Source organism: Proteus sp. G2675 (assembly GCF_963886535.1).
Classification (GTDB): Bacteria; Pseudomonadota; Gammaproteobacteria; order Enterobacterales; family Enterobacteriaceae; genus Proteus; species Proteus mirabilis.
Genome location: NZ_CAWPCB010000038.1, coordinates 115,343 through 173,013, shown reverse-complemented (window position 1 = coordinate 173,013; position 57,671 = coordinate 115,343). Strand labels below are relative to the sequence as shown.

Annotated in this window: 59 protein-coding genes (2 of these 59 running past the window's edge); 36 read left to right on the top strand and 23 right to left on the bottom strand. The window is 37.7% G+C overall.

Going from position 1 to position 57,671, the window contains the following annotated elements:
* A protein-coding gene (glpK, locus tag AACQ49_RS14070) for a glycerol kinase GlpK (protein ID WP_004246422.1) crosses the window boundary here: on the top strand, positions 1-341 show its 3' portion. 1,192 nt of this gene lie to the left of the window's left edge; the window shows 341 of its 1,533 coding nt (coding positions 1,193-1,533); the start codon falls outside the window, past its left edge; the stop codon is at positions 339-341.
* A 110-nt stretch (positions 342-451) separates the two neighbouring features.
* Here glpK and emrD read toward each other — a convergent pair whose 3' ends face one another.
* Positions 452-1,636 (bottom strand): multidrug efflux MFS transporter EmrD, encoded by a 1,185-nt coding sequence (gene emrD, locus AACQ49_RS14065; RefSeq protein ID WP_004246423.1) that lies wholly within the window; start codon positions 1,634-1,636, stop codon positions 452-454.
* A 338-nt stretch (positions 1,637-1,974) separates the two neighbouring features.
* Between emrD and fpr the strand changes: the two genes are divergently transcribed.
* A complete protein-coding gene (gene fpr, locus AACQ49_RS14060; RefSeq protein WP_004246424.1) occupies positions 1,975-2,721 on the top strand; it encodes a ferredoxin--NADP(+) reductase in 747 nt (248 codons plus the stop codon).
* 60 nt (positions 2,722-2,781) lie between these two features.
* Here the strand turns inward: fpr and AACQ49_RS14055 are convergent, their stop codons facing one another.
* The gene (locus tag AACQ49_RS14055) at positions 2,782-3,210 is read right to left on the bottom strand and encodes a DUF805 domain-containing protein (protein WP_004249714.1); all 429 of its coding nucleotides are present in this window, start codon (positions 3,208-3,210) and stop codon (positions 2,782-2,784) included.
* 111 nt (positions 3,211-3,321) lie between these two features.
* Between AACQ49_RS14055 and AACQ49_RS14050 the strand changes: the two genes are divergently transcribed.
* Both AACQ49_RS14050 and tpiA read left to right on the top strand, forming a co-directional pair.
* Entirely contained in the window at positions 3,322-3,957 is a 636-nt protein-coding gene (locus AACQ49_RS14050) for a DUF1454 family protein (RefSeq protein ID WP_012368676.1), read from the top strand.
* Between the two features lie 106 nt (positions 3,958-4,063).
* Entirely contained in the window at positions 4,064-4,834 is a 771-nt protein-coding gene (gene tpiA, locus AACQ49_RS14045; RefSeq protein WP_004249716.1) for a triose-phosphate isomerase, read from the top strand.
* 95 nt (positions 4,835-4,929) lie between these two features.
* Here tpiA and AACQ49_RS14040 read toward each other — a convergent pair whose 3' ends face one another.
* A complete protein-coding gene (locus tag AACQ49_RS14040; protein WP_004249717.1) occupies positions 4,930-5,934 on the bottom strand; it encodes a sulfate ABC transporter substrate-binding protein in 1,005 nt (334 codons plus the stop codon).
* A gap of 293 nt (positions 5,935-6,227) precedes the next feature.
* Positions 6,228-7,205 (bottom strand): 6-phosphofructokinase, encoded by a 978-nt coding sequence (gene pfkA / locus AACQ49_RS14035; protein ID WP_004246429.1) that lies wholly within the window; start codon positions 7,203-7,205, stop codon positions 6,228-6,230.
* Positions 7,206-7,738: 533 nt separating this feature from the next.
* On the opposite strand from pfkA, the gene fabG reads away from it, so the two are divergent.
* A complete protein-coding gene (gene fabG, locus AACQ49_RS14030; protein ID WP_036895948.1) occupies positions 7,739-8,494 on the top strand; it encodes a 3-oxoacyl-ACP reductase FabG in 756 nt (251 codons plus the stop codon).
* 112 nt (positions 8,495-8,606) lie between these two features.
* Complete coding sequence (locus AACQ49_RS14025) at positions 8,607-9,755, top strand: glycosyltransferase (RefSeq protein WP_004249719.1); 1,149 nt, start codon at positions 8,607-8,609, stop codon at positions 9,753-9,755.
* Between the two features lie 48 nt (positions 9,756-9,803).
* Here the strand turns inward: AACQ49_RS14025 and AACQ49_RS14020 are convergent, their stop codons facing one another.
* Entirely contained in the window at positions 9,804-10,865 is a 1,062-nt protein-coding gene (locus AACQ49_RS14020) for a glycosyltransferase (RefSeq protein WP_049194450.1), read from the bottom strand.
* Positions 10,866-11,101: 236 nt separating this feature from the next.
* Positions 11,102-11,668 (bottom strand): cell-envelope stress modulator CpxP, encoded by a 567-nt coding sequence (cpxP, locus tag AACQ49_RS14015; protein ID WP_004249721.1) that lies wholly within the window; start codon positions 11,666-11,668, stop codon positions 11,102-11,104.
* Positions 11,669-11,851: 183 nt separating this feature from the next.
* Here cpxP and cpxR point away from each other — a divergent pair, with 183 nt between their 5' ends.
* The 14 genes from cpxR to trmL all read left to right on the top strand — a co-directional run bounded on the left by cpxR (position 11,852) and on the right by trmL (position 26,269).
* On the top strand, positions 11,852-12,550 hold the full coding sequence (gene cpxR, locus AACQ49_RS14010) for an envelope stress response regulator transcription factor CpxR (RefSeq protein WP_004246432.1): 699 nt from the start codon (positions 11,852-11,854) through the stop codon (positions 12,548-12,550).
* A gap of 12 nt (positions 12,551-12,562) precedes the next feature.
* The gene (cpxA, locus tag AACQ49_RS14005) at positions 12,563-13,954 is read left to right on the top strand and encodes an envelope stress sensor histidine kinase CpxA (protein ID WP_004249722.1); all 1,392 of its coding nucleotides are present in this window, start codon (positions 12,563-12,565) and stop codon (positions 13,952-13,954) included.
* A 418-nt stretch (positions 13,955-14,372) separates the two neighbouring features.
* Positions 14,373-15,266: a dTDP-4-dehydrorhamnose reductase gene (gene rfbD / locus AACQ49_RS14000; protein WP_161779124.1), complete on the top strand. Its 894-nt coding sequence runs from the start codon at positions 14,373-14,375 to the stop codon at positions 15,264-15,266.
* Positions 15,267-15,287: 21 nt separating this feature from the next.
* Positions 15,288-16,166, top strand: coding sequence for a glucose-1-phosphate thymidylyltransferase RfbA (gene rfbA / locus AACQ49_RS13995; RefSeq protein ID WP_161779123.1), 879 nt, complete (start codon positions 15,288-15,290; stop codon positions 16,164-16,166).
* A 2-nt stretch (positions 16,167-16,168) separates the two neighbouring features.
* Complete coding sequence (gene rfbC / locus AACQ49_RS13990; protein WP_161779122.1) at positions 16,169-16,726, top strand: dTDP-4-dehydrorhamnose 3,5-epimerase; 558 nt, start codon at positions 16,169-16,171, stop codon at positions 16,724-16,726.
* Positions 16,727-16,830: 104 nt separating this feature from the next.
* On the top strand, positions 16,831-18,366 hold the full coding sequence (locus AACQ49_RS13985; RefSeq protein ID WP_161779121.1) for an MATE family efflux transporter: 1,536 nt from the start codon (positions 16,831-16,833) through the stop codon (positions 18,364-18,366).
* 10 nt (positions 18,367-18,376) lie between these two features.
* A complete protein-coding gene (locus tag AACQ49_RS13980) occupies positions 18,377-19,375 on the top strand; it encodes a glycosyltransferase family 2 protein (protein WP_161779120.1) in 999 nt (332 codons plus the stop codon).
* 36 nt (positions 19,376-19,411) lie between these two features.
* On the top strand, positions 19,412-20,542 hold the full coding sequence (locus tag AACQ49_RS13975; protein WP_161779119.1) for a polysaccharide pyruvyl transferase family protein: 1,131 nt from the start codon (positions 19,412-19,414) through the stop codon (positions 20,540-20,542).
* 83 nt (positions 20,543-20,625) lie between these two features.
* On the top strand, positions 20,626-21,696 hold the full coding sequence (locus tag AACQ49_RS13970; RefSeq protein ID WP_161779118.1) for an EpsG family protein: 1,071 nt from the start codon (positions 20,626-20,628) through the stop codon (positions 21,694-21,696).
* A 2-nt stretch (positions 21,697-21,698) separates the two neighbouring features.
* Positions 21,699-22,559 carry a glycosyltransferase family 2 protein gene (locus AACQ49_RS13965; protein WP_161779117.1) on the top strand — a complete coding sequence of 287 codons (861 nt, stop codon included), beginning with the start codon at positions 21,699-21,701 and terminating at the stop codon, positions 22,557-22,559.
* 4 nt (positions 22,560-22,563) lie between these two features.
* Positions 22,564-23,610, top strand: a complete 1,047-nt coding sequence (locus tag AACQ49_RS13960; protein ID WP_161779116.1) for a glycosyltransferase family 4 protein — start codon at positions 22,564-22,566, stop codon at positions 23,608-23,610.
* 85 nt (positions 23,611-23,695) lie between these two features.
* Positions 23,696-24,469 (top strand): glycosyltransferase family 2 protein, encoded by a 774-nt coding sequence (locus AACQ49_RS13955; RefSeq protein ID WP_237612826.1) that lies wholly within the window; start codon positions 23,696-23,698, stop codon positions 24,467-24,469.
* Between the two features lie 118 nt (positions 24,470-24,587).
* Positions 24,588-25,754, top strand: a complete 1,167-nt coding sequence (locus AACQ49_RS13950; RefSeq protein WP_161779115.1) for a nucleotide sugar dehydrogenase — start codon at positions 24,588-24,590, stop codon at positions 25,752-25,754.
* Positions 25,755-25,765: 11 nt separating this feature from the next.
* On the top strand, positions 25,766-26,269 hold the full coding sequence (gene trmL / locus AACQ49_RS13945) for a tRNA (uridine(34)/cytosine(34)/5-carboxymethylaminomethyluridine(34)-2'-O)-methyltransferase TrmL (protein WP_036908559.1): 504 nt from the start codon (positions 25,766-25,768) through the stop codon (positions 26,267-26,269).
* A 129-nt stretch (positions 26,270-26,398) separates the two neighbouring features.
* Here trmL and AACQ49_RS13940 read toward each other — a convergent pair whose 3' ends face one another.
* From AACQ49_RS13940 to AACQ49_RS13920, 5 genes are all read right to left on the bottom strand, one after another.
* Entirely contained in the window at positions 26,399-26,953 is a 555-nt protein-coding gene (locus tag AACQ49_RS13940) for a serine acetyltransferase (protein WP_161779114.1), read from the bottom strand.
* 2 nt (positions 26,954-26,955) lie between these two features.
* The gene (cysE, locus tag AACQ49_RS13935; RefSeq protein ID WP_004249921.1) at positions 26,956-27,777 is read right to left on the bottom strand and encodes a serine O-acetyltransferase; all 822 of its coding nucleotides are present in this window, start codon (positions 27,775-27,777) and stop codon (positions 26,956-26,958) included.
* A gap of 111 nt (positions 27,778-27,888) precedes the next feature.
* A complete protein-coding gene (gene gpsA / locus AACQ49_RS13930; protein WP_004246453.1) occupies positions 27,889-28,902 on the bottom strand; it encodes an NAD(P)H-dependent glycerol-3-phosphate dehydrogenase in 1,014 nt (337 codons plus the stop codon).
* The gene (secB, locus tag AACQ49_RS13925) at positions 28,902-29,375 is read right to left on the bottom strand and encodes a protein-export chaperone SecB (RefSeq protein WP_004246454.1); all 474 of its coding nucleotides are present in this window, start codon (positions 29,373-29,375) and stop codon (positions 28,902-28,904) included. The genes gpsA and secB overlap by 1 nt, the downstream gene beginning before the upstream one ends.
* Positions 29,376-29,445: 70 nt before the next feature.
* A complete protein-coding gene (locus AACQ49_RS13920) occupies positions 29,446-29,883 on the bottom strand; it encodes a rhodanese-like domain-containing protein (RefSeq protein WP_004246455.1) in 438 nt (145 codons plus the stop codon).
* A gap of 3 nt (positions 29,884-29,886) precedes the next feature.
* Between AACQ49_RS13920 and AACQ49_RS13915 the strand changes: the two genes are divergently transcribed.
* The 5 genes from AACQ49_RS13915 (at position 29,887) to AACQ49_RS13895 (ending at position 35,357) form a co-directional block, all read left to right on the top strand.
* Positions 29,887-30,174: a hypothetical protein gene (locus AACQ49_RS13915; protein ID WP_071531011.1), complete on the top strand. Its 288-nt coding sequence runs from the start codon at positions 29,887-29,889 to the stop codon at positions 30,172-30,174.
* A gap of 65 nt (positions 30,175-30,239) precedes the next feature.
* Entirely contained in the window at positions 30,240-31,571 is a 1,332-nt protein-coding gene (gene rimO, locus AACQ49_RS13910; protein ID WP_161779113.1) for a 30S ribosomal protein S12 methylthiotransferase RimO, read from the top strand.
* 219 nt (positions 31,572-31,790) lie between these two features.
* Positions 31,791-33,083: a murein hydrolase activator EnvC gene (envC, locus tag AACQ49_RS13905; RefSeq protein WP_161779112.1), complete on the top strand. Its 1,293-nt coding sequence runs from the start codon at positions 31,791-31,793 to the stop codon at positions 33,081-33,083.
* A 2-nt stretch (positions 33,084-33,085) separates the two neighbouring features.
* Positions 33,086-34,051 carry a divergent polysaccharide deacetylase family protein gene (locus AACQ49_RS13900; protein ID WP_071425319.1) on the top strand — a complete coding sequence of 322 codons (966 nt, stop codon included), beginning with the start codon at positions 33,086-33,088 and terminating at the stop codon, positions 34,049-34,051.
* Between the two features lie 247 nt (positions 34,052-34,298).
* Positions 34,299-35,357: an Abi family protein gene (locus AACQ49_RS13895; RefSeq protein WP_132587683.1), complete on the top strand. Its 1,059-nt coding sequence runs from the start codon at positions 34,299-34,301 to the stop codon at positions 35,355-35,357.
* Positions 35,358-35,438: 81 nt separating this feature from the next.
* On the opposite strand, the gene tdh is transcribed toward AACQ49_RS13895, so the two are convergent.
* A complete protein-coding gene (tdh, locus tag AACQ49_RS13890) occupies positions 35,439-36,464 on the bottom strand; it encodes an L-threonine 3-dehydrogenase (RefSeq protein ID WP_004246460.1) in 1,026 nt (341 codons plus the stop codon).
* A 9-nt stretch (positions 36,465-36,473) separates the two neighbouring features.
* Positions 36,474-37,673: a glycine C-acetyltransferase gene (locus AACQ49_RS13885; protein ID WP_017628701.1), complete on the bottom strand. Its 1,200-nt coding sequence runs from the start codon at positions 37,671-37,673 to the stop codon at positions 36,474-36,476.
* A gap of 267 nt (positions 37,674-37,940) precedes the next feature.
* Between AACQ49_RS13885 and rfaD the strand changes: the two genes are divergently transcribed.
* From rfaD to rfaC, 3 genes are read left to right on the top strand one after another with little or no spacing between them, the layout of a single operon-like run.
* Positions 37,941-38,879, top strand: coding sequence for an ADP-glyceromanno-heptose 6-epimerase (gene rfaD / locus AACQ49_RS13880; RefSeq protein WP_012368661.1), 939 nt, complete (start codon positions 37,941-37,943; stop codon positions 38,877-38,879).
* A gap of 9 nt (positions 38,880-38,888) precedes the next feature.
* The gene (gene rfaF, locus AACQ49_RS13875) at positions 38,889-39,941 is read left to right on the top strand and encodes an ADP-heptose--LPS heptosyltransferase RfaF (RefSeq protein WP_104459520.1); all 1,053 of its coding nucleotides are present in this window, start codon (positions 38,889-38,891) and stop codon (positions 39,939-39,941) included.
* On the top strand, positions 39,938-40,897 hold the full coding sequence (rfaC, locus tag AACQ49_RS13870) for a lipopolysaccharide heptosyltransferase RfaC (protein ID WP_161779111.1): 960 nt from the start codon (positions 39,938-39,940) through the stop codon (positions 40,895-40,897). Before rfaF ends, rfaC begins: the two co-directional genes overlap by 4 nt.
* A 16-nt stretch (positions 40,898-40,913) precedes the next feature.
* Here the strand turns inward: rfaC and AACQ49_RS13865 are convergent, their stop codons facing one another.
* Positions 40,914-41,990 (bottom strand): glycosyltransferase family 9 protein, encoded by a 1,077-nt coding sequence (locus tag AACQ49_RS13865; RefSeq protein ID WP_161680133.1) that lies wholly within the window; start codon positions 41,988-41,990, stop codon positions 40,914-40,916.
* Between the two features lies 1 nt (position 41,991).
* Positions 41,992-42,954: a polysaccharide deacetylase family protein gene (locus tag AACQ49_RS13860; RefSeq protein ID WP_161680131.1), complete on the bottom strand. Its 963-nt coding sequence runs from the start codon at positions 42,952-42,954 to the stop codon at positions 41,992-41,994.
* A gap of 159 nt (positions 42,955-43,113) precedes the next feature.
* Between AACQ49_RS13860 and rfaQ the strand changes: the two genes are divergently transcribed.
* The 6 genes from rfaQ (at position 43,114) to coaD (ending at position 49,027) form a co-directional block, all read left to right on the top strand.
* The gene (gene rfaQ / locus AACQ49_RS13855) at positions 43,114-44,181 is read left to right on the top strand and encodes a putative lipopolysaccharide heptosyltransferase III (RefSeq protein WP_049199802.1); all 1,068 of its coding nucleotides are present in this window, start codon (positions 43,114-43,116) and stop codon (positions 44,179-44,181) included.
* Positions 44,181-45,314: a glycosyltransferase family 4 protein gene (locus AACQ49_RS13850; RefSeq protein ID WP_161779110.1), complete on the top strand. Its 1,134-nt coding sequence runs from the start codon at positions 44,181-44,183 to the stop codon at positions 45,312-45,314. Before rfaQ ends, AACQ49_RS13850 begins: the two co-directional genes overlap by 1 nt.
* A complete protein-coding gene (locus AACQ49_RS13845; protein WP_161779109.1) occupies positions 45,311-46,414 on the top strand; it encodes a glycosyltransferase in 1,104 nt (367 codons plus the stop codon). The genes AACQ49_RS13850 and AACQ49_RS13845 overlap by 4 nt, the downstream gene beginning before the upstream one ends.
* Before the next feature lie 81 nt (positions 46,415-46,495).
* Complete coding sequence (gene waaA / locus AACQ49_RS13840; protein WP_004246472.1) at positions 46,496-47,773, top strand: lipid IV(A) 3-deoxy-D-manno-octulosonic acid transferase; 1,278 nt, start codon at positions 46,496-46,498, stop codon at positions 47,771-47,773.
* Complete coding sequence (locus tag AACQ49_RS13835) at positions 47,773-48,552, top strand: glycosyltransferase family 2 protein (protein WP_161769377.1); 780 nt, start codon at positions 47,773-47,775, stop codon at positions 48,550-48,552. Before waaA ends, AACQ49_RS13835 begins: the two co-directional genes overlap by 1 nt.
* Complete coding sequence (gene coaD / locus AACQ49_RS13830) at positions 48,542-49,027, top strand: pantetheine-phosphate adenylyltransferase (RefSeq protein ID WP_004246474.1); 486 nt, start codon at positions 48,542-48,544, stop codon at positions 49,025-49,027. The genes AACQ49_RS13835 and coaD overlap by 11 nt, the downstream gene beginning before the upstream one ends.
* Here the strand turns inward: coaD and mutM are convergent.
* A complete protein-coding gene (gene mutM, locus AACQ49_RS13825; RefSeq protein ID WP_004249937.1) occupies positions 49,024-49,848 on the bottom strand; it encodes a bifunctional DNA-formamidopyrimidine glycosylase/DNA-(apurinic or apyrimidinic site) lyase in 825 nt (274 codons plus the stop codon). The two genes, coaD and mutM, sit on opposite strands and share 4 nt — an antisense overlap.
* 121 nt (positions 49,849-49,969) lie before the next feature.
* Here mutM and rfaL point away from each other — a divergent pair, with 121 nt between their 5' ends.
* Positions 49,970-51,238 carry an O-antigen ligase RfaL gene (gene rfaL, locus AACQ49_RS13820; protein WP_161779108.1) on the top strand — a complete coding sequence of 423 codons (1,269 nt, stop codon included), beginning with the start codon at positions 49,970-49,972 and terminating at the stop codon, positions 51,236-51,238.
* Here rfaL and AACQ49_RS13815 read toward each other — a convergent pair.
* The 7 genes from AACQ49_RS13815 to radC form a co-directional block, all read right to left on the bottom strand.
* Positions 51,231-52,409, bottom strand: a complete 1,179-nt coding sequence (locus tag AACQ49_RS13815) for a glycosyltransferase family 4 protein (protein ID WP_004249939.1) — start codon at positions 52,407-52,409, stop codon at positions 51,231-51,233. The two genes, rfaL and AACQ49_RS13815, sit on opposite strands and share 8 nt — an antisense overlap.
* Positions 52,406-53,512 (bottom strand): glycosyltransferase family 4 protein, encoded by a 1,107-nt coding sequence (locus AACQ49_RS13810; RefSeq protein WP_004246479.1) that lies wholly within the window; start codon positions 53,510-53,512, stop codon positions 52,406-52,408. Before AACQ49_RS13810 ends, AACQ49_RS13815 begins: the two co-directional genes overlap by 4 nt.
* A gap of 3 nt (positions 53,513-53,515) precedes the next feature.
* A complete protein-coding gene (locus AACQ49_RS13805) occupies positions 53,516-54,517 on the bottom strand; it encodes a glycosyltransferase family 9 protein (RefSeq protein WP_161779107.1) in 1,002 nt (333 codons plus the stop codon).
* A gap of 138 nt (positions 54,518-54,655) precedes the next feature.
* Positions 54,656-55,783: a glycosyltransferase family 4 protein gene (locus tag AACQ49_RS13800; RefSeq protein ID WP_004246481.1), complete on the bottom strand. Its 1,128-nt coding sequence runs from the start codon at positions 55,781-55,783 to the stop codon at positions 54,656-54,658.
* 149 nt (positions 55,784-55,932) lie between these two features.
* Positions 55,933-56,100 carry a 50S ribosomal protein L33 gene (gene rpmG, locus AACQ49_RS13795; protein WP_004246483.1) on the bottom strand — a complete coding sequence of 56 codons (168 nt, stop codon included), beginning with the start codon at positions 56,098-56,100 and terminating at the stop codon, positions 55,933-55,935.
* Between the two features lie 11 nt (positions 56,101-56,111).
* Positions 56,112-56,348 carry a 50S ribosomal protein L28 gene (gene rpmB, locus AACQ49_RS13790; RefSeq protein WP_004246485.1) on the bottom strand — a complete coding sequence of 79 codons (237 nt, stop codon included), beginning with the start codon at positions 56,346-56,348 and terminating at the stop codon, positions 56,112-56,114.
* Positions 56,349-56,595: 247 nt separating this feature from the next.
* Complete coding sequence (gene radC, locus AACQ49_RS13785; RefSeq protein WP_087740986.1) at positions 56,596-57,267, bottom strand: RadC family protein; 672 nt, start codon at positions 57,265-57,267, stop codon at positions 56,596-56,598.
* A 307-nt stretch (positions 57,268-57,574) separates the two neighbouring features.
* Between radC and coaBC the strand changes: the two genes are divergently transcribed.
* On the top strand, positions 57,575-57,671 hold the 5' end (the start) of the coding sequence (gene coaBC, locus AACQ49_RS13780; RefSeq protein WP_049210431.1) for a bifunctional phosphopantothenoylcysteine decarboxylase/phosphopantothenate--cysteine ligase CoaBC. It continues 1,112 nt past the right edge of the window; the window shows 97 of its 1,209 coding nt (coding positions 1-97); it begins with the start codon at positions 57,575-57,577; its stop codon lies beyond the right edge, outside the window.

Below are 57,671 nucleotides of genomic sequence, written 5' to 3'. Positions count from 1 at the left end.
CCCGCGATGTCCTTGATGCGATGCAAGCAGACTCCGGAGCACGCTTACAAGCACTACGTGTAGATGGTGGTGCCGTTGCCAATAACTTCTTAATGCAGTTCCAATCTGACATCTTAGGTACCCGTGTTGAACGTCCTGTGGTACGTGAAAGTACTGCGTTAGGGGCTGCGTTCCTTGCAGGCCTTGCGGTAGGTTTCTGGTCTGATCTGGAAGAGGTAAAAAATAAAGCTGAGATTGATAAAGAGTTCCGCCCAGGTATTGAAACCACAGAGCGTAATTATCGTTATAACGGCTGGAAAAAAGCGGTTGCCCGTGCACAAGAATGGGAAGATCGCGGTTAATCGCTAATTCCCCCCGATGAGAGAGAATTCGCCTAGGCGACATAAAACAAATGCCGATAGTAGATATTACACTATCGGCATTTTTATTGGCGAAAACTTAAAGGCAGTCATTAAACCGTATTCTGCTGATGACTAAAACGGTGTGATAACGGGATCCAACACAACATAATAGCCACTGACATAATAAACATAATCATTCCTAAGCTAAATTGATTATGTTGTGGCAATAGTGCAGAGAACCAGGTTGCTATCCCTGAGCCAACATTTTGCAATCCGCCCACCAACGCACCAGCCGCTCCGGCTAAATAAGGGAATGGCTCCATCGCCCCTGTCGTTGCCAGCGGAAATAGCATCCCAGCGCCAAAGAAAAACAGGGCAGCGGGCACCAGTAAAGTCCAAATATTAATAATATTCAGCCAGCCGGGAAGCCACATTAAAATACCTGCCGCTACACAGCAAAATACGGAGTGCCACATCAATTGCACAAAGGTTTTACCTTCACGCCCTGCGTACCACGCACCAAAGAAGGCCGCGGGAATAGGTAAAATAAATAGAATACTGATAGTAATACTATTTAAACCCAACACGCCTCCCATCAACACACCGCTGGAAGCTTCAAATACGGCAATACCTGATAATGCACAAATCAACATGATCAAAAAGGCACTAAAAGTACTGTTGGACAGCAATAAATAAAAAGATGACAACATACTGCGTCTTTCAGCCTGTACAGGTCGGGTTTCTGGCATCCAGTGATACATACTAAAGAGTACACTTCCTCCTAATAATAATAGGAAGATATAACAGGCATGCCAGCCAAAGAAGTGCGCCACCACCCCACCGATCATCGGCGCTAAGAGTGGACTGACTAACACCCCCATATTTAATAAGCTATTTGCATAGCGTAACGCAGTACCGGTATAGAGATCACGAGGCTGAGTACGGGTCATTACCCCTGCTACCCCAGTCCCCATTCCTTGTAAGGTACTGGCGATCACTAAGGTAGTTAAGTTCTGTGAAAAAATAGCCACGATCGTCGCTAAACAGAAAATACTCATCCCCACTAAAATAACCGGACGACGCCCTACTCGGTCAGAAATAGGGCCATAAATTAATTGTGAAAAACCATAAGAAAACAGATATGCGCCCATTACTTGCTGTACAGCACCTGTTGGCTCACCAAAATAGACAGCCATATCAGCAATCACAGGAACATAAATCGTCTGTGTCATTTGACCGACAGCAACCAGTGCAATAATCAGTAATAACAGATTTGCATGTTCTAACTTTCTCATTTCTTTTCTTTGCTCAGAAATTAAAAATTAACCGATTAACGGACAGGAAAGTGCTACAGAGCTTTGATAAAATAAACTCTGCAAAATGCACTTGCGCTAAATAATGAGACTAAGGTAACAAATCTAGCAAAATTTGCGAAGTAGTCAGCCATTTTTATCTCGTCAACGATGTCAGTGAAAAACACCATCGTTGTCAATATAAATGTACATTTTGTATTAACGATTAACGAAACTACAGATTAATATCGCCATCACATCATCTTGATAAATAAAAACGCCCTTCCTCTTTAGAATAAATTATCGACATAAGCGCTTTCCTAAAAAGGAGATAAGAGATTATGGCAAATTGGGTCACTGGAAAAGTCATTCAAGTTAGGTATTGGACAGATACATTAATCAGTTTAGTTGTACACGCCCCTATCGATAAGTTTACAGCAGGTCAATTTGCCAAACTGGCACTCGAAATTGACGGTGAACGTATACAACGCGCCTACTCTTATGTTAACTCCCCGCAAGATCCCAACTTAGAGTTCTATCTAGTCACTGTACCTGAAGGTAAACTCAGCCCACGCTTAGCGGCGTTAACCGTTGGTGATGAACTCTTAGTGACAGAACAAGCCAGTGGCTTTTTTGTTTTAGAAGAGGTGCCTAGCGCGAATACCTTATGGATGTTATCAACAGGTACGGCGATCGGGCCATTTCTCTCTATTTTACAACTTGGTGATGATCTCGACCGTTTCGAAAATATTGTTTTAGTCCATGCTGTACGCTACGCCCGTGATTTAAGCTATCTACCATTAATGGAGCAGTTAGCTGAACGCTACCAAGGGAAACTGCGTATCCAAACTATTGTCAGCCGTGAAAACCATATAGGCTCACTAACCGGACGCATTCCAGCATTAATTGAAAGTGGTGCATTAGAAAAAACCGTAGGATTAACCATTTCCCCAGAAGAGAGCCATATTATGCTATGTGGTAATCCAGAAATGGTAAGAGACACGCAACAGTTACTGAAAACACAGCGTGATATGAGAAAACATTTACGCCGCAAACCGGGACATATCACCAGTGAACAGTATTGGTAATGACAACATCAGGGCTGAATAACACTTTATTCAGCCCTGACTGTTTAGCAGTTACACACTTTAACGAAAACTTGAGTAGTCGACCTTTTCAGTCGTGGCACCAAAATAGTTTTCTCCTTGGGTGCCAATAAACACCCCACAATCTAACAACATGATCATCATAATAAATGATGGGAGAAAACGCCCTATCGCCCACTGCCAAAAGGGCTCTAAACTACTGGTATCAGTCAATCCTAGCATCACCGCCAGCAACAATAGTAACAGCCATGCACCACGTTTATTTCTATCGTGAAGTCGCTTAGTAAAAATGGCACATAACGGATATAAAATAGCCAGCGAAATTATCCCCACCAGCACAGCAGGCAATGAATAGTGCTGATTAACTGTATATAATCCGCAAAACAGCACAAAACAGAGTGCAAAACCCGCCCAAAAGTCACGGCGTCCAATTCGCCCTTTGAATGAAAAGGCCCAATGTTGTAAGGTCATTAATAATTTCTCAATATAGACTTATTTTAGTGAATTAAGCTGTCCATTTAACATCAAATAATACAGAGTGATTTTATAATATTCTATCGCACAACAGACCAAGGAGGACAGATGATAAAAAAAAGCACGCTTACTCAGTTAGCGCTTATCATAATAAGCATTGCTTTATCTTTGCCAACCCTTGCTATGGCAGCGTCGCCCTCTATTGCTCATCAACCCCCAACTAAAGATGATATTCTTTACCTTAAACAGGATGCCCCTGTTTTTGAAACCACCATTCCTGAGATAAGAGCTAAATTCAATCAAAATAATGCGACGTTATTTCTCAATGAATATAAAATTATCACCAACAACGATATTACTATTCCGTTAGTCAGAGCCGCGACACGAATAACCCCTTATTTATACTCATCAGCCGTATTAGAGCGTGGCAGTGAAAAAATTAAGAGTCTACAGCTCACCCTGATCCATTCACTTGATACGCCACAAATCGAAAAAGAGCATCAAGATACGGCAATGCGCTATATCACTGCATTAGTGACACAGTTTGATCCCTCTATTAATGCAACGCAAATTCAAGAGGTGCTCAATTTATTTGCTGTTAAACAAGATGTGCCTGCTTATATTAGCCATAATGTCGGTGCTATTCGCTATATTATTGCCCACGAGGACAATCAACTAACGACCTTTGCCATTGAACCGATTAAGCTTTCACTCAATAGCAATATCGATTCAGCTATTCCGTGATAAAAAACAAAGCTATTCTATTCAATGTTCTCTATACTGTTGTGCATCAACAGAATTTGAGTTTATCGATAAATTAAATTTAAACCACTCGGTTGGAGGAAAAGTTATGCGCCATCCATTAGTCATGGGTAACTGGAAACTTAACGGCAGCATTCATATGGTTCATGAATTAATCGCTGCATTACGTAAAGAAATCAGCGGTGTTGCTGGATGTGATGTTGCTATTGCACCACCAACAGTTTATCTGTGCCAAGCTCGTCATGAAATCGGTGGAAGCCGTATTGCGTTAGGTGCCCAAGATACCGGTGTTAACTTATCTGGTGCTTTCACTGGCGAAACTTCCCCAGAAATGCTGAAAAACGTTGATGTTAAATACGTGATCATCGGTCACTCTGAACGTCGCACTTACCATAAAGAATCTGATGAATTTATCGCACAAAAATTTGGTGTGTTAAAAGAGTTAGGCTTAACACCTGTGTTATGTATCGGTGAAACAGAAGCAGAAAACGAAGCTGGTAAAACACAAGAAGTGTGCGCACGTCAAATCGACGCTATTTTAAATGCACATGGTGCACAAGCATTCAAAGATGCAGTGATCGCTTATGAACCTATTTGGGCGATTGGTACAGGGAAATCAGCAACGCCTGCACAAGCACAAGCGGTACATAAATTTATTCGTGATCATATCGCTAAACAAGATGCGGCTATCGCTGAGCAAGTCATTATTCAATACGGCGGTTCAGTCAACGATAAAAACGCAGCAGAGCTATTTAGCCAACCTGATATCGACGGTGCATTAGTTGGTGGCGCGTCACTGAAAGCGGATGCCTTTGCTGTTATCGTGAAAGCAGCAGCAGAAGCGAAAGCGAAAAAATAACTTTGATAGCAAATCGTTATCTTACCGATAAATAACTATCACGAAAATCACCTTACTGCGTCTTAACAGAAGGTGATTTTTTTATGCGTTACTCGCTAATCACGTCGGCTGATTTCATCAAATATTCCCCCGGTGGCAAAATGAGTTTGTTGTGCTGATTGCCAATCGCCAAAAAGCTCATCAATAGTGAATAATTGCAGGGTTGGAAAACGTTTTTGATATTTTTCAGCAATGCTTTTATCTCTTGGACGATAATAGTTTTTAGCAGCAATTTCTTGCCCTTGAGGTGAATAAAGATACTCTAAATAAGCGGTTGCCACTTCCCGCGTACCTCGCTTATCAACCACTTTATCCACCACAGAGACGGTTGGCTCTGCCAAAATAGAGACGGAAGGGGTGACTATTTCAAACTTATCTGTACCTAACTCATTAATCGCCAATAACGCTTCATTTTCCCATGCAATTAACACATCACCAATACCACGCTCAACAAAAGTATTTGTCGCGCCTCTCGCGCCAGAGTCTAATACTTCAACCTGTTGATACAGTGACTTTACAAAGGCTTTCGCTTTTTCACTGTCTTGCTGATTGGCCTTTAATCCATATCCCCATGCAGCCAGATAATTCCATCTTGCTCCACCGGAGGTTTTAGGATTAGGTGTGATAATAGATACACCGGGTTTAATTAAAGAGTCCCAGTCGGTTATCTGTTTGGGATTACCTTTTCTCACTAAAAAAACAATGGTTGAGGTGTAAGGTGCTGAGTTATCAGGTAAGCGAGTGATCCACTGCTTATCTATACGTCCTCTTTGTGCAATGGCATCAATATCATAAGCTAATGCGAGGGTGACAATATCCGCTTCAATACCATTAATTACGGCGGTTGCCTGTTTACCAGAGCCACCATGAGATTGACGAATAGTCACATGATCGCCGGTTTTTTGTTGCCAATATTGACTAAATGCGTGGTTATATTGTTGATAAAGCTCTCGAGTCGGATCGTAAGAGACATTTAATAACTGAATATCCTTCGCCCAGATGCTTTGTGTAAACAGTGCCGTCAGCGCTAGCGTCGTCAATAATCCCCATCGTTTTAACATCGTTATCTACCCCTATCCTATTTCTAGTTGGTTTATTTGTTTTGTTTAACTAGGCTGACAGAAAGATTTATAACGATGAAATAATAAAAAACAGACTGTTATACGTAACAGATATATAGTTGAGAAAACGGGGACTCACACAGTCATTACCCATCAGATAAGAGAAGAAAAGCGCGTAGAATGAAATGTTTTCACTCGGGAAGCTGTTCTGATACAAGCTGATATTGCATCAGAACAGTCCACGAATAAGGATATAACTCAGAAAGGCTCTGGTAATAGAGTAAAACTATGGCTTAATACAGTTTTTTCGCAGTTTCATACCAATCGGCTTTAAAGACACGTTTCATATTCATAACCGCATCAATAATATCATGGTGAACCAGTTTTTCATTTTGGATCCCTACACAACGACCACCATAACCTTCAAGTAGCAGTTGTACAGAGTAAGCACCCATACGAGAGGCTAAAATACGATCGTAGGCAACCGGAGAGCCGCCACGTTGAATATGGCCTAATACAGTGGCACGTGTTTCATGTTTGGTTTCTGCTTCAATAAAACGTGCTAGCTCATGTACATCACACACATGTTCGGTAATTGCCACGATAGCATGACGTTTACCACGCTCAATACCCGCTTTAATTTCTGCTAATAATTCATCACGATCAAAAGGTAATTCGGATTCAGGCAATACCACGAACTCACAACCACCCGCAATAGCAGCGGATAAGGTTAAATCACCACAATAACGTCCCATCACTTCAACGATAGAGATACGTTTATGGGATGTTGAGGTATCACGTAAGCGGTCAATCGCTTCTACCGCCGTTTCTAACGCCGTGAAATAGCCAATAGTGTAATCAGTACCCGCAACGTCATTATCAATGGTGCCCGGTAAACCAATACATGGGAAACCCGCTTCAGTTAATTTTTTCGCCCCCAGATAAGAACCATCCCCCCCGATAACCACCAGTGCATCTAACTCATTTTGCTTCATATTTTCAATAGCAACGGCACGCACATTATCTTCGCGGAATTCTGGGAAACGCGCAGAGCCTAAAAAGGTACCACCACGGTTGATCATGTCTGACACACTAAAGCGATCGAGTTTTTTCATACGGTTTTCATATAAGCCCATATAGCCATCAAAAATACCGTACACTTCTAAACCCTCGCTGAGTGCTGCACGGACAACACCACGGATCGCGGCATTCATACCCGGTGCATCACCACCACTTGTTAAAACCCCAATTCTTTTGATCCCATTAACCATGATTACCTCTGATTCTTATTCGATATCATTATTGCAATATATTGTTGGAATAACTGTTATCTTAATACCGGCTTCACGAACGTAATCCACCGATATCTCAAATGCTGAATTGATTCAACAACCCCATTGTACGCATATTTTTTATCACTTCATCATCAACGTACATTTTTTTTTATAAACTTGATGCGCATTAAATTAATTGAGTAGCCTGTATAAATACTATACTAGTCTATCGTCTCTGTATTACACCGATAAGTTAACACTTTTTATACAGATACTTTACAGCCTTTTGCTATCTATCTCAAAAAACAGTGTGTTAGCCATATATTACTATCAAGATATAAAGTGTAATGGGCTTATTGACTGTTTGCTTAACACTTTGCGCGCTGTTATCGATACTTTTGTGTTATTCGGCATAAATAGAAAAAGCGCTCACCCTACACAATTGTGACTGATGACAAAAATTTTGCGTTAATTTACCGTTTATACAATAAGGCTGATACAGTATAACAAACAGTACAGTAGGAGGTTTTATGTTTGATTTAACGGGTAAAATTGCTTTAGTTTCCGGCGGAGCAAAAGGTATTGGTAAAGGCATTGTTAGCGCATTAAAAAACAGCGGTGCACAGGTTATTATTGCTGATATTGATGATGTAGCAGGTAATGCAACCAAACAAGCACTTGGTGTTGATTTTATGCACCTTGATGTCACCTCTCAAGCAGCCTGTGAACAAGTAGTCAATGATATTGTTAAACAGTATGGCAAACTCGATATTCTTTGCTCTAATACCGGTATTTTCCCCCAAGCGACAATTAAAGAGATGAGCGAAGCTGATTGGGATAAAATGCATACCGTCAATTTAAAAGGAATGTTTTTCTTAGTAAAAGCAGCTCTTGCGGTAATGGAAAAGCAACAATATGGCCGTGTGATCATCACCTCTTCTATTACAGGCGCCATTACTGGCTATCCGGGCTGGAGCCATTATGGAGCAAGCAAAGCAGGTCAGTTAGGCTTTATGCGCAGTGCTGCATTAGAATATGCACGCCACGGTATTACCATTAATGCCGTTATGCCCGGCAATATTTTAACCGAAGGCTTACAAGCCCAAGGAGAGACCTATCTTAATCAAATGAAGGCCTCTATCCCAACCCATACCTTAGGGGAGCCTGAAGATATCGGCTATGCCGCCGCATTTTTTGCCTCTAATGAAGCAAAATATATTACCGGTCAAACCATTATTGTCGATGGCGGACAGATTTTACCTGAATCTCCAGAGGCGTTGTTGTAATATATTTAAGGGTAGAATAATAACCTACCCTTATTTTTAATTATATAAATTTTTGAGTTATAACGGCTTAATTGAATTATTGCGTTTTTTAATAAAAAACAGGCTTAGTATCATGAAAATACTTCATTTAATTAATTTACAAGGGTTTGGTGGTGCTGAACGTTTGTTTATTGAATATTTAAAAAATAGCTCATTTCAAAATGAGGTTTTGTGCACCAGTAACTCTTTAAATAAAAACCTGATCCCTGAGCTTAAGCATTTCGATATAAAATACGCTAATAAAATCGCTTCTACTAAAATAAAGTACCCTGCTTTTTTAAGAAAACATGTCTTAACAAAAAAAATAGAAGCAAGTAAAGCCGATGTCACTCTAGTATGGGATTTCGTCCCTAGATTATCTAGAAAGCCCAAGAATACTAGCTTGGTCTACTATGATCATGGCTGTTCTTGGCGCTATCCTCTTAACAAAAAAACATTAAGCTTTTTTAGTATGCTCAATAATGCTATCGCGATATCTACAGCATCTAAACGTGTTATGGAGTTAAGATTCAATACGACATATACGCCTAAAAAAGTCATTAATCGTCTACCACTAAAGTCTAGTAACATAGCTAAAAAACTGCACAATAATCAAATTACGCTAGGAACAGCCTCTCGCTTAGTAGGACTGAAGGGGATCGGAATTAGTATTCTCTGTTTATCAGAATTAATAAAATTAAATATAAAGGCAAAGTTAATTATTGCTGGTGATGGTGAACAAAGGACAGAATTAGAACAATTAGCAAGACAAAATAATGTACAAAACCATATCAGCTTTATTGGCTATCAATCAGATATGGATAAATTTTATTCAGATATCGATATTTATTTAAGTACACCAGTAACAGAGCCTTTTGGTTTATCTTGCATTGAAGCTTTAGCTCAAGGTATCCCTGTTATCTATCCTAATATTGACGGACAACCCGAAGCAATAAAAGATAAGTATTGCGGTCTAGGTATTGCTCCCAAATTATCTATTGATGAATATCATAAATTAACAAATTTAGATATCAACTTCCCCTATAAAGTTTATGATCCTATCTCAGATACATTAATTTTACCCAAATTAATATCTCCCCAAAACTGTGCTACGGCTATAATAGAAATAATGAATAATTATACTAACTTTAGCCAGAATGCGATTGAATGGTCAAAAGAAACGACAGATTACAATCTATTTATTAAAGAATTTGAAAGTACGATAAGAGATAGTCAAATATAGCTAAAATATAAAGAATAGAATAAAGGATAATAATATCCTTTATTCATATCAACTCAACTTTAATGCAGATAATAAACGATTTTCAAAGTTTTCATCATTAAATTTAGTAATAGCATTTTTTATTTCATTATGCGTAGGCAATAAACGCCCATCAATAATACTTTGTAAGTGATTAGCTAAACTAGCTACATCCTTTACTGGGTACAGTAATCCATTCGATTCAGGCGTTATAATATCTTCAGGACCGGTTGGGCAATTAGAGCTAATACAAAAAATACCATAAGAAGAAGCTTCACATAACACCATGGGAAACCCTTCAGATATTGATGTCAATACTAATGTAGACGTATATTTTATATTCCTCTTAATATATGACCAAACATCTTTTTGCCAACCATGCCAGTTGATCTTAGTGGCTATTTTTAATTCTAGTGCTAAGCTTTTTAAAAAATCGGTATCTTCTCCATCCCCAACAATATCAAGCGTCCAATCGCCATTCAATTTGGAAAGCGCATAAAATAATTCATTAACATTTTTAGGAGCATACGCAACCAATCTTCCAACATATAGAAATCTTATCTTATCATTTCTTGGTATAATTATATTATTTTCTGTTATGGGATTATAAATAGTAAATATATTCTCTCTATCTATCCCCATATCAAGCATATACCGAGTTATACCCGAACTAATCGATAAATGATAATCAGCCTTATGTAAATAAATTGATTTATATAAATTATTTAATGAAAAATGTATCCATGAGTAAATATAAACTTTACTTCTAACAATTTTTCTTGCTAAATTAGCAATATAGCAACACACCGTATCATAAGAAATAATAATGTCTGGCTTTTCTTGTTTAAGAATTCTTGCTAACTGAACTGCATAGCTCATCCTTCTTAACTTAGTATTTTTTATCTTAGAAGATAGCCTTCTATATTTACAATCAACTAACCAATCATCATTAACTTTATTATCCCCTTCATTAAAAAAGATAAACTCCGAGTGGATAGCATGCGATGCCAATATATTTATAGATTTTTTAAAAACGGTTTCCATACCGCCAAATCCACCTAAATTATAACCAATAATTAATACTTTTTTCATTATAGAAATAAACCATACTTAAAAATATTTGTTGATTATATTAGAACTCTATAGAGATTACTATTTCAACGCGTTATATGTATTGAAGGGCAAAAAAAAGCCCCTCTCCAGAGGGGCTGCAAAAGACAGGGATGGTGTCTATGGCAAGGAAAAAACTTCGTTGTTGCTACTTACTCTCTAACTAGGTACTGCTTTACTACACTCTTACTACATTACTAAAGGACTTTACTTAATCACTAATTAGCTTTCTCTTGAGTTTGCTGGTTTTGCTGGCTAACAGAAGAGACACGCTGTTGATAATTCTTTTCTAGCTGCGCTTTTTGCTCAGGGGTTAATAGCTGATACATTTGATTATGAACTTTCGCCATTTCAACTCGGCGCTCTATTGCTTGTTTGTCCATATCTTGTATTTGCGCTCTTACCGCTGCTTCATCAAACTTATCCGCGGTAATTAGCTTATGCATATTTTCGTGACGCTGACGAAAATCACTGTTATTAAAACGATCTTGATGATGCTGGCGCATTAAATCGCGCATTTGAGTACGTTGTTGCTCTGTTAATGTAATACCATTAAACATACGCGACTCACCGAAATTATTGTTACCCATCATATGGCCACGTTGTCCACGATGACCTCGGTTATCACGTCCATCATGCATACCGTAACCGTATCCACAATGGTAATTATCATTATACTGTTGTTGCCCAGCAGGCTGATTATTTGTATTTGATGTTTCAGCCATTACTACCGTCGGAGCTACTAAAAACATTGATGCTAGTGCAACCATTGCTACTTTACGCATTGTCCCACTCCTCATTCGGTTATAATACCGACTTATTAATGCTGACCTAAATATGTGTAATTGTTCTCGATGTGGATTACTATACCTTTACGGCTGCAAACTAGCGTCAGAGCGTGTAAAAGAACGTAAAGTCATAGATTCGCGCTATTTATTATCGTATTTTTCTCTTGGAGGAATTGACGAATGCATAAAATCTTATTAGTGGATGACGATCGCGAATTAACCTCGCTATTGAAAGAACTACTTGAAATGGAAGGCTTTAATGTTGTGCTCGCCACTGACGGCGAACAGGCCTTAAAACTTCTGGACGCGTCTATTGACTTGTTATTACTGGATATCATGATGCCACGTAAGAACGGGATCGAGACACTTAAAGAGTTACGCCAAAATTTCCAAACACCTGTCATTATGTTAACGGCAAGAGGTAGCGATCTTGATCGTGTACTTGGCCTAGAGCTGGGAGCAGATGACTATTTACCTAAGCCATTTAACGATAGAGAGCTAGTTGCACGCATTAGGGCTATTTTACGTCGTTCCAACTGGAGTGAACAGAAACAGACCGATGGCAACACCTCACCCATATTGCAAGTTGATAAGTTACAACTTAATCCGGGTAGACAAGAGGCCAGCTTTGATAATGAACCATTAGAGCTAACAGGTACTGAGTTTACGTTACTTTATCTACTTGCTCAGCATTTAGGACAAGTGGTATCGCGCGAGCATCTCAGCCAAGAAGTGTTAGGTAAACGCTTAACACCTTTTGATAGAGCGATTGATATGCATATTTCCAACTTACGTCGTAAGTTACCGGAAAGAACAGACGGGCAGCCTTGGTTTAAAACATTACGTGGCCGTGGTTATCTTATGGTTTCAATAACTTAATAAAAAATCTTTATGATAAACAGTTTGTCAGCGCGTATATTCGCCATATTCTGGCTGACACTAGCATTAGTTCTGGTGCTAGTTATGATGGTACCCAAGCTGGACTCGCGCCAGCTTACCACTTTACTTGAAAGTGAATACCGTCAAGGTGTTATGCTAGAGCAACATATAGAAGCCGAACTAGCGCAAGATCCGGCTAACGATCTGCTATGGTGGCGGCGATTAATCCGCGCCATTGATAAATGGGCGCCACCTGGTCAACGTCTTATTATTGTCACCAGTGAAGGTCGTATTATTGGTGCTCAACGTAATGAAATACAAGTTGTCAGAAACTTTATGGGACAATCTGATAACGCAGACCATCCGAAAAAGAAAAAATACGGTCGCTCTGAGATGTTAGGTCCCTTTTCCATTAGAGATGGTGAAGATCACTACCAACTTTACTTAGTGCGCCCATCAAGTAGCCCACAATCTGACTTTATCAATTTATTATTTGATAAACCGCTTTTATTACTGATATTCACCATGCTTATCAGTACACCGCTACTGGTTTGGCTCTCTTGGAGCTTGGCAAAACCGGCCCGAAAACTCAAAAATGCGGCGGATGATGTGGCAAAAGGTAATCTGCGCCCTCACCCTGAGCTGGAAACCGGCCCACAAGAATTTTTAGCGGCAGGCACCAGTTTTAATCAGATGATCAGCGCATTAGAGCGTATGGTTGAAGCGCAACAACGATTGATTTCTGATATCTCCCATGAATTGCGCACCCCATTAACTCGTTTACAGCTTGCCAGTGCATTACTACGCCGTCGTAGCGGTGAAAGTAAAGAGCTAGAGCGTATTGAAACAGAAACACAGCGGCTAGATGGCATGATCAATGACTTATTAGTGCTTTCCCGCAACCAGTATAAAAATGAGTTATTACGTGAAACCGTAAAAGCGAATGAGCTTTGGAACGATATTTTAGATAATGCGAAATTTGAGGCAGAACAAAGCAATAAAACCCTAACAGTAACCGCCCCACCAGGCCCATGGACAATTTATTGCAATCCTTATTCATTAGCGAGTGCCTTTGAAAATATCGTTCGCAATGCCTTGCGTTATTCACATTCTCGTATTGAAGTAGCCTTTACCGAACAAAATCAGGGTATTACTATTATTGTTGATGATGATGGCCCAGGGGTTAGCCCAGAAGATCGCGAGCATATTTTCCGACCTTTTTATCGTACGGACGAAGCACGTGATAGAGAATCCGGCGGTACAGGGCTGGGACTGGCAATTGTTGAAACCGCGATTAGTCAACATCGAGGCCATGTAAAAGCCGATGATAGCCCATTAGGGGGATTAAGAGTGGAGATTTGGTTGCCGAGAGGGAGTGTGGTAAATAAATCACAACACGCTTAATTCAGTAATAAAATTACTATATTAAATTATTATGCCATCTATTGAAGAATAGGTGGCATATTCTTTTCATTCCCATCTTTATAGATATTTCAGAATGATCTTGCTAATTCAGTCGATATTACGATATTTATATATACCTAATCAATGTTAGAATACCCATCAATTACTTGACCCGCGGGTTTGAAGAGTCTAATCTCAGAGCGGTTTTACGTACTGTTAAAGTATACTTATATAATAAAACTCTTATATTACAGATAGATAAGGGTTTTAAAAGAAAATTTTGGCGCTCTGGGGGCCGTAAACCCAGTGCGGTAGCTTTGTACGTATGATAAGTATGATAATTATCATAATATAGATATAAAACCTTATACTCTATTCGAATGTATATTATATTTTATGAGTTGCTAAAAACTAGATAATGAAAATAATTTTATTTGGAAAAAACGGGCAAGTCGGTTGGGAATTACAGCGTTCTCTAGCACCATTAGGAACTGTTATTGCTTTAGATTCTAAATCAACAGAATATAAAGCTGATTTTTTATTTCCTGCAGAACTAGAGAAAACTATTTTATCTATTAAACCAGATATTATCGTCAATGCAGCAGCCTATACAAATGTAGATCATGCTGAAACTGATCGTATTAACGCATTTAAAGTAAATTTTGAAAGTGTTGAAGTAATTGCAAAAACAGCTGAAAAAATTGGGGCTTTATTAATACATTATTCAACAGACTATGTATTTGATGGTACTAATGATACTCCTTGGTTAGAAACAGATGTTCCAGCACCTTTAAATATTTACGGAAAAAGCAAACTAGCGGGCGAACAAGCTATTATTAATAGCTGTAAAAAATATCTAATTTTTAGAACTAGCTGGGTATATGCAAGTAGAGGTAATAACTTTGCAAAGACCATGCTAAGATTAGGAAAGAAACATGATTCACTATCAGTGATTAATGACCAGCATGGGGCCCCCACAAGTGCTGAATTATTAGCAGATTGTACTGCTCATGCAATAAAAAGTGTATTAGATAATGTATCGCTTTATGGGTTATACCATTTAACAGCAAAAGGAACAACAACATGGTTTGAATATGCATCATTACTATTTGAATATGCAAAAGAATATTCTTTACCATTATCAGTTAAAAACTTAACTCCAATCCCTGCAGAAGAATATCCTTTACCCGCAGCTAGACCACATAATTCACGTTTAAATATACAAAAGTTCGAAAAAAACTTTAAACTAGAATTACCTCACTGGAAATTTGGCATATACAGAATGTTAAATGAAATTTTAGATAACAAATAATTATCAATATATAGTTTAAAAATGAAAAAATATAAAGGTATTATTCTTGCTGGTGGTTCAGGAACTCGGCTTTATCCGGTAACAATGGCTGTAAGTAAACAATTGTTGCCAATTTATGATAAACCAATGATTTATTATCCTCTTAGTACCCTGATGCTCGCAGGAATAAGAGATATATTAATTATTAGCACCCCTCAAGATACACCAAGATTTCAACAACTATTAGGAAATGGTAGCCAATGGGGTATTCATCTTCAATATAAAGTCCAACCTACCCCTGACGGCTTAGCACAAGCATTTATTATTGGTGAAGATTTTATTGGCTCAGATAATTGTGCTCTAATTTTAGGTGATAATATTTTTTATGGCCATGATTTACCTAAACAATTAGAACAAGCGATACAAAGAGAACAAGGTGCTACAGTATTCGCCTATCATGTTAATGATCCTGAAAGATATGGTGTTATTGAATTTGATAAAAATAAGATTGCTATTTCATTAGAAGAAAAACCATTACACCCTAAAAGTAATTATGCTGTTACTGGTTTATACTTCTATGATAACAGTGTTATTGATATTGCAAAAAACTTAAAACCTTCAGCTCGTGGTGAGTTAGAAATCACTGATTTAAATAAAGTATATTTAAAACAAAATAATCTCTCAGTTGCTATGATGGGACGTGGATATGCTTGGCTAGATACAGGAACACATAAAAGCCTTATTGAAGCGAGTAATTTCATTCAAACTTTAGAAGAAAGACAAGGATTAAAAGTTTCTTGTCCAGAAGAAATTGCTTATAGAAAAGGTTTTATTAATAAAGAGCAAGTAGAAGTACTTGCTAAGCCTCTATCTAAAAATGGTTATGGTAAATATTTATTAAAAATAATTCAGGACGATTAATTATGAATGTTACTCAAACAGAAATACCTGATGTATTAATTTTGGAACCTAAAGTATTTGGTGATCACAGAGGTTTTTTTTATGAAAGTTTTAATAAAAAAATATTTGAAAAAGCAATTAACCATCCTGTAAACTTTGTTCAAGATAATCATTCCAAATCAAATAAAAATATATTAAGAGGTCTACATTATCAAACTCAAAATACTCAAGGTAAATTAGTACGGGTTATATCAGGTGAAGTTTTTGATGTTGCTGTAGACATTAGAGAAAACTCTCCAACATTTGGTAAATATGTAGGAGTATATCTTTCCGCAGAGAATAAAAAGCAGCTTTGGATACCTGAAGGCTTTGCACATGGCTTTTTTGTTATAAGTGAAGAAGCCGAATTTGTTTATAAATGTACAGATTATTATAATCCTACAGCAGAATTATCTATAGCCTGGAATGATCCTGATTTATCTATTAACTGGCCAATTGATGTAGATACCCCAATTATATTATCAATGAAAGATAAAAATGCACTATCTTTTAACCAATTAAAGAGTCAAAATATACTATAATTTATTCTATTCTCTTTCATACTTATAATCTCTAAATTTATTATTAAATTATATTTAGTGATTATCGAATAGAACATTTTAGCAAGAATTAAGAAATTTAAACAATGTATAATGAAGTTAATAATGTAAAAGAAAAAGTTGCATTTAATACTTGTATAATGTATATAAAAATGGCCTTGTTAATTGGTATTTCTTTATATACAGTACGAATACTTTTAAATAATTTAGGTATATATAACTATGGAATATTTACACTAAGTGCTGGCCTAATAACTGTATTTTCATTTTTAAATTCAGCAATGTCTATATCAACCCAACGCTATTTATCTTATTTCCAAGGATCAAAAAATATTAAGATGCAAAATAGTGTTTTTTATTCGAGTATGATCTTACATATTATTGTTGCAACTATATCAATATTAGTACTACTCATCATAATGCCATTTTTATTTAATGGTTTTTTAAATATAGATAGTAAATTTATATCCGTAGCTCGTATACTATATATTTATATGCTCATCTCTTTATTTTTTACAATAGTTTCCGTTCCATTTGTAGCAACTTTATTTTCTCGAGAAAACATTTTACTTGACTCTATAATTCTTATCGTACAAGCTATAATGAAACTTATAGCAGCTCATTTAATTATTTATTATCCTGACTCAGAAAAACTTTCTCTTTATGGTCTCTCTTTAGCAGTAATTAGTGGTATAGTATTTTTATTTTATTTTATATATTGTTGTAAATATTATAAAGAATGCAGGATAAATAAAAATAGCAATTGCAATGGTTTGCTAAAAGAAATGGCTTTTTTCGCAGGATGGAATTTATACACTAATTTATGCTACGTTTTAAATACTCAAGGATTAAATATTGTTTTAAATGTTTTTTTAGGTACAACAATTAATGCTGCATATGGAATTGCATCTCAAATAAATGGTCAAATAAGAGAGTTATCTTTATCTTTATTAAGAGCTTTAAATCCTCAAATAATGAAAAGTGAGGGTATGGAGAAGAGAGAAAGAACGATTAGACTATCAATACTCGCCAGTAAATTTGGTTTTTTCCTTGTCTCCATAGTAGGTGTACCTGCTATATTCACGATGTCAGAAATATTAAAATTCTGGCTTAACATCGTCCCTAGTTATACTGCTAATATCTGTATATATCTTCTAATTGCTAGCATATTAAATCAATTAACTGTAGGTGTAACATCTGCAATACAAGCTATTGGAAATATAAAAAAATTCCAATTAGTTATCGGTTCTATTGCACTCTTAACACTACCTTTCAGCTATTTATTATTAAAATTAGGTTACTCATTTTATAGTGTTTTAACATTAATCGTAGTGATAGAAGTAATTACAAGCTTTATAAAAATATATTTCTTTTCTAAAATTTCTAATGTTAGTATTCTAAATTATTTTAATAATTGTCTTGTCTATTCACTAATGCCATTAATAATAGCTACTATTTTCTTATACTTATTAAATATTTTAATTATTATTAATTATAATTGGGTTATATATTTTATATTAATGTTTTTACTTTATCCGCCATTATTTTATCTAATCGGCTTTAATAAAAATGAGAAATCTAATTTTAAATCCTTATTGACTAGAATCAAATTTAAACGTTAAGAAAAATATCATGCTTTCAAAAAAAAAACAGCTTCCTCTTGTTTCTATAATTGTCCCAGTATATAACGTTGAAAAGTATCTCACACAGTGTATAGAATCAATTATAAACCAAGACTATAAGAATATTGAAATAATTCTAATAGATGATGGTTCTCCGGATCAATCGGGACAAATAGTGGATAGATTTGCACTGATTGATCCTAGAATAAAGGCATTACATATTAATAATGGTGGTGTTAGCGCTGCAAGAAATCTTGGTTTATCTATTGCAAACGGCAAATATATCGTTTTTGTTGATGCCGATGATTATCTAAGTATTGACTATGTTTCTTATATGTTAAATATTAGTTTTGAAACAGATTGTGACTTTGTAATATCAAAAAATTGCTTTAAAGTTCCAGGTAATTCTCAACAAATAAAAAATGATGATATTAATATTTTATCTCCTGTTGAAGCTGCATCTTTATTACTTTATCCAGGTAAGGTAGATGTTGGTTGTTGGAATAAAATGTATAAAAAACAATTTTTATTAGAAAATAAAATTACTTTTCCTGAAAATTTTTATATGGGAGAAGGCCTAAATTTTATTATTAGGGTAGCACAACATTCAAATAATGTTGGTGTTGGTAAAAGAAAGGTATATCATTATCGTAAAGATAATATAACAAGTGCAACAACTTTATTAAGTGTTGATAAATATGTCAATGCATTAAGTGCTATTGATAATATTGAAAATCATTTAATTTATAACTCTAAATCATTAAAAAATGCTCTTAAAATTCATAAATATTTAACTATTTTTGCTACTATTAAAGCTATTTTATTTATGGATGAAATTAATAAATACAAAAAACAATATAAATTTTATCTGCATTTTTTAAGAAAAAATATATTTAATTTATTTATAGCTTCAATACCTCCTAGAACAAAATTAATAATATCACTATACTGTTTTAGCCCATACATAGGTTCAAAGATAACTAAATATATAGCAAAACTTAGAAAGTAATATTCTAATTATTTTACACATAACTTTAGGAAGTATATGAAAAATATAGATATAAGCGTTGGTATATTGACCATGCATCGCGTAATAAATTATGGTTCTTTTTTACAGGCATATGCTACACAAGAAATTATTAAATCTTTAGGTTTTAACTGTGAAATTATAGACTATATGTTTCCCAATAAGTGGCATTACGATAATGGATTACATAATTATAAAAATATTAAGTCAATTATTTCTGATTATATATATAGATTAGGAATGCTCAAAAGTCATAGAAAAAGAAAAGAAATAAATATTGCAATAAATAAATATCTTAATCTTTCTTATAATTATAAGACACCAGATGACATTACCAAAAACCCTCCAATATATGATATATACATAACAGGAAGTGACCAAACTTGGAATACTAAACATACTAGAGGTGATACAACTTTTTTATTATCATTTGCACCAAAAAATGTTAAAAAAATATCTTTTTCCGCGAGCATAGCAGGAAACTGTTTAGATGAAAAATATAAAAAAGACTTTAAAAAATATTTATCACAATATAATAGAATTGCTATTCGTGATTCAAATGGAAATAAAGTAATTAATGAAATAAACAATAGTTATGCTGAAGTAACTTTAGATCCAACATTAGTTTTCAATCGTGACCAATGGAGTCAGTTTGCCAGAAATAAAAAACAAATTTTTATAAAGTCAAATTATATAATATTTTACTTAATTACCCATTCTTTTGATCCTAGGCCTTATATATATGAGTTACTATACTTTTTACAACAAAAAACAGGATTAAAAGTATACTCTTTTACAAAGATCCCTAAAGAATTCAACATCAATTATGAAGATTGTTCAGATTTAAGTGTAGAACATTTTATTCAATTATTTGAAAACTCTTCATATGTAGTAACTTCGTCATTCCATGGAACAGCTTTTGCTACTAATTTTGGAATTCCACTCTATTCAGTTATTGATGACATAAACAATCAAGATGATAGGCAAACATCTTTACTTTCAAAATTAGAAATTAATAATTGCTTAGTTTCTGTAGGAACTAAATTCGAAGAAATAGATCCTACATATGATATAGAAAGAGAACAAAAAAAATTAAATGAGCTAAGAAGTCAGTCAATAAATTTTTTGAAAGAAAACTTAATATTATAATATGTTTTTAACTTTAATCATATATTCAATATTAATTTATATATTGTTGATATTATACTCCCCAAGAAAGTGGTTATGTTATAATGATTGTTTTTTATATTATTTTCTTTTTCTTAGCAACTGGATACCTATTACAGCTTTTCAATATAATAGGAAATGGACCATACGAGAAAATCCTTTTAGCACTCATTGCATTACTATTATTATTAATAGCAAGTTTTAATACCACTAGTAATGATTATAATGCTTATGTACAAATGTTTCAGCAAGCGGCTATATTACCATTTCATTTATATCAAGAAATACATGGTGAATTTATTTTTTTGACTATATCTGGATTTATTTATAAAACATTTAATTCACCCACAAATGTTTTTTTATTTTTTTCAATTATCAGCATATTTATAACATTTAAAATTATATTTAAAGATAGTAAATTAGCCTTTCTCTCTGTATTAATATATTTGTCACATGCTTTTTTAAATAAAGAAATGATTCAAATAAGAGCAGGAATTGCTAGCGCAATAATATTGTTCGCTATTTCTATGCAAGCAAAAGGAGAAAATAAAAAAGCCCTTTTTTTAATTATTATATCTAGTCTATTTCATACTTCAGCACTTGTAGCATTACTACCATATACGATATGCTTAGTATTCAAAAATGAAAAACAAGTTCGTATAGCTTATATTTTATTATTTTTATCTTTTGTTTTTTATTTATCAGGAGGGTTTGAGTTATTAATATCTATACTTCAAACATTAGGCCTTTTATCAGAAAAAGTAACAACCTATTTAGGTTGGAAAGAATATAATTACGACTTAGGGATTTTAAACCCAAATACTATAAAGCAGTTATTGTTATTAGTTATTTCAATTTACTTTTTTAATAAAAGTAAATTTTATACTACTTATTTTTGTTATTTTTATATTGGTATTTGCTGGCTTATTGGTTTTTCTTCTATGGCTATTATTGCAGCAAGAGTCTCTTCTATACTTAATGTATCTGAGTTAATATTAATTCCTACTATTATTATTAATACAAGGAAAAATAGAATATTTTTAGGGATTCTATTTTTAGCTTTATACACCTCAATGTTTATTATTAACATTGAATATAAAACAATTATTAAAAGTCTTGATTTCGGAGTTATTTAGTGATGAATAAAAAATTTAGCCTTATTTTGGCAACATATAATCCTGATCCTAAATTGCTACTTCGTTTGCTCGAAAGTTTATCAAGACAAACTATTAAAAATTTTGAATTGATAATTGTAGAACAAACTATTCCTCCAGTAGCTAAAAATATAATTGAAAACTTTCACCACGATTTTGATATATTATTTTTTACAAGTAAAAAAGGCCTCTCTCGTTCTAGAAATTTAGGAAGCACTTATGCTAATGGACAATTCTTATTATTCCCCGATGATGATTGTTGGTATGATGATGACTTTTTTCATACAATAACTAAATATATTGATACAGAGAAAAATAAAATATTAACATTTAGAGCTGCCAACGATGAAGATATAAATATTGCAAAATTTGATACAACTTCTGGTTTCTGTAATAAATTTAATATTTGGAAGCGAGTTTCATCAATAAGTTTATGTATAGAAAAAACTACATTTGATTCACTTTTAGGTTTTAATGAAAATTTAGGTTTAGGTTCTGGTACATTGACTAGTGCATGTGAAGACATAGAACTACCACTCAGAGCAATATGTAATAAAATTGATGTCAAATATACTCCAACTATTGTTGCTAGGCATGATATCCCAATAAAAAGAGATCCAAAATTAGTTATACATCGAGCAAAAAACCATATGTTTAGTGTCGGTTACTTGTATAAAAAATATGACTATCCAATTAGATTCGTTATCTTTTCGATCTCAAAAAACATAGTCGCATTAGCCTTATACTCTATAAGGCTAAATACTACTATGGTAAAATACCATTATTATACTGCTATTGGTAAGTTCAAAGGCTATCTTGCAAATACTAAATTAAATAAAAATTAATATTATGAATATTGCTTTCGTTGTTACATCTCTTTCAAATAAGGGTCCAATTATAGTTATTAAAGATATAATAGAACATTTACCTATAGATTGGAATATCACAATTTATTTCTTTGATGATATCTTAGAAGTAAAATTCTCAAAAAAAATAAAACTAGTAAAGGTCACTAACTTCTATTCAAAAGTTAATTTATCCAGATATGATATTGTGCATTCGCATTTGTTGCGAGCGGATATATTCTGTTTTCTTAATCGAAAAACTATAAACAAACATTTATCGACTATGCATGCAGATATAATAAAAGATCTTCAAATTTCTCATGGATATTTATTAGGGGGAATAGTAGGTTCGATTTGGAGTTATATATTAAAACATTCAGATCATGTTGTTTTTTTGACCAACTTACAAAAAAAAACATATAGTCATATTAAAAAATGTTCAATTATATATAATGGTAGACCTGTTATTAAAAATAATATCAATATGGATAATTACCTCTCTCAAATAAAATCTAAACATTGTAATTATATATTACTTGGAGCATGTGCAAATGTAGTCAAAAGAAAGGGTTTTGACCAAATAATGACTCTAATGAGTAGAAATGATGGTAAACAATACTTATTTGCATTAGTTGGTAATGGTCCTGAATTAGATAATTTAAAGCAATATGCTATTGATTTAAAGATACAATCACGATGTATTTTTATTGATAAGACATTAGATGTACAGAAATATTTAATGTTATTTGATATTTTTATTATGACTTCTCATTCAGAAGGTATGCCTTTAGCATTATTAGAAGCAGCTGCATGTGGACTACCGATTGTATGCTCTTCTTTACCTGTAATACAAGAAATATTTAATTCCGATGAAGTTTCTTTTTATGAATGCAACAACATAGACTCTCTATCTGAGGCTATAAATTATGCTATAGATAACTCATTATTATTGTCAAGCAATGTTAAAAGAAAATTTTTAGAAAAATATACAGACAACATAATGTCTAAAAAATATCAAGATTTATATATTTCTCTACTTAAAGAAAATTAATATTAGAATAAAGTTATTTGTAAGTATATTATATATTAATTTTTTAATCTTGTCTGCAAAAACTACTTAGGTTAGGTATTTAAAAATGTCTATTTATATTTCAGTCATATCTCATGGACATTCTGATTTAATTAATAAACTATCATGCTTAGAAAATTTAAGCAAACATTACAACATAATAATAAAAAGTAATAAATTCGGTGATGACTTTTCAAAACTAGAGGAAAATATAAATATTCACTGGATTAATAATCAATATAATTGTGGATTTGGAAAGAACAATAATATTGTTTACTCATATTGTGTCAAAAATTTAAAGATGGTAGAAGATGATTATTTTATTATATTAAATCCTGATGTAATAGTTAATTACAATGCTATAAATGCATTAATCGAAGAGATGATCAGGGATAAAGTTCTAATAGCTACAATTAATTTGTTTAAAGATAAAAAAAATAGTATTTATGATTGTTCTATAAGAATGTTCCCATCTTTAAAACATTTTATTAAATCTTTTTTAGGGCTAGGTAATTCTTCTATTGTTGATAAAAGTAAAATAATTGAACCTTGCCATATTGATTGGGCGGCGGGTTCTTTTCTTGCAATCCAATCTTGTCATTATCTTAAACTAGGTGGATTTGATGAGAAATATTTTATGTACTGTGAAGATATTGATATTTGTTATAGAAGCTTTTTAATGAACATACCTGTTAAATATTACCCTGCTATTCATGCAATACACTTAGCTAAACATGCCAATAGAAAAATTTTTTCAAAACATTTCTATTGGCATTTTTCTAGTGCTATTCGATTTTTATTGACAAAAAAAAATCTAACAAAAATGAAATCAAGTATTTAATAATACTTAATGACAGAATGAAAAAATATTAACTTAATCCGGCTCTAATAAAATTTTTATAGATAGATACTCTAAATAAATTTTAATGATAATTTATAGTTTTAGATAAGAGAAAAACATGAAAATCACCATCTCAGGAACCGGCTATGTCGGTCTATCTAACGGGATACTCCTTTCCCAGCACAACAAAGTTGTTGCATTAGATATCAATAAAGAAAAAGTCGAACTATTAAACCAAAAAATCTCTCCTATCTCTGATAAAGAAATTGAAGAATTTTTAGCCACTAAAAAGCTCGATTTTACGGCAACTTTAGATAAAGAATTCGCTTATAAAGATGCTGAATTCGTTATCATTGCCACTCCTACCGATTATGATCCTAAAACTAACTACTTTAACACCTCTTCTGTAGAGTCGGTTATACGTGATGTTTTAGAATATAATCCAAACACCACTATGATTATAAAATCAACCATTCCGGTTGGTTTTACTAAACAGATGAGAGAGAAATATCATACCAATAATATTATCTTCTCTCCTGAGTTCTTACGTGAAGGCCGCGCCCTTTACGATAATCTCTATCCATCTCGTATTGTGATTGGTGAGCAATCTACAAGAGCAGAGAAATTTGCTGAGCTTTTACAACAAGGGGCATTAAAAAAAGATATTGATGTTCTTTTTACTGACTCTACAGAAGCAGAAGCAATCAAACTATTTGCCAATACTTATCTCGCACTGCGTGTTGCTTATTTTAATGAACTCGATAGCTACGCCCAAGCTTACGGCTTAAACGCAAGACAAATTATTGAAGGTGTCTGTTTAGATCCGCGTATTGGTAATCACTATAACAACCCATCATTTGGTTATGGCGGTTACTGCTTACCAAAAGATACGAAACAACTGTTAGCAAATTACGAATCCGTGCCTAATAATATTATTGGTGCCATTGTGGAAGCTAACCGCACTCGTAAAGACTTTATTGCTGATTCTATTATCGCTAAATCGCCGAAAATTGTTGGTGTTTATCGTTTAATTATGAAATCAGGCTCTGATAATTTCCGCTCATCTTCAATCCAAGGTATTATGAAGCGTATTAAAGCGAAAGGGATTGAAGTGGTGATTTATGAGCCAGAAATGAAAGAAGAGACTTTCTTTAACTCAAAACTCATTCGTGATTTAGATGCGTTTAAAGCCATGTCTGATGTCATTATTACTAATAGAATGTCTTCTGCACTAAACGATGTTGAAGAAAAAGTTTATACTCGTGATCTCTTTGGTAACGATTAAAACTAATTTATATGCTCAATATCGTCTTATTTGAACCCGAAATTCCACCGAATACGGGTAATATTATTCGCCTGTGTGCCAACACAGGCTTTCATCTTCATTTGATCCAACCATTGGGTTTTACTTGGGATGATAAACGGCTACGTCGTGCAGGGCTTGATTATCGTGAGTTTGCTGATATCAAACAGCACCACGATTATTATGCTTTTTTAGAAAGTGAAGGATTAAGCCCTGATAATGTACAATCACCGACAGGTGCGCGGTTGTTTGCATTAACCACTAAAGGTACTCCCGCCCATAGTAATGTAAGTTATCAAGATGGGGATTATCTGCTATTTGGCCCTGAGACACGAGGTTTACCACCTTATGTGTTGGATAATATGCCAACACAACAAAAAATCCGTGTGCCAATGTTAGCGGATAGTCGTAGTATGAATCTTTCTAATACGGTTGCTGTGGTTGTTTTTGAGGCATGGCGCCAATTAGGCTATCCGGGTGCGTTATTAAGAGATTAATTTAGTGGTTAGTTTGAATAATGAAAGTTACTTTCATTCATACTCATTACTTGATTTTATCTTTATCTATAAGCTAAAAAAGGTGCTAATAATTATTTAGCACCTTTCTCATAAGCCTTTGTTCTGCATTTATACCTGCCTGATATCCGCAATCACTTTCGTGATATACCGACACCTTTCCCCCACATCCTTTAATACTAATGCATGGGCGCCAATAATCGCATTATCACCAATATTAATCTCACCACCAATAATGGATGAATTACAGCCAATATAAACATGATCTCCTACTTGGATATTGGCTTTTCCCCCTTTCTCTTTTACGCCAATAGTCACCCCTTGCATAATAGTGACATATTCCCCCAGTTGGCAGTAATTAGTCAGTACAATGCCAATCGGGTGTGGTAAAGAAAGGCCTTTACCAATACGGGTTTTTAACGAGATATCATTACAGTACTTACGATTATTGCTAGCACCGATCCGAATACCTAATTTATGTAAAAAGCGATGGGGAGAGAAATAAAAATACTGTGCTACCCGCCACCAAAATAGGTAACGGGAACGCTGGCAGAAAAATACTCGATGAAATAGTCTTAACCAACTAAAGGGTTTTTTATCACCAATATATTCAGCCTGTAAGCACTCTTTTAGTTCAGCAAGGGTAACCTTAGCTTGGGAATGCATAGTTAAATACCATCACCACATTCAAAGCCGGGTACAACACCATTAAAGTGTTGATCCATATCGAATGACGGTTTTTCACTATCAGGACGACCGACAATGCGGGCAGGCACCCCGGCCACCGTAGTATGAGCCGGTACTTCATGTAATACTACCGAGCCAGCACCAATTTTAGCACCACGACCAATCTCGATATTACCAAGAATTTTAGCTCCTGCGCCAATCATTACCCCTTCACGCACTTTCGGGTGACGATCGCCTCCTGTTTTACCTGTTCCCCCTAAGGTCACAGATTGTAAAATGGAGACATCATTTTCAACCACCGCCGTTTCACCAATCACAATACCTGTCGCATGGTCGAGCATAATACCGTGTCCAATACGTGCCGCTGGGTGGATATCCACCCCAAAGGTGACTGATATTTGGTTTTGTAGATAAATAGCTAGCGCTTGGCGATTTTGTTGCCATAGCCAATGGGCAATACGGTAGGCTTGTAGTGCATGAAACCCTTTTAAATAGAGCAGTGGGGTAGAATATTTATCCACCGCGGGATCACGTAGGCGTACCGCGGAGAGATCACAAGCAGCCGACTCAATCATTGAGCTATCGTGACTATAAGCCTCTTCAACGATTTCGCGTACTGCAATGGCTGGCATAGTCTGAGTTGCCAGCTTATTGGCCAGCATATAGCTTAATGCACTACCTAAATTTTCGTGTTTGAGAAGTGTCGCATGAAAGAAACTGGCTAAAATTGGCTCACAATCTGCCAATGCACGCGCTTCGCTTTTAATATGATCCCAGACTCTTGTTAGTTCTTCTAGCGACATACTCACTCTCATTTTTTACACGAAAGCCTAAGTAAATACTTAGGCTTTGAATTTTCAAACAAATGGATAGTTAAAACAGATACCCTAAGAATATTATTTAAAATAAACTGACTACAGGCTGCTGTCTATCTCATCTTTGGTTGCTCGCCCTAATAAAGCCAATGCAGCCTCTTTTACATCTTTATGTTGATATAAAATTTGGTAGATCTGTTCGGTGATTGGCATTTCTACACCCACTTGTTCGGCTAATGCGCGAACTTCTTTGGTGTTACGATAACCTTCGACTACCTGGCCAATTTTCTCTTGGGCTGTATCAACATCTAAACCTTGACCTAGCATCATACCAAAGCGACGATTGCGTGATTGGTTGTCAGTACAGGTTAAAACTAAATCACCCAAACCAGCCATGCCCATAAAAGTTGCCGCATCTGCACCTAAGGCTTTACCTAAGCGGCTCATTTCGGCCAGACCACGGGTAATCAGTGCGGTACGCGCATTAGCGCCAAATCCCATACCATCAGACATACCCGCACCAATAGCAATCACGTTTTTAACAGCGCCCCCCAGTTGCACACCGATAAAATCAGGGTTTTTATAGACTCGGAAGCTTTTACCACAATGAAATAGCTGTTGTAACTGTTCTAAAAAGAGATTATCCGTCGAGGCCACTGCAATCGCGGTGGGTAAACCCGCTGCAAGCTCTTTAGCAAAAGTAGGGCCAGATAATACTGCGAGCGGGATTTCATTACCTAATACTTCACGGGCAACATCTTGTAATAAGCGACCAGTATGTGCTTCAAGACCTTTTGTCGCCCAAACAACACGTGCATCCTGACGTAAAAAGGGTTTGATTTGTTGCAGTACTTCACCAAACACATGGCTTGGGATCACCACAAGAATATTACGGCTCGCTTCAATCGCTTTTTGCAAAGAAGCTTCCATATATAAACTATCAGGAAAGGAAACATCGGGCAGAAAGGCTTGATTACAGCGCGCTTGTTCTAATGCCGCAACGTGCTTGGGATCATGCCCCCACAGCACAACATCGTGCCCATTACGCGCTAAGGTAATCGCTAAAGCGGTGCCGTATGAACCGGCACCGATAACTGTCATAGAAGCGTTCATTAAGCTTCTTCAACTCCTGAGTTTGCTGCATCCTGTTGCTGTTGTTGCTGTAAGTAGTTCATAAACAACGCATCAAAGTTAACAGGTGCTAAGTTTAATTGTGGGAAAGTACCACGACCTACTAAGTTGGTGATACATTCACGTGCATAAGGGAATAATACGTTCGGGCAGTATGCACCTAAGCAATGTGCTAATTGTGTACCTTCGATACCTTCAACAGTAAAGATACCTGCTTGTTGTACTTCACACAGGAAAGCGGTTTCTTCTTCCATTGTTGCCGTAACAGTGACACGTAAGATAACTTCATATACATTTTCAGCTAGCGTATTAGAAGAAGTATCTAAATCTAATTTAACTTCTGGTTGCCACTCTTTTTGGAAAACTTGTGGGGCATTTGGCGCTTCGAAAGAGATATCTTTTGTGTAGATACGTTGAATTTGAAAAGTCATCTCTTGGTTTTGCTGTTCTGACATAATAATCTTACCTTTTTATATCCTTATTAAATTGAATAGCAGTAAGTATAGAACTCAATCTGCCCGCTCGTTACTTTTTACCTTTTGCCAGTGGTAAATTCTCACCACTCCAACCTGAAAGACCATCTTTTAAAATAAAGACTTTTTCAAAACCTAATTTGATAAGGCTTTCAGCAGGTTTTGCACCCTCAATACCTGATGGTGATACCACAATCACCGGCTGTGATTTATATTTCTCCAGCTCAGCAATATTGTTACTTTTGATCTCAGAAGGCGTTAAATTGATAGAATCGATGATGTGTCCTTTACGGAACTCATCACGGCTACGGATATCAACACAAACCGCATTCTCTTTGTTTATCAAAGAAATCGCTTCTGTACGGGAAATATTTTTCGTTTTAGAAAAAAGGCCTTTAAAGGTCAATACAATGACCGCCACCAGCAGCGCAATCCAGATAAAACTTAACAGGGTGTGCCGGCTAAAAAATTGCATTACTTCTTGCAGCATAGGATGCAATCACTCTCGTTAGTTAAAAATAGTATTAAAGAGCCAAAGTATACCTTTGTCATGGCGCAATTACAGCCTATTCCTTCGTTTCTCTTTCAGTTTTTGCGGAAAGTTTCTCAACAATCATTTTTTTTATTGACGGATTTATGTACCATTAGCGCCGAAAAATCCTGTAAAACAGCGTTTAAAAGAGTCTCTCTTTTCACTTTACCGGATCTCTCTTCAGGTAAGCTATTAAGAAATCAGCATTCATCATCAAAGCCTGTGACAAAAATAGTCACTCGTACGTAGAATTTCACACCTGTCTGAGATACAACCACTATTTGTTATTTATTAAAAGTATTGAGAACACGAGCATGTCGCAAACAAATCAAGTGCCTAAAATTGGATTCGTTTCTTTAGGTTGTCCTAAAAATTTAGTGGACTCTGAACGTATCCTCACCGAACTGCGTACAGAAGGTTATCAAGTTGTTCCTACCTATGATGATGCTGATTTAGTCATCGTCAATACCTGTGGCTTTATTGATAGAGCAGTACAAGAATCTCTTGAAGCCATTGGCGAAGCACTCGATGAAAACGGTAAAGTTATCGTCACCGGTTGTTTAGGTGCCAAAGAAAATCAAATCCGTGAAGTTCACCCAAAAGTGCTGGAAATCACCGGCCCTCATAGTTATGAACAAGTGTTATCACATATTCATCACTATGTTCCCAAACCTTCCCATAACCCATTTACCAGCTTGGTTCCCGAGCAGGGCGTTAAATTAACCCCTCGTCATTACGCTTATCTAAAAATTTCTGAAGGTTGTAATCACCGTTGTACTTTTTGCATTATTCCTTCAATGCGAGGCGATTTAGACAGCCGCCCCATTGGGGAAGTGTTAAATGAAGCGAAAAGATTAGTCAATGCTGGGGTGAAAGAGTTACTGGTTATCTCACAAGATACTTCCGCTTATGGGGTTGATACCAAACATCAAACCGGTTTTTGGGATGGTATGCCCGTTAAAACCAGTATGGTCAGTTTATGTGAACAACTAGCAAAATTGGGGATTTGGGTACGTTTACATTATGTTTACCCTTATCCACATGTGGATGAGGTTATTCCATTAATGGCAGAAGGCAAAATTTTGCCTTATTTAGATATTCCGCTACAACACGCTAGCCCGAAAGTGCTGAAATTAATGAAGCGTCCAGGCTCTGTTGAACGTACTTTAGAGCGTGTAAAACGTTGGCGAGAAATTTGTCCTGAATTAACGTTACGTTCAACCTTTATTGTCGGTTTCCCGGGAGAAACAGAAGAAGATTTCCAAATGCTATTGGATTTCTTAACCGAAGCTCGTTTAGATCGTGTGGGTTGTTTTAAATATAGCCCCGTTGAAGGTGCGAAAGCGAATGAATTACCCGATCAAGTTCCTGAAGAGGTAAAAGAAGAGCGTTACCATCGTTTTATGCAACTACAGCAACAAATTTCCACCGAGCGTCTGCAAGAGAAAATAGGTAAAGTTTTACCGGTTATCATTGATGAAGTAGATGAAGAAGGTGCTATTGGCCGTAGTATGGCGGACGCACCGGAAATTGATGGTGCTGTTTACCTTAATGAGCAGTTTGATGTCGAGCCAGGACAGATTGTACGTGTGCTGATTGAGCATGCTGATGAATATGATCTGTGGGGTACCATCGTCGAACAATAATTTATCCTGTGTACAGCGTGATAACTATTCTATTGCGCTGTTACACATTGTGCTGCTTTTTTCCTCTTTCCGACTATTATTGCTTTATTATCATCTCTGAGTTCATTAGATTAACTGTTAGGTATTATCTGAAATTACGACTTTATTTCCTGTTAACTGGTCAGTTGATTAGCGACATGAAATAATCTTATAAACTGTTATTAAAGGTACTTTGGTCAGATGGCAGAGAAAAAGGATCTTCAGAACACAACACACCGTACTTACCGTGTATTTTCTTTACCGTTAATCACGCTACTGATTAGTACATCTCTGTTTTCTGCAACCAGCGCTTTTGCCAATACATTAACGGATAATCGTAGTCAGTTAAAAGATCTGCAAACCACCATTGCTGAAAAAGAAAAGCGCGTTCAAGAGCAACAAAAACAGCGCACGGCTTTACTTGGACAACTCAAATCACAAGAGACACAAATCGCTAATGCCAGCCGCTCTGTGCATGAGACGCAAAACCGCTTACAAACCTTAGCTAAAGAGATCAAAACCATCACAGCAAATATTGCCCGATTGCAAAAGCAATATAACGAGCAACAAGCACTGCTAGCACGCCAACTCGATGCGGCTTACCGACAAGGGAAACATCAAGGTATTGAGTTACTGTTTCGCGGTGAAGAAGGTCAGCGAGAAGAGCGGATCTTAGCCTATTACAGTTATATAAATGAAGCGCGTAAACAGTCAATGGAGCAATTGGCGCAAACTTCCAAAGAGCTACAGGCAGAAAAAGACGCCCAACAAGCGAAACAGAGCGAGCAAAAGCAGGTACTCACCAAACAGCAACAAGAGAAACAAAAACTGGATAATGCGCTAGCTGCACGTCAAAAAACATTAACGCAACTAGAATCAACCTTAAAAGAAGATCAACGCAATTTAGCCACCATGCGTGCTAATGAAGCACGCTTAAGAAATAAAATTGCTCAAGCAGAGCGTGAAGCCAAAGCGCGAGCTGAGCGTGAAGCACGGGAAGCGGCTCGTATTGCCGCCAAGCAACGTGAAGCGCAACAGCGTGGTTCGACCTATAAACCTACCGCAGAAGAACGCTCTTTAATGTCCCGTACTGGCGGATTGGGTAAACCCGCAGGTCAGGCTATTTGGCCTATTAGAGGCAGTTTATTACACCGCTTTGGTGAGTCTATTTCCGGCTCGGGTGAATTACGTTGGAAAGGAATTGTGATCCCCGCAGCACAAGGCACTGAAGTAAAAGCGATTGCGGATGGTCGGGTGCTGTTAGCCGACTGGCTACAAGGGTATGGTTTAGTGGTCGTCGTTGAGCACGGTAAAGGGGATATGAGCCTTTATGGCTATAACCAAAGTGCGTTAGTCAATGTTGGTCAGCAAGTCAAAGCTGGACAACCTATCGCCTTGGTAGGAAACAGTGGTGGACAAGAGCGTTCAGCGCTCTATTTTGAAATTAGACGCCAAGGAAAAGCAGTCAACCCAGTTCCTTGGCTTGGGAGGTAGTTTTGCATTTACTTGGCACATTACAACGAAATATCGCGCTAACACTTAGTTTAATGTTGCTAAGTTTTCTATTCAGTGCACCTGCTTTTTCGGCAAAGTTGGCTATTGTTATTGATGATTTTGGTTATCGAAAAAAAGAAGATAACCAAATCTTACAACTGCCAACAGCCGTTTCTATTGCCATATTACCCAACTCACCCCATGGTAAAGAGATGGCAACGAAAGCCCATGCCCAAGGACGAGAAATTCTTATTCATATGCCAATGGCACCCATTAGCAAACAGCCATTAGAAAAAGATACCTTAAAGCCCTCCATGGATCAGGCTGAAATTAATCGCATTATTCAAAATGCAATTAATCGTGTGCCTTATGCTGTGGGTATGAATAATCATATGGGGAGTGCGATGACATCGGATAGGCAAGCGATGGATAGAGTGATCAAAGCCCTTAATCATTCTGATCTCTATTTTCTTGATAGTGTCACTATTGGCAATACGCAAGCGGCCACGGCAGCCAAAGCGGCTGGCGTTCCTTCTTTACGCCGGCATGTATTTTTAGATAATGTGCAAACAGAAGCAGAAACCCGACAACAGCTTAATCGTGCTATTAATTTAGCGCGTAAAAATGGTTTTGCCATTGCCATTGGTCACCCCCACACTTCAACCGTAAGGGCATTACAACAGCAGTTACCACTACTACCTGCCGATATTCAGCTAGTCGCACCCAGTAGTTTGTTAACCCCTTCACCAGACAGCCCAATGGTGCAAGAGCCACCCGCTGTTATACCGCCAACAGAACAATCTAAAGAGCCAAAACCTGCAACATGGTTAAAGCCAGCACAACAAGCCATTATTTCAATGAAAAAAAGTACTCTTATGAAAGTACTTACTAAAAAATTAATGACCTTCGAACAAGATAAGCAATCCCCTTCCCAACATTTAGAAAGCAACAAAGATAAAGTCGAATAAATAAAAATATTTAGTGGAAAATATTCAGATCAAATTAGGTTACTTGAAGAAAAAGAAGATGATATTAATTTCTATTTTTTGAGAGGACTAGGCTAATTGTTTTGTTTATTATATCCCCAAAAGACAAATCCCAAGGTCTGCTAACTAAAGCTCGCCTCGGGACTCTAAGTAGATTGTTTAAGGGCGCATAACAACACAAGTTGCCAGTGGGGCCAAAAAACTGCTCTGAAAGGGATTATAGAAAAACATGGCGGAAAGTCAACAACCTTACCCATATACAGAAATAGTTAACTTAAAACAAAAAGCACAATGGATTGAAACAAGCCTATCTATTGAAAGACTGCTTCCTTATATGAGGAGCGCTGGTTATGATTACGAAAAAGCATTTCATCAATATCTATATAATGCTAGATTATCAAAATCTCTGTTGTTTCCATTACATATATTAGAAGTAACTTTACGAAATCGCATACAATGGGTACTAAAAGAAGCATTCAATCGTGATGATTGGCATGAAGATCCTAACTTTATTGATATGCTCAAACCCAAAAGCAAAGATAGCCTACAAAAAGCAAAGTCAAACGCAAAATCAAACTCTATCGACGATGTAGTCGCTAGTAGCACATTTGAGTTTTGGACATTCCTACTTCACGCTGATTACAATAAATTTTGGCGAACTAATTTCTCTAAATTTAGCGATAGTAACCTATCCCTATCTCGAGGTGAGTTTTTTGCTCTTATAAAGAAAATCAATGATTTTAGGAATCGAATCGCTCATTATGAGCCAATTTTAGACCAACCTTATCATGCACGCTATCAAGATATTTTAAAGGCTATAGGTTATATCAATAATGAAGTTCAAATTTGGGTGAAATCACATTCAACCGTTGAGTTAGTTATTGCATCGCAACCAGCACCATCTGGACAACCTAAACCCCTATTAAAAGATAAAGCGGATATCGATTTTACTATTGTCCAAAGTTCAGATGCCTTATTACCAATTCCCAAAAGCCGCTTTATCTATTGTGAAGACAAAGAGCTCATCGTAGATCTACGAGAAATTGCTCAATACTTCCTTTCCGCTGTTGATAAAGATAAAACTCTTATGATGGATCTTAGTACATTAACTATTGGTGACATCGTTACTAATAGAAGAATTAAAAAGAATATTGCTATTTTTGGTGATTCTGAAAGTTTTCTTCATGCAAAGAAAATATTTCAAAGTAAAAAAATAAAATATCTAGTTGTTACAAATTCAAATAATCTTGTTAGAGGAATAATAGAAAAACCTCATCGACAAATATAATACAAATCTATTTTACCCTTAATATAGGTATTTATTTAAAAGAGGTAGCGCCCTTTCACCGTTCAGGGCGCTTTATAACTCCTACTGCCAATCTAAAATTACTTTGCCCGATTGACCTGAACGCATAATATCAAAGCCTTTTTGGAATTCATCGATAGGAAATTGATGAGTAATAATCGGTGAGAGATCAAGACCCGACTGGATCAGCGCCGCCATCTTATACCATGTTTCAAACATCTCACGACCATAAATACCTTTAATAAATAATCCTTTAAAAATGACTTGCCCCCAATCAATAGCCATATCTGAGGGAGGAATACCCAGTAAAGCAATACGACCACCATGATTCATCGTACTAAGCATGGTACGAAAAGCCGGTGGCGCACCGGACATTTCTAATCCAACATCAAAGCCTTCGGTCATACCTAATTCTTTCATCACATCTGTTAGATTTTCTTTGCTAACATTGACTGCACGGGTGACTCCCATTTTTTTAGCCAGATCAAGGCGATATTCATTAACATCGGTGATCACCACATGGCGTGCCCCCACATGTTTACAGATTGCTGCCGCCATAATACCAATGGGTCCCGCACCAGAAACCAGTACATCTTCCCCCACTAAATCAAAAGATAACGCCGTGTGTACTGCGTTACCAAAGGGATCAAAAATAGCCGCCAGTTCATCCGGAATATTGTCAGGAATTTTAAATGCATTAAAGGCGGGAATAACCAGATATTCAGCAAAACAACCGGGACGATTTACGCCAACACCAATGGTATTACGGCATAAGTGTGTACGCCCACCACGGCAATTACGACAATGACCGCAAGTAATATGCCCTTCCCCCGAGACGCGATCACCAATATTAAAACCTTTAACCTCTTGGCCAATAGCAACAATCTCACCAATATATTCATGGCCAACCACCATGGGAACCGGTATGGTTTTTTGTGACCATTCATCCCAGTTATAAATATGAACATCTGTACCACAAATGGCAGTTTTACGGATCTTGATCATCACATCGTTATGACCAAGCTCAGGTACGGGTACATCGGTCATCCAGATACCGGGTTGTGCTTTTAATTTTGACAATGCTTTCATATTAGAACCTTATGCAATCACATTAAGTTGCTTACCGATTTTAATAAATGCAGCAACAGCACGTTCAATTTGTTCTGGGGTGTGTGCCGCTGACATTTGTGTACGAATACGTGCTTGCCCTTGTGGTACTACTGGGTAGAAAAAGCCGGTGACATAAATACCTTCATCAAGTAAACGTGCTGCAAATTGTTGCGCTAATTTGGCATCTCCTAACATCACAGGAATAATCGCGTGATCAGCCCCCGCCAAAGTAAAACCTGCTGCCGTCATTTTTTCACGAAAAAGTGCTGCGTTACGCCATAAACGAGCGCGCAGTTCATCCCCTGATTTCAGCATATCTAAAACCGCAATAGAGGCACTCACAATTGCAGGGGCTAAAGAATTTGAGAATAGATAAGGACGAGAGCGTTGACGTAACCACTCCACCACTTCTTTACGAGCTGCGGTATAACCACCCGATGCGCCACCTAAAGCTTTACCTAATGTTCCTGTGATGATATCGACGCGATCTAATACATCACAATACTCATGAGTACCGCGCCCTTGTGCGCCGACAAAACCCACCGCATGCGAGTCATCCACCATCACTAATGCGCCATATTCGTCAGCCAAATCACAGATACTTTTTAGATCAGCAATCACCCCATCCATAGAGAACACCCCATCGGTGGCAATCATAATATGGCGGGCATTATCTGCTTTGGCCTGTTCAAGTTGGGCACGTAACGCCACCATATCGTTATTGGCATAGCGATAACGCTTGGCTTTACATAAACGAACACCATCAATAATCGATGCGTGATTTAGCGCATCAGAAATAATTGCATCTTCAGATCCCATCAGTGTTTCAAATAACCCACCATTGGCATCAAAACAAGAGGAGTACAAAATGGCATCTTCCATACCCAAAAATTCAGCGATGTTCTTTTCTAATGTTTTATGTAGATCTTGCGTTCCGCAGATAAAACGCACCGACGCCATACCAAAACCGTGGCTATCCATTCCCGCTTTCGCCGCTGCAATAAGTTGTGGGTGGTTAGCTAAACCTAAGTAGTTATTGGCACAAAAGTTAATAACATGACTACCATCAGCAACCGCAATATCGGCACTTTGCGAAGAAGTGATGATCCGCTCATTTTTAAATAAGCCATCTTGACGTGTTTGTTCGAGTTGTTGATTAATTTGTTGATAGAAAGAGTGAGTAGACATGCTTTCTCCTAAGGCAGAGACGAAAAGAGATAAGAGCTAGAGTTGACTATAATATAATCATTATTGTTTCTTATTTTATGCTTTTGTTCGATTAAAAACGACAAATGTAAATAAATAATGTTATTTATGTAATTAAGATCACTAATCATCACTGCGATTTTCAAGAATTTCACTCTACTCTTCTATGATGAATGCTACCGTTCACGCTGTTCAGTGTTATTATAGTTGCAGAGCTAATTTTTAGATTTTATATAAAGGGGTAGCCATATGATTATCGTCACTGGCGGTGCAGGTTTTATCGGCAGCAATATTGTTAAAGCATTAAATGATGAAGGTTATACCGATATTTTAGTGGTTGATAACCTAAAAGATGGCACAAAATTTGTGAATCTTGTCGATCTTAATATCGCTGACTATATGGATAAAGAAGACTTTATTGCCAGTATTGTAGCCGGTGATGATTTTGGTGATATTGATGCCGTATTCCATGAAGGAGCATGCTCTTCTACTACCGAATGGGATGGCAAATATATGATGGATAATAACTATCAATATTCTAAAGAGTTACTGCATTATTGCCTCGATCGCCAAATTCCTTTCTTATATGCCTCTTCTGCTGCCACTTATGGTGGCCGTACTGATCATTTTATTGAAGAAAGAAAATATGAAGCCCCACTTAATGTCTATGGCTACTCTAAATTCTTGTTTGATGAATATGTGCGCCAAATTTTACCTGAAGCACAATCTATGGTGTGTGGCTTCCGTTATTTTAATGTGTATGGCCCCCGTGAAGGACATAAAGGCAGTATGGCCAGTGTTGCCTTCCATTTAAATACACAAGTCAATGACGGGCAAAATCCCAAATTATTTGAAGGTAGTGAAACCTTCCAACGTGACTTTATTTATGTGGGTGATGTGGCTGCGGTTAATTTATGGTTCTGGCGCAACAATGTCTCCGGTATTTATAATTGTGGTACCGGCCGCGCAGAATCGTTCCAAGCCGTGGCTGATGCAGTTATCGCTTATCATAACGATAAAGATCTCTCTGTTGAGCATATTGAATTCCCTGAGAAACTCAAAGGTCGTTATCAAGCCTTTACACAAGCTGATCTGACAAATTTACGCAAAGCAGGCTACAGCGCCCCTTTTAAAACGGTCGCAGAAGGTGTTGCTCTTTATATGCAATGGTTAAATCAGGATAAGTAATCGCGGTTTATGAAAATTTTTGTGGTAGGGCCTTCTTGGGTTGGGGATATGATGATGTCCCAAAGCCTATATCGTACATTAAAAGCGTTACATCCCGCGGCAACTATTGATGTGATGGCACCCGCTTGGTGTCGTCCATTATTAGAGAAAATGCCCGAGGTCGATAATGCCATTGCTATGCCTTTAGGTCACGGTGCCTTAGCAATTGGTGAGCGTCGCCGCTTAGGTAAACAACTAAAAGCCAAAGGTTATACTCATGCTTATGTTTTACCTAACTCATTTAAATCTGCTTTAGTGCCTTTCTTTGCCGCTATTCCTAAACGTACTGGCTGGCGAGGAGAAATGCGTTATGGATTATTAAATGATTTACGCCCATTGGATAAAGCTGCATTTCCATTAATGGTAGAGCGTTATGTCGCGCTAGCTTACGATAAACAGCAGGTACATTCAGCCGCTGATTTACCAAAGCCGTTATTATGGCCAAAACTATCTGTCTCTGACAAAGATATCACTACCACACTTAAGCACTTTTCATTATCTACACTGCGTCCTGCTATCGGTTTTTGTCCGGGGGCGGAATTTGGTCCTGCTAAACGCTGGCCTCATTACCACTACGCAACATTGGCCCAGAAACTTATTAGCGAATATGGCTATCAAATTTTCTTATTCGGTTCACAAAAAGATAAGCCTGCAGGGGAAGAGATCAAACACGGCTTAACCCCCGATGCCCAAGCAGCTTGTATTAATCTGGCTGGTGAGACTTCTCTTGAGCAAGCCGTTAACCTCATTGCCGCTTGTAAAGCCGTGGTCAGTAACGATTCAGGCTTAATGCATGTCGCCGCAGCATTAGAGCGTCCATTAGTTGCACTTTATGGCCCAAGTAGTCCCGACTTTACCCCCCCGTTATCCGATAAAGCTCGTGTTATTCGTTTAATTACTGGCTATCACAAAGTGCGTAAAGGCGATGCTGAACAAGGTTATCACCAAAGCTTAATCGACATTCAACCGGAACAAGTCTTTAGCGAACTCGAGCAATTACTCGCTACGGAGCCATCGCTATGAAGCGGGTACTGATAGTTAAAACCTCTTCCATGGGGGATGTACTGCATACCCTACCGGCATTAACTGATGCAAGAGCAGCATATCCTGAGATCTGTTTTGATTGGGCCGTTGAAGAGGGTTTTGCGCAAATTCCAAGCTGGCACCCAGCTGTTGATACCGTTATTCCTGTCGCAATACGCCGTTGGCGTAAAAACTGGTTTAGTGCGCCTATTCGCGCTGAACGTGCACAATTTCGTCACGCGATACAAGCACATCATTATGATGCGGTGATTGATGCCCAAGGTTTACTAAAAAGCGCTTTTTTAGTTACACGCTATGCGAAAGGCTCCAAACACGGCTATTCTCGTCAAAGTGCTAGAGAGCCTTTAGCGAGTTTTTTCTATGATATTCGCCACAATGTCAGTAAAAAAATGCATGCGGTAGAGCGTATCCGCCAGCTATTTTCCCTTAGCCTTAATTACCCACTCCCCACCACTCAAGGGGACTATGGTATAGCACAGCATTTTCTCTCATTACCCGCTATTGATAAACGCCCTTATTTAGTCTTCTTACACGCCACTACCCGTGATGAGAAACATTGGCCCGAAGCCCATTGGCGAGAGTTAATTGCATTATTGGCGAATTCAGGTTTACGTATCAAACTACCTTGGGGTGCAGAGCATGAACATCAGCGTGCAATACGCCTTGCACAAGGTTTTGACTATGTTGATGTATTACCCAAAATGTCACTCGCAGAAGTGGCTCAAGTGATTGCTGGAGCGCAAAGTGTCGTTTCTGTCGATACCGGATTAAGCCATTTAACCGCAGCCTTAGATAAGCCGAATATTACCCTCTTTGGCCCTACCGATCCGGGATTAATCGGTGGTTATGGTAAGGCACAAAGGTCGTTAAAAGCAGCAGGTGGGGATATTGGGGAGATCACGCCTCAAAAGGTTTTTAATATACTTAATATTTAACCCAATACCCTAAAAGTTATTTATCTTTTAGGGTGTTATTTACTGCAGTTAGAACCTCATCAACAGTAATCAAGTCCATCGAAAGTGCTCTATTTTCATCTTGTTGCGGGATCTTATGGATAATAGTATGAATATCGAGATCTTGATAAGGTCCTGTCCACTTTGGATTTGCGGTTACAAATAAACTTACCGTAGGTACTTGTAATGCTATTGCCAAATGTAGCGGGCCGGTGTCTCCCGTAACTAATACCGCCATGGTTTTTATTTGACTTAACAGATCAGGTAGTGAGGTTTTTCCTACCAGATTTTCTATATTTTGATGATATCTTTCAGGTAATAAAGCAAAAAACTCTTCTGGCAATTCCAGCTCTCTCGATGAACCTATTAGCTTTATTTGTAATAATGGCGCACTATCAATTAATTTTTTCGCTAATTCCACAAAAGATCCAACAGGCCATCTACGCTCTTGTGTTGATGCTCCCATCTGAAAACCAACAATGCTATTGTTACTTTGAGCTAATGGTTCTATTTTACAAGGGAGCTCCATTCTAGTATCAGAACAATCAATTCCTAAATAACGAATAATATTTAATTTGCTTTGGATCACATGATATTGAGAGGGTTGGTGTTCAGCAATAATCCATTTTCGGAACCACTCAGGAATAACATGAAAAGTATTGCGTAAAATATATTGGCAACCTGCCATCACAGCAAATAATACGTCATAAGGAAGGTGGGAATGTAAAATAATCGCTAACTCAGGTTTATACTTTTTAGCTTGTAAAGCCACCGGTAACAAGTTTCTGATCTTATTATCCCAATACACCACACTATCTATTTGCTCATAGTTTTCCACTAATAGCTTATTTTTTACACTAGAAACCAGTGTGATATGTGCATCAGGATAATGTGCACGAATTGCTCTGATGGCTGGGGTATTAAACATAAAATCCCCCAACGCTGTGGTTGAAAAAATAACAATACTGTTAAATTTGATATCAGATGAAAATGTTGCCGTTTTTTTCATCTTACCAAAGAGTGGGTTATAGAGATTTAAAAAACAGTGCACCCATTTTAATTTCTTTAACTTCATCTTATTTTGCCTGCACTCTATTTTGATAATACTCAGCCAATGTCATTCCCTGTACTTTATCTTGTAAGAAATTAAATAGTGTTTCTAAATCATGATATAAGCCATCAATATCTTGTTCTGTTCTAAAAGTAGGGCTTCCACCAGGCATAAACTCAGAAGAGTGCAACATAAATTCAATATGAGAGTGACCCTGAGCTAAAGATTTTTGTGCCACTTCAATCATTTGTTGTGCATTTCCCCCTTTAGGGCGTAACCAATTAACAGAAGGTGAACGTTGTTTACCTCTTAGCTTATCGTACCCTTGCTTAATTTTATTCATAAAAGGGGAATGTTTATATTGAATACTCATTGGCACTTCAAGTAACGTTGAATCCCCTGCTTTGCTGATATCATTAACATCCATAAAGTACGCATGGCTTGGGAAATTACTGTAATTTGTACCGCCTGATTGTGCCGGATCACCTTTAGTAAAACGCCAATCGACTTTGGGTGTGACTGAGCAATCGACTTGATAACCAAATTCAATCAATAGCTGCGCATAAGTTTCATTAAATGCCCAACGCCCAGCACGGTGACTTAACATTTTTGTTTGTAGTTTATTTTCCAGTAAGTCAGTCATAAAGGCAATTTTGTCACGCATCTGCGATTTGGGGTATTCAATTAAATAAGGCTGATAATGGAGATCATTGTCCGTTAACGCAACAAGTGGGGGACTATTCCATGCATGAAGGTGCATACCAATTTCCCCAGTGTTACGGGCTATCACATCTTGTGCAAACTCAATATAGGCTTCATCTATTGCCATTTCATAGTTGGTTAGCCAAACGGGTTTAAATTGAAAACGTTCGCAAAGTTGCTGAAAACGGGGTAAAAAATGCGTATTTTGCGTAGTAATGTTATGCTCATTTTCCCAAAGATTATCGCCTTCGGTATCTAATGTGATAATAAATGCTGGTTTTTTCATGCATTCCCCGTCAACTTATGGATTATAGGCTCATAATTGTATCAATTGACTTATGTTACGCAGTAGAAAACGTCAATTCAAATAATATAAACAAGGTATGGTAGATGCATTCTACGGATTTGTTTACAATTAAAGTATCTCATTGAAGCTAAAGTAATTATGAATAATATAAATCAATCATTTAACAGAATACTGGTTATTAAACTTCAACATCATGGAGATATGTTATTAACGACACCTGTTATTAATTCGTTAAAATCAGCTTATCCTAATGCAAAGATTGATGTTTTATTATACAAAGAAACATTACCGATGCTTGAACATAATCCATTAATAAATCATATTTTTTATCTTGACCGAAATTGGAAATATCAAGGTAAGTTCACACGATTAAAAAAAGAGTGGCAACTAGGGAAAATCTTACAAAAACAGCAATATGACTTAGTGGTGAATTTAGCTGACCAATGGAAAGCCGCTATTTTCGCCTTAGTTACCAAAGCCCCAGTGCGCCTAGGGTTTGAATTTGAAAAACGGCAAAATAGTAAGTTTTGGCAAAAATGTCATAACATTATTGTCCCTACTGCAGAGCATGGACAATTACACACTGTAGAGCAAAATCTTTCTATTCTAGCCCCTCTTAATGTACCAATTATTTCTGATGTTACCATGGCATATAGCCACCAAGATAAACAATGGTTAGAAGAGACAATTAAAAAGCATCATATCCCTAAAAACTATATTGTTATTCAACCAACCTCTCGTTGGTTTTTTAAATGTTGGAATGAAGATAAAATGGCGACATTAATTACTCAGCTTCAGCAAGATAATTACTCAATTGTGTTAACATCAGGGCCAGAAGCGAAAGAGCTTGAGATGATAGAAAATATTTTAGCTCAGTGTCCTGATAAAACATCAATTAATGTATTAGCAGGAAAAACATCACTCTCTCAGCTTGCGGCATTAATTGATCATGCGGCTCTTTTTATTGGTGTTGATTCTGTAGCTATGCATATGGCGGCTGCATTAAAAACACCGCTAGTCGCACTCTTTGGCCCATCAAAACTAGAGCATTGGCATCCTTGGCAAGCCATTGGAGAAACTATTTGGGCAGGTAATTACGCTAAAATCCCCCACCCAGATCAAATAAAAACCGATACACAACAACGTTATCTTTCTGCTATTCCCGTTGATGCTGTATTTAATGCAGCAAAAAGGTACTTAAGCTAATGAACGCCCCTTTACGATTAGCCATTGTTAGACAAAAATACCGTCCAGATGGCGGTGCTGAGCGCTTTATCGCACGTGCACTTGATGCCTTATCTAGTGATGCACTAGAACTTAACGTCATTACTCGACAATGGCAGGGTGATACCCATCCTGATTGGCATATACATCTATGCAACCCCAAAAAATATGGTCGTATTAGTCGGGAGTCTGGTTTTGCTAAAGCGGCTAGAGCATGCTGGCAAGAAAACCACTTTGATATTGTACAAAGCCATGAGCGTATCGCGGGATGTGATATTTTTCGTGCAGGTGATGGCGTACATCGTCGTTGGTTATTACAACGACAGAAAATATTACCTCGTTGGAAAGGACGTTGGTTATTTTATGATAGATACCACCGTTATGTGATGAATGCAGAACAACAGATGTATGCTGATCCAGCGTTAAAACAAGTTATTTGTAACTCACAGATGGTGAAAAAGGAAATTATTGCGGATTTTGGCCTCTCTGCCGATAAAATATCTGTTATTTATAATGCAATTGACCATAATGTTTTTGTACCAGCAACAAATTCTCAAAAACAGCGCTTAAAAACACAGTATAATATCCCTCAAGATAAGCCTTGTTTTATTTATGTAGGATCGGGATTTGAACGAAAAGGGTTAGCTGCAGCTATTTCAGCCATTGCCAATACATCGTCAATCTTACTTGTCGTAGGTAGTGATAAAAATCAGCCAAAATATGAACAAATTGCAACACAATTAGGCTGTAGACAGCGTATCTTCTTTTTGGGTATGCAAAAAAAGACGCTCGACTTTTATCAAATAGCCGATGCCTTATTACTACCAACGCTTTACGATCCGTTTCCCAATGTTATTCTTGAGGCGTTATCATGTGGTTTGCCTGTGATCACTTCAACCAGTTGTGGTGGTGCAGAATTTATTCAAAATGGTAAAAATGGGTTTGTTTGTGATGCGTTAGATATTCCTGCATTAACAGAGGCAATTGTGCAAATTCCAACAAACTCAGCATGGTCTGAAATGTCGCAAGTGGCGCGAGAAACTATCCTCCCCTATACACCGAAGCGATTATCAGACGAGCTTATTTCACTTTATAAACGGATATTAACTTTGTGAATCAACGACATATACTTTTTATTATTGATGGATTACCAGGTGGTGGCGCTGAAAATGTCACGCTCAGGCTGGCTAATGGTTTTCATCAGCAAGGATATCAAGTCACTCTTTTATCCTTACATAATAAATTGGCGTATGAATTACCTAATTTTATTGACTATATTGTTGATCATGATGAATACCGAGGTATTTTTAGAAAACTAACAGAGATATCTCGCAGAGCAAAATCTCTTGATAAGGTATTAACGCGACTTTTTGCACAAAAAGGTCGTCCTGCATTGGTACTTTCTAATTTACATAAGACAGACCGTATTGTTTGTCGAGCGAAACAACTAAAACATTGTAATGTTTGGTACTGTATTCATGGGATCTATTCACAATCTTATCTTGGTAATAAATCGGGTTTCTCTTATTGGTTAAAAAAGAAGAAAATTCAGCGAGTTTATAAAGATAAAAACCTTATTTGTGTTTCTAATGCGGTAAAAGACGATTTAATACATGCTATTGGCGTCGATGCACAGCAATTAAAAACAATTTATAACCCATTTAATATTATGGAGATCCAACATAAAGCCTCACAACCTAACCCGTTTGCAGGGAAAGCGTATATTTTGCATGTTGGGCGATTCCATGAAGTTAAACGACAAGATAGATTGATAAATGCTTTCGCTAAAGCCAATATACCTTGTCAACTTATTCTATTAGGGGAAGGTACTCCCGTTATTAAGCAACAATTACAGCAGCAAATTGCCCAACTCAATTTAAATGAAAAAGTCATATTAGCGGGTTTTATCGCTAATCCACTCCCTATCATTCAAGGTGCTAAAGTTGTTGCACTCAGCTCTGACAGTGAAGGATTACCAACCGTACTAATCGAAGCTCTTATCTGTGGAACGCCCATTGTAAGCACTCGTTGCCCTGGTGGCGTAAGTGAAATTATGACAGACGAACTGGCTAACTATCTTTCAGATATGGATGCAGACTCGCTCGCAGATAAACTACGTCTCGCTTATTACGCACAACCTCAAATATTGCCATCATCTTATGCAAAATTTGAAATAAACCATATTTTAAAGCAGTATATCGCTTTAATTCCGTAATACACGCCGACTTGTTTTACACACTTTCTCCTACACAGTGTGGTACTATAGGCTTTCGTCCAGATAAGTGAATTTGATAGCATGTTGTTGCGTTTATATCAGGTACTTCTTTACCTTATTCAACCTCTGATTTGGCTACGTCTTTTATTACGCAGCCGCAAAGCACCCGCCTATCGCAAACGGTGGGGTGAGCGCTATGGCTTTTGTCGAGGCAAAGTAGCGCCTCATGGCATTTTATTGCACTCCGTTTCAGTGGGTGAAACACTTGCCGCTGTACCTCTTGTTCGTGCATTACGCCACCATTATCCCGATTTACCTATTACCGTCACCACCATGACACCAACAGGCTCAGAGCGCGTACGCTCTGCATTTGGTGACGATGTGTACCATGTCTATCTTCCTTATGATTTACCCGGCTCGGTTAATCGTTTTCTTACAACGGTTGATCCGAAATTGGTGATCATCATGGAAACAGAGCTGTGGCCAAATCTTATCTCACAGCTTTATCGTCGCAAAATCCCATTGATAATCGCTAATGCTCGCTTATCAGAGCGCTCAGCAGCGGGTTATCAAAAACTAGGTAGTTTTGTCAAAACGATGCTGAGAAAAATTACCTTAATTGCTGCCCAAAATCAGGAAGATGGAGAACGTTTTATTGCTTTAGGGCTAAAACGCTCACATCTGCATATTACCGGTAGCTTAAAGTTTGATATCTCGGTCACCCCTGAGCTCGCTGCTAAAGCCGTGGCACTACGTCGCCAGTGGGCAGCACATCGTCCTGTCTGGATAGCCACCAGTACCCATGAAGGGGAAGAGGCGATTGTCTTAGATACCCATAAAAAATTACTGGCACAGTTTCCTCAACTGTTGCTGATTTTAGTTCCTCGCCATCCAGAACGTTTTGCAAAAGCAGAGCAACTTACCCAAGAGGCCGGCTTTAAATATACCCTACGCAGTAGCGATGCTATTCCCGATGCACAAACCCAAGTGGTGATAGGCGATACTATGGGGGAGTTAATGTTGCTATATGGTATTGCTGATCTGGCCTTTGTTGGAGGCAGTTTAGTCGAGCGCGGTGGACATAACCCATTAGAAGCCGCAGCCCATGCCATTCCGGTATTAATGGGGCCTTATACTTTTAATTTTAAAAATATCTGTGCCAAGTTAGACCAAGCTGAAGGGCTAATTACCGTTACTGATAGTGACTCTATGGCGACGGCTATCGCCTCATTACTCAATGATGAAGATTATCGCCGCTATTATGGACACCATGCCGTTGAGGTACTTCATGAGAATCAAGGGGCGCTATTGCGCTTATTAACCTTACTCTCTCCTTATCTGCCACCACGGAGTCACTGATGAGTGAAAATAAACGCCTCTCGGTCGTGATGATCAGTAAAAACGTTGCGGATGTTATTGAAGCATGTTTAGACTCGGTACAATGGGCTGATGAAATTATTGTTTTAGACTCAGGGAGCGACGATGCAACTTGCCAATTGGCCCGTGAAAAAGGGGCTAAAGTATTTAGCAACACTCCATGGCCGGGGTTTGGTAAACAGCGGCAATTAGCACAGCAATACGCCACAGGCGATTATATTTTTATGATTGATAGTGATGAGCGTATTACCCCTGAGTTAAAAGCCAGTATTCAAGCCGTGTTACAACAACCTGAACCGGGTGTGGTTTATAACTGTGCTCGCCGTAACCTTTTTATGGGCCGTTTTATGAAACATAGTGGCTGGTATCCCGATAAAGTAACCCGCCTTTATGCTCGTGAACAGTATCAATATAATGATAATTTGGTTCATGAGTCATTAGAAACCCAAGGTGCAACCATTAAAACTTTATCAGGGGATCTGTTGCATCTTACTTGTCGTGATTTAATCGAGTTCCAACAAAAACAGCTAAAATACGCTAAAGCATGGGCACAAGAGCGCAATCAGCAGGGTAAAACCACCCGTTATAGCGCCATTATTAGCCATACGCTGGGGGCGTTTTTTAAAACTTGGTTACTGAGAATGGGTATTTTAGATGGAAAACAGGGATTAATATTGGCATTTGTTAATGCACAGTATACCTTTAATAAATACGCCTCGTTATGGGAACTTAGCCGGAAAAACCGTGAATATGAAAAATAAAGCTATCTACCCTGGAACCTTTGATCCCATCACCTATGGGCATATTGATATTCTCACTCGTGCTGCGGGTATGTTTGACACGGTGTTATTAGCCATTGCCGCCAGTGCCCGTAAAAACCCTATGTTTAGTTTAGAAGAGCGTGTCGCTTTAGCAAAAGAAGTCACCCAACACTTGCCGAATGTGGAAGTTGTCGGCTTTTGTGAGCTAATGGCGAATTTTGCTAAAAAACAGCAAGCGACCATTTTGATCCGTGGCGTACGCTCGGTTTCTGATTTTGAATATGAGTGGCAACTGGCGAATATGAACCGTCATTTTGCCCCAGATCTCGATAGTGTCTTTTTGTTACCTTCACAAAATCTCTCTTTTGTTTCTTCTTCACTTATCAAAGATGTGGCACGTCATGACGGCGATGTATCGACTTTTTTACCTGAAGTGGTTGCTACAGCAATGCTACAAAAACTCGGTAAGCGTTAATCGGTTATCTCACCATGTTGGCAATGTCGGCAAAAGAAAGTGCTACGTTGCCCCTGCTTAATACTTTCAATAGTATGACCACAAATTAAGCACGCTTTATCTTTGCGCCCGTAGACAAATAGCTCTTGGGCAAAATAACCTGGTTTACCATCAGATTGTAGAAAATCTTTTAAGGTGGTTCCCCCTTGCTCTATCGAGCGAGTTAATACCGTTTTAATGGCATTAACCAATACGTCACACTCTTGCTCGGTTAAGCTACTGGCTTTTCTATCTGGCATGATCCCTGATGAAAAGAGTGCTTCGTTCGCATAAATATTGCCAACACCCACCACCAGCTTGTTATCCATTAGCCATGGTTTGATGGCGATTTTTTTATTTTTGCTCTGTTGATATAAATATTGCGCGTTAAATTGCGCCGAAAGCGGCTCTGGCCCTAAATGGGCTAATACGGAGCTGGTGGCTAAATCTTCACACCATAGCCATGCACCGAAACGACGCGGATCGGTATAGCGTAGTACTTTGCCATCACGAAACACTAAATCAATATGATCGTGTTTCTCTTCAGGCTGCTCTTCTGGCAAGATACGTACACTGCCGGACATGCCTAAATGAACAATGATCCACCCTTGATTTAATTCAATTAACAGATATTTAGCGCGCCGTTTAACACTTAAAATCGGTTCATCCAGCAAGGTTTTGATTTTTTCAGAAACAGGCCAACGTAATTTACTGTTACGCACTATTGCGTAGTGCAAGATATTGCCCACTAGATGAGGCTCAATACCTCGGCGACTGGTTTCAACTTCTGGTAATTCTGGCACAAGTCACTCCATTATTGTCACTTGAGAAATACAGCGATAACATCATTTTTATTGTATGATGAGCCATTCATCCCCACAAACCGCTAGAGCAATATAACATAAAGGACAGTGGTAGCTTATTATGATGTTGTTTAAAGACGATAGTAAAAAATCTTTATGGAATTTATCCATTATTGGACTTTACATTATATTGATCTACTTACCCGATATCACTCGCTATAAAAATATAGTGATGGGGCTAATTGGTGCAACGGCACTTTGGTATCTAGTGCGTGATTTTCGCACTATTGGTCAGATTTTTAAAAATAATCTCGCCTATGCGCTGTTTTTTTTATTGCTCGCCATTGGCTATTCAGTCGTGATTTCCGTAGAGCCCGCACTGAGTCTAAAAGAGATGAATAAGCCGATTTTAAATGGCTTACTGCTCTTTGCTATTGCGTTTCCCATTGTATTGTATAAAGAAACACCTACGGCAATTGCAAAGATGGTGATGGTGTCATTCGCCATGGGGTTATTGGTGATTATGGCAAAGGAGTTGGCGCAGTATTATTTGGAATATCAGCAAAATATTTTGCCTTTTACAAAAAAAAGTCAATTAGCGCATAGAGAAATCTCTTATGCTCTGCTATTTTTCTTTCCTATTATATTGGCCTTATGGGCATTGAAAAAAAATTATTCAATAATTAATTGGCTTTTATTAAGTGTGGTTAGCCTATTATTTTTATTTGCAATCTTAGGGACATTAGCACGCGGGGCTTGGGTCGCATTAGCGATTAGTACATTACTTATCTTAATCATTAATCGCCAGTGGATATTTACTTTACTCAGCATGGGTATCTGCGTTGCACTCTTTTTCGGTGTAACACAATTACCTAATAACCAATTTATTAACGCCAAACTTAAACATAAACTATCGCAAACCAATAGCGGACTAAGATTTGATGGTGGTACCCAAGGCTCAGCCTTAGATTTGATCTTAGCACAACCTATTAAAGGCTATGGTTATGGTAATCAGCTTTACCATAATGTTTATAATCAGCAAGTAAAACAGCATAAAAACTGGGTATTTAAAAAATCCATTGGTCCCCATAATGTATTTTTAGCTTTCTGGTTTGCCGGCGGTATTTTGGGGTTAATAAGTCTACTCTATTTTTGCGCGTCTTTTATCGCTCAAGGTATTCAATTGATCCGCAAAAATCAGGGAATTATTCGCCAAGCAGCGCTGGTGTTATTAATATCGTTTTTAGGGGTTTATGTACTGCGTGGATTATTTGAAAATGCCTATATTAATCAAGTGGGTATTTTATTAGGGTTAATGTTAGCATTGCGCTATTCATTATTAAATCAGCCCTCAGCGACACCGACCCAAGAAGATAAATCCGTTAGCTAATCAGTTTATTGATGGTATGTAAAATCGTCTCTGCCCGTTTATCCCAGTTGTAATAATTTTCAACTAATGAGCGGGCGTGATTGATTTTCTCACTGGTACGTTGTGGCTCTTCTCTTAGTAATTTAATTTGTTGGGCAAAACTCTGCGCATCACCACTATCAGCAAAACTCACCGCTTTTTCATCCACCACATCACGAATTGATGGAAAATCTGAAATAACCACCGGTTTTCTCATCGCCATATATTCAAACAGTTTTAACGGAGAGGTGTAGCGACTACCGATACTGGTTAAGGTTAAAGGCAGCACACAAATATCATGTTGAGCAATCGCCTGAAAGCGTTGTTTAGGATCGATAAAACCAAGAAAGTTAACTTTCTCTTTTACATCCATCTCCTTAGCAAGCAATTGCAGCCCTTTAATTTGCTCAGCCGTTCCACCAGCAATATTCAGTCTAGCGTTATCCAGATATTTCATCGCTCGCATCATGGTGGGGATCCCTTTCCATTTATGCAAACTACCTAGATAAAGTACCTCTGTTACATTATTGGTCGTAGCGGTTATATCTCTATGGCTATCTTTGTTGCTATCTGCGGCATATAAATCCACCCCATCGGGTACAATAGTAATAGGCGTGGTTACTTGATATTGCGAAATAATATCGTCCCTTAACAGCGAGGTCAGCACAAATACTGCCGTTGCGCGACTGTATACCAACTTCTCCATTTTTAGTAGTTTATGGTATTTCAGGCGATTTTTTTTCGTTTCAAAAGAGTGCGACTCTGCAAAAGATTGCGCAAAAATCTCATGGCTTTCGAAAAAAAGCGGAATATCTGCATGGTTCTCAGCCAGATAACAGGCCAGTTTTAAATTACGCGTAAATAGTGCATCAACAGGGTGTTGTTTTAACCAACGTGCAATTTGTAATGAAAATAGCTTTTGAGAATTAAAGGGAAAATACCATTTACGTCTGATATCTCTTAGCGCAATTAACCGCGCATTGCTATGAATATCACGCCCGAGAATATCGCTATCTCGATACTGTCCTTTGGGGGTGACTAGCGTCACTTGTGCACCGGCACGGGCAAACGCATCAACGTTTTGCAATATTTGCAATGAAGCCACACGCAAATCGGGAACGGGATAAGGATCAAGATAGGCGATTTTCATCATTCTGTTTTTAATGCCTGTAGTAATCGTTGTGCTGAATGTTGCCAAGTATAGTGAGAAGCAATGCGTTGGCGTGCATTTTCACCCATCGCTTTACCTCTATCCGGCAATGCCCGAAGATGGTTGATGGCTTTCACCATCGCGGTTACATCACCTGGGGTTACCAATAATCCTGCACTTTGCTCATTGCCTACCACCTCAGGAATACCGCCGATATAGCTGGCAATCACCGGTTTTCCGCATGCCATTGCTTCTGCAATGGTGATCCCAAATGCTTCATCGCCGATACTCGGGAAAACCCCTGCATCACAAGCGGCATAAAACTCAGGTAACATTGCATGCTCAACAGGTTGATGAAAAATAACTTGTTCAGCAACACCTTTTACCATCGCTTTATTTTTTAATTGTTCCAGCGCATCACCCGCGCCGATGATCAGTAACTTAACGTCTTCATCTCGCAATTGGGCTATTGCATCAATAGCAACACTTAAGCCTTTCCAACCGACTACACGCCCCGCAAATGCCAATAAAAACGTAGGATCACTCACCCCGAGCTGTTGGCGCAGAGATGTTGTCATAGGCTTAAACTTTGCCATATCAACACCATTATAGATAACCGCAGGAAATTGTTTAAAATGCTGCTGAATTTGCCAAGCATTAAAATGGCTACACGCAACCCAAGCAGAGATTTTTTTCGCCAGTTTACGATCACCTTTAAAAAAGCTGGTGCCACCACTCATATAACAAAAACGTGTCGAGCAAGATTTGGGCATCATTGCAGGCCAAAAGAAATCAAACGGCTTAGTTAAAATAACCCAATCAAAATTTTGTCGAATAACATCTTGTTTAGCATAGCGAGCAAAACTATAACGTTCAACAATACGACGAAAACGACCACCGAGATCGATAACTTTCTCTCTTGGTGTATAAGGATAGGTATGAATATGAATTTGTCGGCCTGCTAGTTCATGCCTGACATCACCATTGCCCCCATAAAGATGTACCTCATGTCCCGCATCATGTAACTGTTTGGCAAGCTCCCATACTGCGGTTTGGATCCCACCATAAGACATTGTGATTGTGACATCAATTAAGCCAATCTTCATGAGTTACTGTTTCACCTTTATTCCATTTAAAATATCGCTAACGGCATGCCAAACATTGGCGACAGAAATATCAGACATACTATCTTCACGACTTGCATCGGCTAACGCAATAGGATGTTGGATAATATGACAACATGAATGTTGTAATGGCGCTAAATAACATCCGGGATGATAGCTGTGATACATGGCTACCATCGGAATACCTAACGCGCCAGCTAAATGCGTCGGCCCTGTATCAACCCCGATATAGAGCGACAAATGCGCCATAATGGCAGCATTTTCGCGCATAGAAACTTGCCCTGCTAATGCCAAACAATGCTCAGTACCTATTTTTTTCGCCAGTTCAATGGCGACTTGTTGGCTCTCTTTCCCACCTAATAACAGAAAATAGGCCTGCTCGTCATGAGTCATTATCTGTTTGGCTAACTGCAAAAAGTGTTCTATAGGCCAATCGCGGTAAGCTTTGGCAGGAAAACTTTGTAATTGTAAGCCAATAATGTGCTTATTAATTAATGCATTACTCTCTATAAACTGTTGGGCAAATTGCTTTTCTTCTGAACTAATAGAGTAGCGTAATTGCCAATTGGTTGGGTAAATTCCTAACGCATTAATTAATAAAGCACGCTCTTTTTGTGCCACCATTAACTCTTTAGGGTAAGCCACCCATGTCATGTCTGATTGCTTTTGGTTATTTTCAGCAAAAGCCACTACATGTTGTGATTGACGGCGGGCATACTGCACTAATGAATGATCATTTCCATATACCAAAGCTAAATCATAAGGTTTATGGGGTAACCATCCTCGCCAACGGGCGCGCTTTTTCGAGAAAGACTTAACACTAAAAATATCAGGATTGTGCTGCAAGATGCAGGCACTGCGTTTATGCGCCAATACATGAATACGGGCATTCGGCCAACGCTCTTTTAGTGCGTGGATCACCGGCGTGATCAGTAACGTATCACCAAAACGCGCAATTGCTATAACCAATATGTTTTTTGGATCCATACACTTTTTATTTAGTTTAAATGATACATTTACTTTCCAGACTATACACTAAAAAGCATTACAAATATTCATAAACAGAATGAAAATATAACATCAGATACAGGATAATTAGCCCTTAGCGACTTTATTGGATATCAATTATCGTGATTTATCTTTAAGGCTAATGGCGTTAATAAATATTTTTTCCATTTTATCTAGCATGTTATCTAAACCAAACTGAGCTTTGGCATGGGCTAATGACGCTTGCCCCATTTGTTGACGTAACTCATCAGAGGCCATTAATTTAGCAAGGTAATTGATTAGGGTTTCTTGTACTTTAGGTGCCAATGTAAAGCCGGTTTTACCATCAATCACCGCTTCACTAATTGCACCTACTGTGGTTGATACCACCGGTAATCCGCAAGCCATCGCTTGCATAATACCTTGTGGCACCCCTTCGTTACCAAAAGAGGGTAAGGCAAATAAATCCATTGCATTTAAGCAATCCGGCACATCATTGCGGTTGCCTAAGAAAAAGACACTCTCTTCTAACCCTGCAAGTTTAACCATCGGTTGTAAATTTTTACGTTGTGGACCATCTCCGACGAGAAGTAGTTGCCAGTCAGGAAATTGCAGATGCAATGTTTTCCATGCTTCTATTAGGTATTTATGTCCTTTCCATACCCGCATTGTTGCCACAATCCCTAATGTAGGTTTATTAGGCACACCTATTTTTTCTCGTGCTTGCTGTTTATTTTGTGGCGAGAACTTTTCTAAATCGATCCCCGTAGGAACTGAGGTCATTTGACTGAGCGGAAAACGATTATATTGATGTAAGGTTTGGCGTAATTTTTCACCGGTAGTGACAATATGGGCACTTGAAGACAGGTAGAGCCAACGCGTGGGCAGTGAACGTGATACATCGGTAGATACATGGCGAGTACGTACTATGGCGGGAGAGTGGCGTAATGAAGCACAAGATAGCGCAACTAACCAAGCATCTGTCGAGCTATGGGTATTAATCACATCAAATTGCTGACGATGGACTTTTAACCAATTACGCAATGCCATCAGTGCAGATCCGCGTTTTTTTTCAATCGGTAATGTGACAACCTCAATACCATAGTCAGGGGCTGCTTTGGCAATTTTTGAGTTTGGACAGCAAACCAGTGTCACATGGTGCCCTCTTTGCACCATGCCTTGAGATTCTGTCAAAATGCGGATTTCTTGACCACCCCAACCACAAGACGACTCTGTATGTAAGATAGATAACACCGATTTACTCATCTGCAACTATTCACTCGATAGATAAAAAGGGCACTAGTATAACGAAAGAGTCAATAAAGATCATAATAGCTTTACTTTGTTATACTTAGCGCAAGCCAGATAACAAAAAACCCGACGCTAAGGTCGGGTTTTTTTTCAGAGAACTAAAATTATTTAATTTTAGCTTCTTTATAAGTCACATGCTGACGAACAACTGGATCGAATTTTTTCATTTCCAGTTTTTCTGGCATAGTGCGTTTGTTCTTCGTAGTGGTATAGAAGTGACCTGTACCAGCAGAAGAAACGAGTTTAATTTTCTCGCGAATACCTTTAGCCATTTTTCAGCTCCTTAGTACTTCTCACCACGGGCACGTAAATCTGCTAATACAGATTCGATGCCTTTCTTATCGATCACACGCATACCTTTAGCAGATACACGCAGAGTTACGAAACGTTTCTCAGACTCAACCCAGAAACGGTGAGAGTGCAGGTTTGGCAGAAAACGGCGTTTAGTCGCGTTTAATGCGTGAGAGCGGTTGTTTCCACTCACAGGACGCTTGCCGGTAACTTGGCAGACTCGGGACATGTCTATTCTCCAAAAATCTAATCAGCTCGAGCTTTAGTATCAGGTTTGGCCGCCTCGTCAGGCTTTGGAGCCCATCTCAGCAACTTTTAACGATTGAAAAACTGTGTAAACACCTCAGAAAAAACTTGCTGAGATAGGCTCTTCTCGCCAAACCCAAGATCCTCAAAGGTGGCGTAGTATACGCCCAATGGCCTCAACGCTCAAGACCCGTACAATAAAGATTGTCAATAATTTTAAAAAATATTGGCTATAACCAACCTCGTTCAGCAAAAGAAACACAGTTATCATGCCCTACCACAAGGTGATCAAGCACTTTTATACCGACTAATTGACAGGCTGTAAAAATTTTTTCTGTTATCTGCTTATCGGCAAGACTTGGCTCAGACAGACCTGAAGGATGGTTATGGGCTAAAATAATCGATGCAGCGTTCTTTTTAATCGACTGGCGAATAATTTCTCTGGGGTGAACTTCAACACGATCCACCGTTCCTTTAAACATTTCCTCACAGGCGATCATTTGGTTTTGGTTATCTAAAAATAGCACGACAAATACTTCTCTATCACGCCAATTAAGTCGTTTTTGCAAATAACTTTTGGTTTCTGCGGATGAGGAGAGGATATTTTTATGCATAAACTTTGTTTTAATAAAGCGTTGAGCCATCTCATTAATAGCTTGTAATTGGGTAAATTTACCCACACCTATCCCCTTAAAACAGCCTAATGTTTCATAATTCGCATTAATCACATGATAGAGAGAACCACACTTTCTAAGTAAGAAGTCGGCTAATTCTAATACCGATTTTTCATAGGTGCCTGTACGTAAAAAAATGGCCAATAACTCTGCATCCGTTAACGATTCTACACCATGCAACAGCAGTTTTTCTCTCGGTAAGAGTGTCTCTATGGTTACGTTTTCCATTCTTTGTGCTCTCCCTTTTCGCCAAGCATTTAAACATTAATACGTTATAATTGGCCTATCTTGTTATTTTATCTTTCAATTATTTAATTTTATCTTTCATGTAATATTCATCATAAAACAACTGTTGTTATATACAGTTAATTTACTATAAACTGTACAAGTTGAATGAAAAAGCCACAGATAAAATTTGTGCGAGGTAATACACAATAATTTATTTTATAAAACATCGTATTACATAGAATGCCTAACTCTGGCTTAGCTTGTGGTAAAATTATGGACATTTATTTATGCAATTAGGCATTTCATCATGACTACACTTCACGACAAAAAGATTATTCTGGGTATCAGTGGTGGTATTGCGGCCTATAAAGCGCCTGAGCTAGTCCGTCGTTTACGTGATAAAG

Bases quoted from the DNA above. Each gene is read 5' to 3' on its own strand.
- cpxR (WP_004246432.1), top strand. From the start codon at position 11,852: ATGCATAAAATCTTATTAGTGGATGACGATCGCGAATTAACCTCGCTA.
- trmL (WP_036908559.1), top strand. From the start codon at position 25,766: ATGCTCAATATCGTCTTATTTGAACCCGAAATTCCACCGAATACGGGT.
- rimO (WP_161779113.1), top strand. From the start codon at position 30,240: ATGTCGCAAACAAATCAAGTGCCTAAAATTGGATTCGTTTCTTTAGGT.
- rfaC (WP_161779111.1), top strand. From the start codon at position 39,938: ATGAAGCGGGTACTGATAGTTAAAACCTCTTCCATGGGGGATGTACTG.
- AACQ49_RS14025 (WP_004249719.1), top strand. From the start codon at position 8,607: ATGAAAATACTTCATTTAATTAATTTACAAGGGTTTGGTGGTGCTGAA.
- AACQ49_RS13850 (WP_161779110.1), top strand. From the start codon at position 44,181: ATGAACGCCCCTTTACGATTAGCCATTGTTAGACAAAAATACCGTCCA.
- cysE (WP_004249921.1), bottom strand. From the start codon at position 27,777: ATGTCGCTAGAAGAACTAACAAGAGTCTGGGATCATATTAAAAGCGAA.
- AACQ49_RS13805 (WP_161779107.1), bottom strand. From the start codon at position 54,517: ATGGATCCAAAAAACATATTGGTTATAGCAATTGCGCGTTTTGGTGAT.
- envC (WP_161779112.1), top strand. From the start codon at position 31,791: ATGGCAGAGAAAAAGGATCTTCAGAACACAACACACCGTACTTACCGT.
- AACQ49_RS13860 (WP_161680131.1), bottom strand. From the start codon at position 42,954: ATGAAAAAACCAGCATTTATTATCACATTAGATACCGAAGGCGATAAT.
- AACQ49_RS13920 (WP_004246455.1), bottom strand. From the start codon at position 29,883: ATGCTGCAAGAAGTAATGCAATTTTTTAGCCGGCACACCCTGTTAAGT.
- gpsA (WP_004246453.1), bottom strand. From the start codon at position 28,902: ATGAACGCTTCTATGACAGTTATCGGTGCCGGTTCATACGGCACCGCT.
- rfbD (WP_161779124.1), top strand. From the start codon at position 14,373: ATGAAAATAATTTTATTTGGAAAAAACGGGCAAGTCGGTTGGGAATTA.
- secB (WP_004246454.1), bottom strand. From the start codon at position 29,375: ATGTCAGAACAGCAAAACCAAGAGATGACTTTTCAAATTCAACGTATC.
- rpmB (WP_004246485.1), bottom strand. From the start codon at position 56,348: ATGTCCCGAGTCTGCCAAGTTACCGGCAAGCGTCCTGTGAGTGGAAAC.
- rfaQ (WP_049199802.1), top strand. From the start codon at position 43,114: ATGAATAATATAAATCAATCATTTAACAGAATACTGGTTATTAAACTT.
- AACQ49_RS14040 (WP_004249717.1), bottom strand. From the start codon at position 5,934: ATGTTAAAACGATGGGGATTATTGACGACGCTAGCGCTGACGGCACTG.
- AACQ49_RS13985 (WP_161779121.1), top strand. From the start codon at position 16,831: ATGTATAATGAAGTTAATAATGTAAAAGAAAAAGTTGCATTTAATACT.
- fpr (WP_004246424.1), top strand. From the start codon at position 1,975: ATGGCAAATTGGGTCACTGGAAAAGTCATTCAAGTTAGGTATTGGACA.
- radC (WP_087740986.1), bottom strand. From the start codon at position 57,267: ATGGAAAACGTAACCATAGAGACACTCTTACCGAGAGAAAAACTGCTG.
- rfaD (WP_012368661.1), top strand. From the start codon at position 37,941: ATGATTATCGTCACTGGCGGTGCAGGTTTTATCGGCAGCAATATTGTT.
- AACQ49_RS13800 (WP_004246481.1), bottom strand. From the start codon at position 55,783: ATGAGTAAATCGGTGTTATCTATCTTACATACAGAGTCGTCTTGTGGT.
- waaA (WP_004246472.1), top strand. From the start codon at position 46,496: ATGTTGTTGCGTTTATATCAGGTACTTCTTTACCTTATTCAACCTCTG.
- pfkA (WP_004246429.1), bottom strand. From the start codon at position 7,205: ATGGTTAATGGGATCAAAAGAATTGGGGTTTTAACAAGTGGTGGTGAT.
- AACQ49_RS13810 (WP_004246479.1), bottom strand. From the start codon at position 53,512: ATGAAGATTGGCTTAATTGATGTCACAATCACAATGTCTTATGGTGGG.
- AACQ49_RS14055 (WP_004249714.1), bottom strand. From the start codon at position 3,210: ATGACCTTACAACATTGGGCCTTTTCATTCAAAGGGCGAATTGGACGC.
- rpmG (WP_004246483.1), bottom strand. From the start codon at position 56,100: ATGGCTAAAGGTATTCGCGAGAAAATTAAACTCGTTTCTTCTGCTGGT.
- AACQ49_RS13865 (WP_161680133.1), bottom strand. From the start codon at position 41,990: ATGAAGTTAAAGAAATTAAAATGGGTGCACTGTTTTTTAAATCTCTAT.
- rfaL (WP_161779108.1), top strand. From the start codon at position 49,970: ATGATGTTGTTTAAAGACGATAGTAAAAAATCTTTATGGAATTTATCC.
- AACQ49_RS13960 (WP_161779116.1), top strand. From the start codon at position 22,564: ATGAATATTGCTTTCGTTGTTACATCTCTTTCAAATAAGGGTCCAATT.
- AACQ49_RS13940 (WP_161779114.1), bottom strand. From the start codon at position 26,953: ATGCATTCCCAAGCTAAGGTTACCCTTGCTGAACTAAAAGAGTGCTTA.
- AACQ49_RS13835 (WP_161769377.1), top strand. From the start codon at position 47,773: ATGAGTGAAAATAAACGCCTCTCGGTCGTGATGATCAGTAAAAACGTT.
- AACQ49_RS14050 (WP_012368676.1), top strand. From the start codon at position 3,322: ATGATAAAAAAAAGCACGCTTACTCAGTTAGCGCTTATCATAATAAGC.
- cpxP (WP_004249721.1), bottom strand. From the start codon at position 11,668: ATGCGTAAAGTAGCAATGGTTGCACTAGCATCAATGTTTTTAGTAGCT.
- AACQ49_RS13975 (WP_161779119.1), top strand. From the start codon at position 19,412: ATGAAAAATATAGATATAAGCGTTGGTATATTGACCATGCATCGCGTA.
- tdh (WP_004246460.1), bottom strand. From the start codon at position 36,464: ATGAAAGCATTGTCAAAATTAAAAGCACAACCCGGTATCTGGATGACC.
- AACQ49_RS13895 (WP_132587683.1), top strand. From the start codon at position 34,299: ATGGCGGAAAGTCAACAACCTTACCCATATACAGAAATAGTTAACTTA.
- AACQ49_RS13965 (WP_161779117.1), top strand. From the start codon at position 21,699: ATGAATAAAAAATTTAGCCTTATTTTGGCAACATATAATCCTGATCCT.
- AACQ49_RS13885 (WP_017628701.1), bottom strand. From the start codon at position 37,673: ATGTCTACTCACTCTTTCTATCAACAAATTAATCAACAACTCGAACAA.
- tpiA (WP_004249716.1), top strand. From the start codon at position 4,064: ATGCGCCATCCATTAGTCATGGGTAACTGGAAACTTAACGGCAGCATT.
- emrD (WP_004246423.1), bottom strand. From the start codon at position 1,636: ATGAGAAAGTTAGAACATGCAAATCTGTTATTACTGATTATTGCACTG.
- rfbC (WP_161779122.1), top strand. From the start codon at position 16,169: ATGAATGTTACTCAAACAGAAATACCTGATGTATTAATTTTGGAACCT.
- AACQ49_RS13955 (WP_237612826.1), top strand. From the start codon at position 23,696: ATGTCTATTTATATTTCAGTCATATCTCATGGACATTCTGATTTAATT.
- AACQ49_RS13970 (WP_161779118.1), top strand. From the start codon at position 20,626: ATGATTGTTTTTTATATTATTTTCTTTTTCTTAGCAACTGGATACCTA.
- AACQ49_RS14020 (WP_049194450.1), bottom strand. From the start codon at position 10,865: ATGAAAAAAGTATTAATTATTGGTTATAATTTAGGTGGATTTGGCGGT.
- fabG (WP_036895948.1), top strand. From the start codon at position 7,739: ATGTTTGATTTAACGGGTAAAATTGCTTTAGTTTCCGGCGGAGCAAAA.
- AACQ49_RS13950 (WP_161779115.1), top strand. From the start codon at position 24,588: ATGAAAATCACCATCTCAGGAACCGGCTATGTCGGTCTATCTAACGGG.
- AACQ49_RS13980 (WP_161779120.1), top strand. From the start codon at position 18,377: ATGCTTTCAAAAAAAAAACAGCTTCCTCTTGTTTCTATAATTGTCCCA.
- AACQ49_RS13815 (WP_004249939.1), bottom strand. From the start codon at position 52,409: ATGATGAAAATCGCCTATCTTGATCCTTATCCCGTTCCCGATTTGCGT.
- rfbA (WP_161779123.1), top strand. From the start codon at position 15,288: ATGAAAAAATATAAAGGTATTATTCTTGCTGGTGGTTCAGGAACTCGG.
- AACQ49_RS13915 (WP_071531011.1), top strand. From the start codon at position 29,887: ATGCAATCACTCTCGTTAGTTAAAAATAGTATTAAAGAGCCAAAGTAT.
- rfaF (WP_104459520.1), top strand. From the start codon at position 38,889: ATGAAAATTTTTGTGGTAGGGCCTTCTTGGGTTGGGGATATGATGATG.
- coaD (WP_004246474.1), top strand. From the start codon at position 48,542: ATGAAAAATAAAGCTATCTACCCTGGAACCTTTGATCCCATCACCTAT.
- cpxA (WP_004249722.1), top strand. From the start codon at position 12,563: ATGATAAACAGTTTGTCAGCGCGTATATTCGCCATATTCTGGCTGACA.